This is a genomic window from Herbaspirillum sp. GW103, assembly GCF_000261365.1.
Taxonomy (GTDB): domain Bacteria; phylum Pseudomonadota; class Gammaproteobacteria; order Burkholderiales; family Burkholderiaceae_D; genus Herbaspirillum.
This window is the reverse complement of sequence record NZ_AJVC01000006.1, coordinates 627,739-685,409: the sequence shown is the minus strand read 5'-3', so window position 1 is coordinate 685,409 and position 57,671 is coordinate 627,739. Positions and strand designations below refer to the sequence as shown.

At 64.0% G+C, this 57,671-nt stretch carries 45 protein-coding genes and 2 pseudogenes (1 of these 47 running past the window's edge); 21 read left to right on the top strand and 26 right to left on the bottom strand.

Annotated features, from left to right (window positions below):
* Positions 1-187 precede the first annotated feature (187 nt).
* The gene (locus GWL_RS21660; protein ID WP_192811597.1) at positions 188-1,762 is read right to left on the bottom strand and encodes a hypothetical protein; all 1,575 of its coding nucleotides are present in this window, start codon (positions 1,760-1,762) and stop codon (positions 188-190) included.
* 106 nt (positions 1,763-1,868) lie between these two features.
* Complete coding sequence (locus GWL_RS21655) at positions 1,869-3,536, bottom strand: HD family phosphohydrolase (protein WP_008334467.1); 1,668 nt, start codon at positions 3,534-3,536, stop codon at positions 1,869-1,871.
* 445 nt (positions 3,537-3,981) lie between these two features.
* On the opposite strand from GWL_RS21655, the gene GWL_RS21650 reads away from it, so the two are divergent.
* On the top strand, positions 3,982-4,755 hold the full coding sequence (locus GWL_RS21650; protein WP_008334466.1) for a 3',5'-cyclic-nucleotide phosphodiesterase: 774 nt from the start codon (positions 3,982-3,984) through the stop codon (positions 4,753-4,755).
* Positions 4,756-4,837: 82 nt separating this feature from the next.
* Here the strand turns inward: GWL_RS21650 and GWL_RS21645 are convergent, their stop codons facing one another.
* The 4 genes from GWL_RS21645 to GWL_RS21630 form a co-directional block, all read right to left on the bottom strand.
* Positions 4,838-5,605: a FecR domain-containing protein gene (locus GWL_RS21645; RefSeq protein WP_034351766.1), complete on the bottom strand. Its 768-nt coding sequence runs from the start codon at positions 5,603-5,605 to the stop codon at positions 4,838-4,840.
* A gap of 54 nt (positions 5,606-5,659) precedes the next feature.
* Positions 5,660-9,736: a filamentous hemagglutinin N-terminal domain-containing protein gene (locus GWL_RS21640; protein WP_008334464.1), complete on the bottom strand. Its 4,077-nt coding sequence runs from the start codon at positions 9,734-9,736 to the stop codon at positions 5,660-5,662.
* Between the two features lies 1 nt (position 9,737).
* Positions 9,738-11,402, bottom strand: coding sequence for a ShlB/FhaC/HecB family hemolysin secretion/activation protein (locus GWL_RS21635; RefSeq protein ID WP_034351600.1), 1,665 nt, complete (start codon positions 11,400-11,402; stop codon positions 9,738-9,740).
* A gap of 571 nt (positions 11,403-11,973) precedes the next feature.
* Entirely contained in the window at positions 11,974-14,247 is a 2,274-nt protein-coding gene (locus GWL_RS21630; RefSeq protein ID WP_008334462.1) for a CHASE2 domain-containing protein, read from the bottom strand.
* 188 nt (positions 14,248-14,435) lie between these two features.
* Between GWL_RS21630 and GWL_RS21625 the strand changes: the two genes are divergently transcribed.
* Positions 14,436-15,278, top strand: coding sequence for an aldo/keto reductase (locus tag GWL_RS21625; RefSeq protein WP_008334461.1), 843 nt, complete (start codon positions 14,436-14,438; stop codon positions 15,276-15,278).
* A gap of 19 nt (positions 15,279-15,297) precedes the next feature.
* Here the strand turns inward: GWL_RS21625 and GWL_RS21620 are convergent, their stop codons facing one another.
* The 5 genes and pseudogenes from GWL_RS21620 to GWL_RS21600 all read right to left on the bottom strand — a co-directional run.
* Positions 15,298-15,963, bottom strand: a complete 666-nt coding sequence (locus GWL_RS21620) for an aspartate/glutamate racemase family protein (RefSeq protein WP_008334460.1) — start codon at positions 15,961-15,963, stop codon at positions 15,298-15,300.
* A 22-nt stretch (positions 15,964-15,985) separates the two neighbouring features.
* Positions 15,986-17,434: an MFS transporter gene (locus GWL_RS21615; RefSeq protein WP_008334453.1), complete on the bottom strand. Its 1,449-nt coding sequence runs from the start codon at positions 17,432-17,434 to the stop codon at positions 15,986-15,988.
* A 416-nt stretch (positions 17,435-17,850) separates the two neighbouring features.
* Positions 17,851-18,699 (bottom strand): MurR/RpiR family transcriptional regulator, encoded by an 849-nt coding sequence (locus GWL_RS21610; protein ID WP_008334451.1) that lies wholly within the window; start codon positions 18,697-18,699, stop codon positions 17,851-17,853.
* Positions 18,700-18,841: 142 nt separating this feature from the next.
* On the bottom strand, positions 18,842-20,098 hold the full coding sequence (locus GWL_RS21605) for an Hsp70 family protein (protein WP_008334449.1): 1,257 nt from the start codon (positions 20,096-20,098) through the stop codon (positions 18,842-18,844).
* A 225-nt stretch (positions 20,099-20,323) separates the two neighbouring features.
* Positions 20,324-21,022, bottom strand: a pseudogene (locus GWL_RS21600) (SDR family oxidoreductase); the annotation flags it as partial.
* Between GWL_RS21600 and GWL_RS21595 the strand changes: the two are divergent.
* Entirely contained in the window at positions 20,978-21,595 is a 618-nt protein-coding gene (locus GWL_RS21595) for a substrate binding domain-containing protein (RefSeq protein WP_237713627.1), read from the top strand. The pseudogene GWL_RS21600 and the gene GWL_RS21595 sit on opposite strands and share 45 nt — an antisense overlap.
* A 9-nt stretch (positions 21,596-21,604) precedes the next feature.
* Here the strand turns inward: GWL_RS21595 and GWL_RS21590 are convergent, their stop codons facing one another.
* Together GWL_RS21590 and GWL_RS21585 are read right to left on the bottom strand one after the other, a co-directional pair.
* Positions 21,605-22,375: a CDP-diacylglycerol diphosphatase gene (locus GWL_RS21590; RefSeq protein ID WP_008334439.1), complete on the bottom strand. Its 771-nt coding sequence runs from the start codon at positions 22,373-22,375 to the stop codon at positions 21,605-21,607.
* 116 nt (positions 22,376-22,491) lie between these two features.
* Positions 22,492-22,848: a helix-turn-helix domain-containing protein gene (locus GWL_RS21585; RefSeq protein WP_008334438.1), complete on the bottom strand. Its 357-nt coding sequence runs from the start codon at positions 22,846-22,848 to the stop codon at positions 22,492-22,494.
* Positions 22,849-23,123: 275 nt separating this feature from the next.
* On the opposite strand from GWL_RS21585, the gene GWL_RS21580 reads away from it, so the two are divergent.
* The 8 genes from GWL_RS21580 (at position 23,124) to GWL_RS21545 (ending at position 31,342) form a co-directional block, all read left to right on the top strand.
* Positions 23,124-23,702 carry a hypothetical protein gene (locus tag GWL_RS21580; protein ID WP_008334437.1) on the top strand — a complete coding sequence of 193 codons (579 nt, stop codon included), beginning with the start codon at positions 23,124-23,126 and terminating at the stop codon, positions 23,700-23,702.
* Positions 23,703-23,897: 195 nt separating this feature from the next.
* Entirely contained in the window at positions 23,898-24,305 is a 408-nt protein-coding gene (locus GWL_RS21575; protein WP_008334436.1) for a biopolymer transporter ExbD, read from the top strand.
* Positions 24,305-25,015, top strand: a complete 711-nt coding sequence (locus GWL_RS21570; protein ID WP_008334433.1) for an energy transducer TonB — start codon at positions 24,305-24,307, stop codon at positions 25,013-25,015. Before GWL_RS21575 ends, GWL_RS21570 begins: the two co-directional genes overlap by 1 nt.
* A gap of 76 nt (positions 25,016-25,091) precedes the next feature.
* The gene (locus GWL_RS21565) at positions 25,092-27,527 is read left to right on the top strand and encodes a TonB-dependent receptor (protein WP_008334422.1); all 2,436 of its coding nucleotides are present in this window, start codon (positions 25,092-25,094) and stop codon (positions 27,525-27,527) included.
* 66 nt (positions 27,528-27,593) lie between these two features.
* Positions 27,594-28,238: a MotA/TolQ/ExbB proton channel family protein gene (locus GWL_RS21560; RefSeq protein ID WP_008334421.1), complete on the top strand. Its 645-nt coding sequence runs from the start codon at positions 27,594-27,596 to the stop codon at positions 28,236-28,238.
* Between the two features lie 31 nt (positions 28,239-28,269).
* On the top strand, positions 28,270-29,520 hold the full coding sequence (locus tag GWL_RS21555) for a phospholipase D-like domain-containing protein (protein WP_008334420.1): 1,251 nt from the start codon (positions 28,270-28,272) through the stop codon (positions 29,518-29,520).
* Between the two features lie 115 nt (positions 29,521-29,635).
* Positions 29,636-30,100: an Lrp/AsnC family transcriptional regulator gene (locus GWL_RS21550; protein WP_008334419.1), complete on the top strand. Its 465-nt coding sequence runs from the start codon at positions 29,636-29,638 to the stop codon at positions 30,098-30,100.
* A 165-nt stretch (positions 30,101-30,265) separates the two neighbouring features.
* A complete protein-coding gene (locus tag GWL_RS21545) occupies positions 30,266-31,342 on the top strand; it encodes a saccharopine dehydrogenase family protein (protein ID WP_008334418.1) in 1,077 nt (358 codons plus the stop codon).
* Between the two features lie 97 nt (positions 31,343-31,439).
* Here GWL_RS21545 and GWL_RS21540 read toward each other — a convergent pair whose 3' ends face one another.
* The 3 genes from GWL_RS21540 to gcvA all read right to left on the bottom strand — a co-directional run bounded on the left by GWL_RS21540 (position 31,440) and on the right by gcvA (position 34,101).
* Entirely contained in the window at positions 31,440-32,201 is a 762-nt protein-coding gene (locus GWL_RS21540) for a glucose 1-dehydrogenase (RefSeq protein WP_008334416.1), read from the bottom strand.
* A 60-nt stretch (positions 32,202-32,261) separates the two neighbouring features.
* Positions 32,262-33,098 (bottom strand): DMT family transporter, encoded by an 837-nt coding sequence (locus GWL_RS21535; RefSeq protein ID WP_008334414.1) that lies wholly within the window; start codon positions 33,096-33,098, stop codon positions 32,262-32,264.
* A 100-nt stretch (positions 33,099-33,198) separates the two neighbouring features.
* Positions 33,199-34,101, bottom strand: coding sequence for a transcriptional regulator GcvA (gene gcvA / locus GWL_RS21530; protein ID WP_034351598.1), 903 nt, complete (start codon positions 34,099-34,101; stop codon positions 33,199-33,201).
* Between the two features lie 154 nt (positions 34,102-34,255).
* Between gcvA and GWL_RS21525 the strand changes: the two genes are divergently transcribed.
* The 3 genes from GWL_RS21525 (at position 34,256) to GWL_RS21515 (ending at position 36,441) form a co-directional block, all read left to right on the top strand.
* Complete coding sequence (locus GWL_RS21525; protein ID WP_008334410.1) at positions 34,256-34,918, top strand: transcriptional regulator; 663 nt, start codon at positions 34,256-34,258, stop codon at positions 34,916-34,918.
* A 74-nt stretch (positions 34,919-34,992) separates the two neighbouring features.
* The gene (locus GWL_RS21520; protein ID WP_008334408.1) at positions 34,993-35,970 is read left to right on the top strand and encodes a threo-3-hydroxy-L-aspartate ammonia-lyase; all 978 of its coding nucleotides are present in this window, start codon (positions 34,993-34,995) and stop codon (positions 35,968-35,970) included.
* Between the two features lie 111 nt (positions 35,971-36,081).
* On the top strand, positions 36,082-36,441 hold the full coding sequence (locus tag GWL_RS21515) for a 5-carboxymethyl-2-hydroxymuconate Delta-isomerase (RefSeq protein ID WP_008334406.1): 360 nt from the start codon (positions 36,082-36,084) through the stop codon (positions 36,439-36,441).
* A gap of 149 nt (positions 36,442-36,590) precedes the next feature.
* Here GWL_RS21515 and GWL_RS21510 read toward each other — a convergent pair whose 3' ends face one another.
* Positions 36,591-37,001 carry a VOC family protein gene (locus GWL_RS21510; protein WP_008334403.1) on the bottom strand — a complete coding sequence of 137 codons (411 nt, stop codon included), beginning with the start codon at positions 36,999-37,001 and terminating at the stop codon, positions 36,591-36,593.
* Positions 37,002-37,536: 535 nt separating this feature from the next.
* Here GWL_RS21510 and GWL_RS21505 point away from each other — a divergent pair.
* Entirely contained in the window at positions 37,537-38,640 is a 1,104-nt protein-coding gene (locus tag GWL_RS21505) for a sensor domain-containing diguanylate cyclase (protein WP_237713618.1), read from the top strand.
* A gap of 349 nt (positions 38,641-38,989) precedes the next feature.
* Here GWL_RS21505 and GWL_RS23750 read toward each other — a convergent pair whose 3' ends face one another.
* Positions 38,990-39,274 (bottom strand): contractile injection system protein, VgrG/Pvc8 family, encoded by a 285-nt coding sequence (locus GWL_RS23750; RefSeq protein WP_081486112.1) that lies wholly within the window; start codon positions 39,272-39,274, stop codon positions 38,990-38,992.
* On the bottom strand, positions 39,271-40,305 hold the full coding sequence (locus tag GWL_RS21495; protein WP_008334391.1) for a LacI family DNA-binding transcriptional regulator: 1,035 nt from the start codon (positions 40,303-40,305) through the stop codon (positions 39,271-39,273). Before GWL_RS21495 ends, GWL_RS23750 begins: the two co-directional genes overlap by 4 nt.
* Positions 40,306-40,721: 416 nt before the next feature.
* Between GWL_RS21495 and GWL_RS21490 the strand changes: the two genes are divergently transcribed.
* From GWL_RS21490 to GWL_RS21470, 5 genes are all read left to right on the top strand, one after another.
* Entirely contained in the window at positions 40,722-41,867 is a 1,146-nt protein-coding gene (locus tag GWL_RS21490) for an ABC transporter ATP-binding protein (protein ID WP_008334390.1), read from the top strand.
* 60 nt (positions 41,868-41,927) lie between these two features.
* Complete coding sequence (locus GWL_RS21485) at positions 41,928-43,904, top strand: beta-galactosidase (protein ID WP_034351596.1); 1,977 nt, start codon at positions 41,928-41,930, stop codon at positions 43,902-43,904.
* Positions 43,905-44,119: 215 nt separating this feature from the next.
* Positions 44,120-45,367, top strand: a complete 1,248-nt coding sequence (locus tag GWL_RS21480) for an ABC transporter substrate-binding protein (RefSeq protein WP_008334388.1) — start codon at positions 44,120-44,122, stop codon at positions 45,365-45,367.
* A gap of 99 nt (positions 45,368-45,466) precedes the next feature.
* A complete protein-coding gene (locus tag GWL_RS21475; RefSeq protein ID WP_008334385.1) occupies positions 45,467-46,390 on the top strand; it encodes a carbohydrate ABC transporter permease in 924 nt (307 codons plus the stop codon).
* A gap of 54 nt (positions 46,391-46,444) precedes the next feature.
* A complete protein-coding gene (locus GWL_RS21470; RefSeq protein ID WP_008334383.1) occupies positions 46,445-47,296 on the top strand; it encodes a carbohydrate ABC transporter permease in 852 nt (283 codons plus the stop codon).
* A 15-nt stretch (positions 47,297-47,311) separates the two neighbouring features.
* Here GWL_RS21470 and GWL_RS21465 read toward each other — a convergent pair whose 3' ends face one another.
* From GWL_RS21465 to GWL_RS21455, 3 genes are read right to left on the bottom strand one after another with little or no spacing between them, the layout of a single operon-like run.
* Positions 47,312-48,796: an efflux transporter outer membrane subunit gene (locus tag GWL_RS21465; protein ID WP_008334381.1), complete on the bottom strand. Its 1,485-nt coding sequence runs from the start codon at positions 48,794-48,796 to the stop codon at positions 47,312-47,314.
* The gene (locus GWL_RS21460; RefSeq protein WP_008334379.1) at positions 48,796-51,939 is read right to left on the bottom strand and encodes an efflux RND transporter permease subunit; all 3,144 of its coding nucleotides are present in this window, start codon (positions 51,937-51,939) and stop codon (positions 48,796-48,798) included. The genes GWL_RS21465 and GWL_RS21460 overlap by 1 nt, the downstream gene beginning before the upstream one ends.
* Positions 51,936-53,021, bottom strand: a complete 1,086-nt coding sequence (locus GWL_RS21455; RefSeq protein WP_157174306.1) for an efflux RND transporter periplasmic adaptor subunit — start codon at positions 53,019-53,021, stop codon at positions 51,936-51,938. The genes GWL_RS21460 and GWL_RS21455 overlap by 4 nt, the downstream gene beginning before the upstream one ends.
* A 227-nt stretch (positions 53,022-53,248) precedes the next feature.
* On the opposite strand from GWL_RS21455, the gene GWL_RS21450 reads away from it, so the two are divergent.
* Positions 53,249-53,950, top strand: coding sequence for a TetR/AcrR family transcriptional regulator (locus tag GWL_RS21450; protein ID WP_008334377.1), 702 nt, complete (start codon positions 53,249-53,251; stop codon positions 53,948-53,950).
* A gap of 6 nt (positions 53,951-53,956) precedes the next feature.
* Here GWL_RS21450 and GWL_RS21445 read toward each other — a convergent pair whose 3' ends face one another.
* From GWL_RS21445 to GWL_RS21430, 4 genes and pseudogenes are all read right to left on the bottom strand, one after another.
* The gene (locus tag GWL_RS21445) at positions 53,957-55,030 is read right to left on the bottom strand and encodes an alpha/beta fold hydrolase (RefSeq protein WP_008334376.1); all 1,074 of its coding nucleotides are present in this window, start codon (positions 55,028-55,030) and stop codon (positions 53,957-53,959) included.
* 83 nt (positions 55,031-55,113) lie between these two features.
* On the bottom strand, positions 55,114-56,295 hold the full coding sequence (locus tag GWL_RS21440) for an acetate/propionate family kinase (protein WP_008334374.1): 1,182 nt from the start codon (positions 56,293-56,295) through the stop codon (positions 55,114-55,116).
* A pseudogene (locus GWL_RS21435) lies at positions 56,292-57,245 on the bottom strand (bifunctional enoyl-CoA hydratase/phosphate acetyltransferase); the annotation flags it as partial. The pseudogene GWL_RS21435 and the gene GWL_RS21440, both read right to left, overlap by 4 nt.
* 182 nt (positions 57,246-57,427) lie before the next feature.
* A protein-coding gene (locus GWL_RS21430) for a bifunctional diguanylate cyclase/phosphodiesterase (RefSeq protein ID WP_008334371.1) crosses the window boundary here: on the bottom strand, positions 57,428-57,671 show its 3' end. 1,769 nt of this gene lie beyond the right edge of the window; the window shows 244 of its 2,013 coding nt (coding positions 1,770-2,013); the start codon falls outside the window, past its right edge; it ends in the stop codon at positions 57,428-57,430.

Sequence of the window (57,671 nt, the reverse complement as noted above, 5' to 3'; positions counted from 1 at the left end):
CAGCGGGAAAACAGCGGGAAAGCAGCAGGAAAGCAGCAGCCGCAGACGTCAGGGTCGCGGCAGGAATGGAACAGCAAGCAATGACATGTACGATGTCGTGCCGACAACTCACGTGCGGCATGCCGCACGGCGGGCAGGAAAGGAAGTTCTTATTTTACCGCATTGCAGCATACGCTGCCTGTCCGCCTCATTCGCGGGAATACAACACTCGCAAGGCGACGCGTTTTTCGGCTGGGGGCAACTGATTGACAGCCAGCAGGTAGGCGATGGAGGCATCGCAGGTCGCCACCGGATCGGCCTGGCGCCGCAATGGCGAGGACAGCAGTTTCAATTGTTCCTGGGTCAGCGGGGCCAGCGCCTTGCGCATGACGCGGGTCCGCTCGGCCAGGCTGTAGCGCCCGGCGTTGGCCGGGTCGGCATCGCGCAGCAGGCGCTGGGTCATCTGTTGCTCGCGGTTGGCGAATTCCTGTGGCAGCGCCGCTTGCGGGGCTTCCCGGCCGGCCGCGGCATCGGCGCGCGAACGGGGATAGATCAGTTCGGTACAGGCCGACACGCTGATGCCGCGCAGCGCCACGGCCTCATCCAGCAGCAATTGCTGGAACTCGGCCAGCGATTCATCGGAGGCGATGGGCAGCAGCCGCCGACTCAGCAGTCCGACCTGCTCGCGTCCCACGGCCAGGATCTCGGCATCCGAGGCATGCGCCTGCACCTTGGCCCAGGCCAGGTCGATGGTCCGTGCGAAGGCGGCCGGGTGATAGCGCGCCATGATGTCGAAGAGCGCGCCCTTCTTGAATTCGGCCTCCAGCACATCGCGCGACGTGGCGATGGTGGCGATCTGGGCGGTCTCGCCGCCCGGTGCCAGGCGCGTGAGCACGCCGGCCTGCAACAGCTGGCCCAGCTCGGGATACCAGCTCTGCGCTGCCGGCGTATCGGCAATGCGTTCGATGAAGTCATGCGGCAGGCCCAGCTTGCCGTAGGTCTCGAAGGTCAGCTTGCGGTCGAAGCTCTTGTTGATGCGGTCATCGCCACCGACGGTATAGAGGGTGTGGAAACCGATGTGCGCGCGCGGGTCCATGGCACGGTCACGGCCGGCCAGGAAGGCCAGCGTGCAGGAGGACGAGCACTCCTGCTCCACATAGGTGTTGAGCCGGTGACGACGGATCACCTCGCCCACCAGCTTGCCCTCGCGCACCCAGCCACCGGCCGAATACAGCACTACGGTGCGCACCGAGGGGTGCTGTTGCAGGACCGCATCGAGGCCATCGGCTGCACCATCGTTCATGCCACCTTGCAGCAGGACCGACTTGCCATCCACCCGCACCTGATACACCACGGGCGGCCCCAGTTGCTTGCCCAGCGCGATCTCCAGCTGTTCACGTACCGAGTGCGCCGCCCGCCAGGTGCTGGTGACCATGCTGATGACACCACAGAGGATGAGGAACTTGACCACGACCTCGGCCCAGCGCCGTCCGCCGCGCCCCACATGCTTGCTGGCCGAGCGCCAGCAGCCGCATATGCCCCAGATCCAGGCCAGATAGCTGAAGGCGGCGATGCCCAGCACCCCGGCCATGCCGTAGCGCGCCGGCATGTCGTTGGTCAGCCGCGCCAGCACCGAGATGGCCAGCGCCGGTACCAGCGAGGTCAGCAGGACGGTATGCAGCCAGTAGGAGCGGCCCAGCCCATAATCGCCGCGCCAGTGACGACGCACGAAACCGGTGGACGAACGGGTGGGAACGGGAGATCGGGTTACTGCCTCGGACACGTGGTGCTTTTCCTCGATGCGCTGCGGCCAGGCACACAGCGTCTTCAATGAAAGGTGACTTTATGAAGACCTCAGCATAACCCAGCTTGGCGATGCCGTCGCGCTTTCAGCCGCCGTGGCCGGGAATGCGCGACAGGTCGACCTGGTCGATCTGGCTGGGGTGCATGAATTGTTGGGCATACTTCTCGTAGATGCGTTCCCGCACGAACAGATCGAACAGATCCGGATCGATATGGTTGCGTTGCTTGAACCCGGCCAGGATCTCGACTGCCTCGTTGAGCGTATTGCCACGCTTGTAGGGCCGGTCGGCGGCGGTCACCGCCTCGAAGATGTCGGCCACCGCCATGATGCGGGCCTGCACCGACATCTGCTCGCGCGTGAGGCCCTTGGGATAGCCCTTGCCATCGATGCGCTCGTGGTGGCCGCCGGCAAACTCCGTGACCCGCGCCAGCTGCCTGGGCCACGGCAAGGATTCCAGCATCTTGATGGTGATGACGATGTGGTTGTTGATGATGGCGCGTTCGGCATCATTGAGGGTGCCGGCACGGATGCGCAGGTTGCCTGCTTCCTCGTCATCGAGCAGTTTGCGCAGCTGGCCATCGGGGCCGCGCCAGCTGCGCTCGGCGATGTCCAGCACGCGCTGCTGGTCTTCGGCGCGCATGCCTTCGGTGCCGTAGTTGATCTTGCGCAGGAAAGCCCGCTCCTCGTCCAAGGTCAGCAACTCGGCCTGCAGCCCGGCCTCCAGTTCGGCCACGCGTTGCGGGGTCAGCGCGGCGCCCAGCGCCAGTTTCTCCTGCAAGACGCGGATCTCGGCATCGCGCTTGAGGACTTCGAAACGCGTGTCGATCAGGTGAATGCGATCGAAAATGGTCTCCAGCTTGGTCGCCTTTTCGACGATGTGACTGGGCGTGCCGATCTTGCCGCAATCATGCAGCAGACCGGCCAGCCACAGTTCGCGGCGGTCGGCCTCGCTCATGCGGAAATCGGCCAGCGGTCCTTCGGTCGTATTGTGCGCAGCCTCGGCCAGCATCATGGCCAGTTGCGGTACCTGCTCGCAATGGCGGCCGGTGTGCGGGGATTTTTCACCGATGCCGATGTTGATGAGCTTGATCAGGCTTTCGAACAGGTTTTCCAGACGTGCGATCAACTGCTGGTTGGTCATCGTCATGGCGGCTTGCGCGGCCAGGGCCTCAATGAAGCGCTGGTCGGTTTCCGAGAAGGGAACCGCCTCGCCACTGTCGGCATCGATGGCGTTGATGAGCTGCAACACCCCCACCAGCTCGCCCTCGTGATCCTGCATCGGCACCGTCAGGATGGACTTGGAATGGTAGCCATACTTCTCGTCGAAGAGCCGCATGCCATTGAAATTGAATCCGCTGGCCTGGTAGACATCGGCGATGTTGACCGATTCCCGGGTATTGGCCGCATAGGCCGCCACCGCCGTCAGATTGGGCTTGCCGTCGGGCAAGCTCAGGGCGATGTCGGCAATCGAGATGTCCTGGCCGCTGCTGCCACCCTGGTGCATCTTGAGGGTCTGGTTGACGGAAATGTCGAAGCGAAGCGCCTCGCCATTGTCGGTGGTGCGGTAGAGGGTGCCGCCATCGGCACGAGTGATGTCGCGCGCGGTCAGCAGGATGCGTTCCAGCAACAGGGGAATGTCGCGCTGGCTGCCCAGCTCGCGGCACAGGTCGGTGAGGCGCTCCAGCCGATAGGCGATGTCGCGGTGCTCGCCGGCAGTGGGCGCGAGATCGTGCATGCTGGCCGGGACGTTCATGCTTCCATCTCCCGCGCGCCACAGTGCGAACACTGGACGCGATGGCGGGTGTGAGTTGCTGGATGGACGACTGGCAACATGCGGCTCCCTGAAGCGTTGGCATACGGACATGGCGCGATCATTGCCAGAGGACAATGTCGGCGCACTTTTGGCGGATGCTTTTTCGGCATCATCGCGATTTTAGAACGACTGCGCACGCCGTCTTGCAGCGAGCTTGAGGGGAATTGACCGCCAATTCTGCGCTTGCCCGACGCGCTCGCCAAGGTCGAGCTCAGGGATATCCCGATTGCGCAGCACCGCCGAATCCCTTACCATCACAATATGTTGCATAATTTGCTACATCGTCCGCAAAGCCAGTCCGGGCAAGGGTTTCCGGACTGCAACAAGGTTCCGAATCAGTCCGAGCGGTGGGGCCGGAACCCATAACCTATGAGCGGCAATCACAATGCGTGTAGAAATCCTGGGGTGCAGCGGGGGCATCGGTGGCAATGGCATGCGCACCACCTCTCTGCTCATCGATGACGATATCCTGATCGACGCCGGCACCGGTGTCGGCGACCTGTCGCTGGCGCGGCTGGTGAAGATCGATCACGTCTTCATCACCCATGCGCACCTGGATCACATTGCCTGCCTGCCACTGATGATCGACAGCGTGGGCGACATGCGCAGCACCCCGCTGACCATGCACGCCAGCGCGACGACCATGGAGATCATCCGCAAGCACATCTTCAACTGGCACATATGGCCCGACTTCAGCGTCATCCCCGATGCCCAGCGCCCCTTCCTGCGCTTCGCCACGGTTGAGCCGGGACAAGCGGTGCAGCTGGGCCAGCGCAGCATCACGCCGCTGCCCGCAGCGCACACCGTGCCGGCCGTCGGTTACCAGGTCCGCAATCATGCCAGCGGTGCCTCGCTGGCCTTCAGCGGCGACACCTGTCGCTGTGCACCACTGTGGGAGGCGGTCAATCGCATCGACCAGTTGCGCTATCTGATCATCGAGGCCGCCTTCGCCAACCGCGACCGCGAGCTGGCACTGCTGTCCAAGCACCTGTGCCCCAGCCTGCTGCTGGAGGAACTGCAACACCTGCAGGGCCATCCGGAGGTCCTGATCACCCACGCCAAACCCGGACAACTTGAGGAGATCGCCGCAGAAATCGCGGCCGGGTCCGGCCCGCATCATCCGCGCATGCTGGCCACGGGAACCATACTGGAATTCTGACGGGCTGCCCGGCCAACGACAAAGGCGCCGCACATCCGTGCCGGCGCCTTTTTTCATGTCTGCGCCAGGCGCGGCCGGGCGCTTACTGGGTCACGCAGGCATCCAGCTTGGCCGCACCGATCTTTTGCGTCCCGGTATTGGCATTGCTGCTGATGGTCGGCGGCATCGTCACCGCCACGCCTTGCGTCGGCGGCACGATCACCGGCGGCTGCGAGATCGAGGGGACGAAACCGAACTGGCCCGCGCTGTAGAGTTGCGTGCCACTGGGGTTGGTGACCTGAATGGCACCGCTGACCACATCCACGTGCAGGCCGTTGGCCGGCGGCTGACCGTTGGGGGTCGGCACACCGCCGCAATCGTTCTGGCAGTACAGGGCGCCGAAGTGGGTGCCGCGGATACCGATGGTGGCCGTGGGCGTATCGAAATTGACGGCATCGTGGTTGCGCTTGCCAACCAGCCCGGTGACCGCCCGCAGTCCGCCCTTGACCAGGCTGATGGCGACCGAGTCATTCTTCGGATCTTTATCGTCGTAGAGGTATTTGCTCACGGCCACCTCGGACCCCGGACGCAGCACGATCTCGCCGTTGTCGACGAACTTGACGCGGGCATAGGTCTCGCGCTCGGTGATGAGCGTGTCGCCCTGCAGGATCGCCGACTTGACCGAAAGCACCACGCGCGTACCGTCGGCATGCCGCACACTGAGTACGCCCGACAGATGGGTGACCTGCCCGACCACCGGCTGCGACTGGGCGAAGGCGCAGGTCACCGCCAGCAGAAGCAGCAGTGCCATCACCAGCCCGATCAGTGGACGCCGGAACGAGGCCGGCGGATTTTGCTTGAAGAAATTCATGAAGATCACATCATCCGGTTATTACGGGTCATCCGCCGTGCATCCCGTATCACATCAGGTACACATCGGCAGCGGTTTCTTGGCCTGCTTGCGGTCCTCGCCCTCGTCACCGAAGTGGTCCGTCGTGCCGCCCACGGTCTGGGTGGCATTGCCGGTCTGCTGCACCACACTGCCGTTGACGGGAGCCACCTCCGTGCCGGGCTGGGCGTTGTTCAGACTGGTCTGCAGGTCCTGGCTCTGCTGGTTCTGTTGTTGCTGCACGGCCTGCGCAGCCTGGCTGTTGGTCGAGCTGCTGGTAGTGCCCGTCACCGGAGTGCGGGTGCCGTTGGCGTCAACGATGGTCACGCCCTGGGCATAACCGATGACCTGACCAGACGCCACCGACAGCAGTGCCACGCCCGGGGGCGAGGTCGAAATATTGGCGTTGATGGTCATCGAATCACCCGCCGACAGCGTGATGTTGCCCCCCGTGGAGACCAGAACCCCGTTGATCAGCAGTGTGTCATTGCTGCCTGAGGAGGCGCTGGCGGTCAGGGTAATGGTCCCGGTGGCGCTGACGCCGCCGGAACCGATCGTCAGCGGGCTGTGCGTCACGACGCTGACGGTACCGTTGCTGGTCTTGATCTGGCCACTGCTGTTGATGCCCAGGGTGGTGAGCCTGCTGCTGGTACTGATGGTCGCGCCGCTGGCCTCGGCGGGCAGGCTGCCGAGGAAGTTGGCCTTGGCGCCGATGGCCGAGGTCACCACGCCGCCGGTGTTGTCGATGCTGATATTGCCGCGCGTGGTCGTGACGCCATTGATGCTGACCGCACTGGCATCGCTGGTGTTGAGGGTGTTCTTCAAGGTGATGTCACCGGTGCCGCTGTTGTTGGCGGCAAAGCCTGCAATCTGGTTGCCGGTGTTGTTGAAGGCGATGCCGTTGCTGGCCGAGGCGATCAACTGCGACTTCACGTGCATCGCGGTTCCGGTGTTCTGGCTGAGATTGCCGCTGGCTGCCTCCAGCACCAGATTGTTGGCGGTGATGTTGCCAACGGCCAGAGAACCGTCAGCCTGCGACAGGGCCGCATCGGCCAGGGTCAGATTGCCGCCGCTCTGGCTGAAGGAGTCGGTCACCACCAGGTGCGAACCGACGTTGCCTGTGACGGTACCATTGGAGACCGTCAGGTTGGACAGGCGCACATCCCCTCCCAGGGTCAGGTCGCCTGCCGTCAGCACCGCCGTCATGCCGGACTGGGCGGCGTTGGCCACGGTGACGGTGCCGTTGAGCAGGACTGTCTGCCCCTCTCTGTAGTCCGTGCCGCCGATATTGAGGGTCCCGTTGCCGCTGGTGGTGCCATTGAGCACCAGGGCGGCAACGCTGCCCTCACTGGCGTCGCTGGCGACATTGACGCTGATGGTCCCGTTGTTGCTGGTACTGTTGCGCACCGTGAGCGTACCGCCTTGCTGATTGAGCTGGGCATCGGCCCCGATCTGAAGATTGGCGACGGTATCGTCACCACTGCCATGCCTGACGCTCTGATCGCCCGTGATGACCACCGTATCGATCTGCGTCGGCATGTAGGTAGACACATTACCTACCGTGGCGTTGCTGCTCCAGTTGGAGCGGTCTTCCCAGCCCCCCTCGGAATAGGAGGACTGCTGGTAAGTGAAGGTCTCGGCCCCGCGCAAGGACAGATTGGCCAGGCCATTCTCATCGTAGACCGCCTTGAACATCTTCTCTTGCTGCCCCGCGCCGACGATATCGCCCGTCACGGTGCCGAAGTAGTCGCTCAATTGCTGACCCTGACCGAGGTTGAAAGGATTGATGCTCACCTCACCGGTAGGCGCATAGCCGCCCAGCAGGCGGGTCTTGAGCGTACCGCCCAGCCTGGCTGAGGACCACCCCATCAGGTCGATCTGGTCGTAGCTGTCGGCGCTGGCGATATCGATGAGCATCTTCCCGGTATCACCCTGACTGAAGCGGGGCTCGGTGGATTCGCCAAAGCCTCTGAGGATGAGATGGCCCACAGTCCCATCGCTGCCCGGCGCCAGAACACCGTCATTGGTGAATGACCCGCTGACCGCAACGGTGCCGTTGCCCGCGATGGTGCCATTGGCCTCATTGCTGATGGCGGCGGCACTGATGTTGCCACCGGCCAGCGTCAGCAGACCGTAGTTGGTCAGACTGGCATTGCCCGTCACGTTCAGGGAAGCGGCGTCGCCGTTGAGGGTGAGCGTGGCATTGGCATTGTTGGTCACATCACCGCTGGAAGCGACGTTGCCGCTGATGTTGAACGTACCGTTGTTGGTGATGCCATCACTACCAACGGACAGGCTGTTGTTGCCGCTCGTGGCCACGTTGACGGTACCGTTGTTGTTGAGCGAAGTGATGTTGCCCTGGCCGCCGTTCAGTGTCAGGGTACCGGCACTGTTGACGGTCACCGCGGCCGCGCTCAGGTTGCCGCTGCCCAGGTTGACCGTGCCATTGTTGATGAGCAGATCGCCGCTGGCCGAACCGTCGTTGACGCTCAGGGAGCCGCCATTGAGCAGAATGCGCGCGCCATTGTCGACGGTACTCAGATGACTCGTCTTGCCCTCGTCCAGGACACGGGCTTCCGAGACGACCTGCGTCCCCGGCCCGCTGTAACCGCTGTTGAGGATCAGATCCAGTGCGCCCCCCTGGCTGGTGATGTCAGCCGTGATGCTGATGTTGTTGGCGGCATTGAGCGTGAGCGAACTGTTGGCCGATCCGGTCTTGCTGATATTGGCCGTGACGTTGATGTTGCCGCCCAGTCCTTCGCCATCGCCCGTCACCAGCTGGACGTTGGTTCCGTTGTTGAGCTGGCTGGTGATGGTCTCTGCGGTGATCCTTGATCCGCTGCCGGTGGAGGTGATGGCGTAATCGCTCGAACAGGCAGGAATGCTGATGTTCACATTCTGCGAACCGGTGGATACCACATCCAGGTTGAGCGGATCGATGAGCCAGGTGCCGCCCGCTCCCACCCTGGGAACCTTCACCACTTCCAGCTGCTTCAGACCGGAGGTATCGACAAAGCCGCCCGCACCTGACGTGCCCAGTGCCGACACGTCGCCATCAATGAAGGCCGTATTGGCGGCATACAAGGTGACGTTGCCTCCCTGAGTGCCATCGGCATTGATGCTGGAGCTGGCAGTGGTGGTCAGGTTGCCCGATGCGCGCAGGAAGATGCGGCCACCTTCACGCACCACGCTGGAGGCATTGATGACGCCACTGTTGGTAATGAGACCGGCCGCCACGCCGATCCGCCCGGCCTCGGCGGTGATCGTGCCCAGGTTGGTGACGTTGCCGGCACTGCCGGTGACGTTGACGGTCACGCCCGGTGTGGCCGTATCGGCCAGGGTCACGGTCTGACCTGCGGCCAGGATGACCTCGCCCTGCGGGCTGGTGATGATGCCGCTGTTGGACGCACTGCCGCCGATCAGGTAAACGCTGCCACCGGTGGCGGAGGTGATCTTGCCCTGGTTGTCCACCAGTCCGGCAGTGCCATCCTTGACGAAGTTGAGCCGGCCGGCCAGGAAGTCGCTGTCGCTCACGGCCAGCGAAGTGGCGATGAAGCGCGCTGCATCGACCGTACCGCTGGGGCCGATCACCACGCCATTGGGGTTGTACAGCACCACCGTGCCATTGGCCGAGAGCTTGCCGTAGATCTGCGAGATATCGGCTCCGGTCACCTTGGCCAGCAAGGCGGCCGAGGCACCCGGCTGGAGCACGTTGACGGTCGCATCCGCACCGATGCTGAAGGACGCGAAAGCGGCGATGGCCTGCGGCGAGAGCTGGTTGATGTTGAGCGTGTTGCCGTTCTGGCTGAAGCTGAGATTGCCGTTGACCACGCTCCACCCGGTGGGCAGGGTGCCAGGTGCCGGGGCTGCTGCCAGCGCCGTTGCCTGCCAGGCAGCGCACACGGCGGCCGCCGCCAGTGACAGGCGCAGGCCCGGCGCCAGCACGCGCACCCAGGCGCGTCGCAACAGACGCGACAGCAGCATCGGCAGGGGCTTGCGTACGCGCCAGGTCAAGCTCAGGCGGCGCTTGCCCACGCGCACCGTGATCGATGGCGGCAGCAGTTCGATGGCCGGACGGGCCGGTACTTGCACGGCAGTGGATGGTGATGTCATGTCAGAACCCCAGGATGGCACTCAGGTGGGCGTTGAGATCGCCCCGCTGTTCGGTCACGGAATTGCCGTTGAGCAGCACCCGCGCCACATCCAGGCGCAGGCTGAAGTCACGCCCGAGCGTATAGCGCAGGCCGGCACCGATGCTGGCCAGCGTGACCGTGGAGGGCACGGTGGAAGCGGAGGTGACGTTGTTGTTGGCTCCGCGTCCGGCATCGACAAAGCCCAACAGGCGCAGGTTGCCGCGCATCTCGGTCTTGACCAGCAGATCCGGGGTATAGAGTTCGGTATTGAGGACCGCACCGCTGTCGGCCGCTACGGCGCGCTCGGTGAAACCGCGCACCGCATTGGCACCGGCCAGACCGAACTGCTCCACCGCCGGCAGGGCATGCGGCGACACCTGCAAGGCAGCGGCCAGACGTACCTGCCAGTCATTCTGGAAGACCCTGAACCAGCTCGCGCCACCACGGATGGCGATGAAGTTGTCCATCGACCGGCGCGATCCGGTAAACAGCGAGTAGCGGTCCGTCACCTGCAGAGTATCGTTGCGGCGCGCCTGACCGGTGGCCATGTTGCGCGCAATGCCCAGGTTGTAATCGACGATCTGGCCCACGCCCTGCCGCTGCGCGCTGTAGCTCACCGACAATGGCAAGGTGGAATAAGGCAGGCAGGTATTGAGGGTGGCGCCATTGAGCAGGCCGCCATTGATGCTGCAGGAGGAATCGACTTTCTTGTAATCGGCACCGAAGACCAGCTTGCTGCTCCACTCGCCGCTGCGGGCAAAGTAGTGGTTCCAGCGCAGCGCATAGATTTCACCGCGACCGGTGATGTTGAGCGTGGAATTGACCGCCAGCGTCTGACCTGAACTGACGTTGGATTTGCCGTAGATGAAGTCCAGGCTGTCGCCCAGTCCATACAGGGGCAGACGATAGCCCAGCGAGTACAGATCGACCTTGGCCCCCGAGGGACTGTCGGGCGAGGTGGTATAGGCCACCGTGGCGACGTGGTCGCGGTTGAACAGATTGGAATGCTGCACGGCCACGCCGGTGCGCCACTGACCAGTATCGCGACTGCCGCTGTTGTCGAGGTTGAGCATCACGCGCAGGGGATTCTCATCCTTGACGGAGATGGCCGCATCGATCTGGTTGGTGGCTTCGGAGGCCGTCAGGGTGACATTGACCTGCTTGGCCGGATTGTCATTGGCCAGTTGTACCGATTCGGAAATGCGCCGCAGGTTGGGCGCACTGCCCTCCACCAGCTGCGGGATGCTGGCGCGGATGTTCTGCTCGCTGAAATGGCGGTTGTCGCTCACCACCACCTTGCCCACCACCGTCTCGACCACCTGCAGCCGCACGACGCCGCCGGTGAGTTCCTGCTCGGGCACGCTCACTTGCACGGCCGTGTAACCGGCGCTGCGGTAGGCGTTTTCCAGGGACTCCAGCGCTTGCTGGATATCGCCATAGACACGCCCGCGACCGAGGAACGGAGCCACCGCCTGATCCACCCTGGCCTGCGTGAGCAAGGTATTGCCCTCGACCGCAAAGCGGGTGATGTCGAAACGCTCGTCCTGATGGACCTGGGCACTGTCGCCCGCGCGCGTGGCGCCAGGAGCCATGCCTGCCGGCTGCGCAAGCGCGGCCACGGCACTGCCCAGCAGCGCCATCCCCATCAGAGAATGCTGAAAGCATCGATTCATTGTCTCTGTGACCCGCCCCCGGCGAGCCCTCCCAGTTTTCTTCTCGTGCAACGCGGCACCGGCCACGCTCACACTGCCACCTCTGCATCCAGTCGCACGCTGCCCCGGCGAGCGCCCGTGAAGGACGCGCACGCAAGGCCCGGTCCGCCACACAAGCGGCGAACGGACCACGACAGCCAACGACAAGACGAAAAGGAACCCCTGAAGCAGACCTGCCCGGACATCGATATGCCCTTCTTGGAGGAGGGATGATCGTCTCCGGCAGTGAGGCCACCTTGCCAGGCGACATCACTCTTGACACTTGCAAAGTATACTGACTAGGTCTGACCGCGTCGACAAGAATCGGCGAAAAACCGCTTGCAGTGGGCGTTTGCGCCAGATTGCGCGACGCTTGATTGCCATGCGGAAATGATTTGCACCTTCAACATGCAAAGAAATTCAGGCAATGCCAGTGGCTGAGAAATTTTGCACAGGGGGCTGTACGTTTTTCATCAGCCGCATGATTTCCGCACGGCAATTGCAGCCATGCGCCACGCCATTGCGTTCACTTGGTCTCGAAGGTGGTCACGCCATCCCAATGCGCCGCAGGCGGCGTCTGGCGGAAATGCGCGATGCGCTCCAGGTAGAGCGTGTAGAGGCCGCGTGCCTGCGTCGCCTGCAGGCGTTCAATGGCGTGCTGCGCCTCATCCCAGCGCTGCGCGCGCACCAGCGCCAGCGCCGCATGCCACTGTTGGACTTCGGCGCGCAAGTCGGCATCGAGTTCGCTCTCCAGGGCCAGTGGCTCGAAGATCGGTACCGGCTCGTTCTTGCCCTTCACGCGCACCCGGTCCAGCTCGCGGTAGGCGAACTGCGGCGCAGCCTGGCGGGTGGCCTCCCCCACCAGCACACCCACGCCATAGACCTTGGTGATCGATTCCAGCCGCGAGGACAGGTTGACCGCATCACCCATCACCGTATAGGCCTTGCGGATGCGCGAGCCCATATCGCCCACGCGCATCTGGCCGCTGTTGACGCCAATGCCGATCTTCAGAGGCGGCCAGTTGCGGCGCGTGAATTCCTCGTTGAGCAGCAGCGTGGTCTGCTGCATCTTCAATGCCGTGGCTACTGCCCGGGCGGCGTGATCGGGCACATCCAGCGGCGCACCCCAGAAGGCCATCACGGCGTCACCGATGTACTTGTCGAGCGTGCCGCGATTGCCGCGAATGTCTTCGGACATCGCCGTCAGATAGAGGTTGATGTATTCACGCAGCTCATTGGGTTGCAGGCTCTCCGAGATGGTGGTGAATCCGCGCACGTCGGAGAACATCACGGTCAGCTCGCGGATCTCGCCTTCCATGTTGTAGCTGGCCGGATTGGCCGCCATTTCGGCCACCAGTTCCGGCGCCACGTATTCACCGAACAGATTGACGATGGCCTTGCGGTTGCGGTACTCGAACAGATAGCCCCAGCCCAGGTTGCTGATGAACAGCAGCGCCACCAGCAGCAGCACCGAGGCCAGCGGCAGCACCATGCCGGCGCTGTCGTAGAGCCAGTAGTTGAGCCAGGCCAGTGCACCGGCCGTACCCAGCGACAGGAGCATCGAGGCCAGCGGCCCCAGCATGGGCAGCAGCAGGCCCAGCAGCAGGCCGGCCAGCGCCACCTGCACCCCGTCATAGCCGGCGGCGAAATCGGGCCGGGTCTTGAAGTCGTCATCGATGATGGAGGCGATCAGGTTGGCATGGATCTCCACTCCCGGATAGACCGGGTTCACGGGCGTAGCCCGCAGATCGTTCAGACCGGGCACGGTGGTGCCCACCAGCATGATGCGGCCATCGAGCTGGTCATGCGGGTAGGTGCCACGGATCACGTCGATCGCCGGCACGTAACGATAGGCGCCGCCCTGCGGCCCGCCATGCCCGCGGTAGGTCACCAGAGTCGTGAGCCGCCGTTCCACCGGAATGATCAGCGGTTGCGGACGCGCCTCCACGGCGATGGCGGCCAGGGCGTCGTAATTCTCCTTCTGGCTCCCCAGCAAGCCATCGGCGCTGGTCAGGAAGACCGGTTTGATGCGCTTGCCGCCCACGGCCACCCGTGCGGTGGCCAGGGCCAGCGACTCGTAGAAATTGTCGCCATGCCGCGCCAGCAGCGAGACGGTGCGGATGAGTCCGTCGTCATCGGGGACCGGATTGAAGAAACCGCCGGCACGCGCCGCCGATTGCAGCTGCGGCAGATTGGCACCATAGGCGCGCCAGCGCACCACATCCACATCGCGCCCGCCCAGGTCGGCCACGGTAAAGGCCGGCGGCGGCAACTCGCCCTTGACCACGGCGCCGCTCTCATTGGAGAAGGCATAGCCCATCACCACCGGCTGCCCCTTCAGGGCTGCCGCCAGGCGACCGTCGTAATCCATCTGCGGCTTGAGCATGCGCAGCTGCTGCGCCAGTTGCGGCACATCCTTGAGCGGACCGTGCGCGAGATCTTCCAGGCGACCGTAGCCCGACGTGGTGTCGGGCTCGGCAAAGACGACGTCGAAACCGACCGCCTGGGCCTGATAGGTTTGCGTCATCTGCTGGACCAGCTTGGCCACCAGGTCGCGGCTCCAGGGCCAGCGCCCGAGTTCGTCGATGCTGCGTTCATCGATATCGACGATGACGATGCGCGGGTCCAGCGCGGGCTTGGCCACCCGCATGCGCAAGTCATAGAAGAACAGGTCCATGCGCTCGACCACCGGATTGGGCAACAGCCCTGACACCATTGCCTCGGCCAGACCGATGAGCAACAGTGCCAGCAGCCAGCGCCCCCAATACTTGGCCAAGGCGGTACGCAAACGACGCAACATGGACTTTCCCCCGATTCCCTTTTTGATTGGCTGCGATCATGCCACCAGTTGCCTGTGCCCACAATCGGCAGGGACTTGCGGAAGTTACCCACCGGCATCATTCCCATGCTGACGAGAGCGCGGGGCGCGGTGAACCGATGCGCAAAATGGGTTCTAATGTTTTCCCGTCCATGATGAAGGAGTCCTGCATGAAGCCAATTGCCTCGCTCACCCTGCGCGATGGAACACCAGTCCCGATCCTGGGCCAGGGCACCTGGAACATGGGTGAGTCGTCCGCTGCCGCCAGCGCCGAAGTGCGCGCCCTGCAGGCCGGCATCGACCTGGGCATGACCCTGATCGACACCGCCGAGATGTATGCCGATGGCCAATCCGAGCGCATCGTCGCCCGCGCCATCGCGGGCCGGCGCGAGCAGGTCTACCTGGTCAGCAAGGTGTTGCCGCACAACGCCAGCGAGCGCGGCACCATTGCCGCCTGCGAGGCCAGCCTCAAGCGCCTGGGCACCGACCATCTGGACCTCTACCTGCTGCATTGGCGCGGATCGCATCGGCTGGCGGCCACCATCGCGGGCATGCAGACGCTGATGGCGCAGGGAAAAATTCGCGGATGGGGCGTGAGCAATTTCGATACCGACGACATGGACGAGCTGATCGCTCAACCCGGCGGCGATCAGGTCCTGTGCAATCAGGTGCTGTACAACCTCTCGCGCCGGGGCATCGAATACGACCTGCTGCCGCAGGCCGCAGACAGTGGCGTGGCCGTCATGGCCTATTCGCCCATCGAGCAGGGACGCATCCTCAAGCAGCCAGCCTTGAAGGCGGTGGCGCAGCGCCACGGCGTGACACCGGCACAGGTGGCGCTGGCCTGGGTATTGCGGCGCACGGGCGTGATCGCCATCCCCAAGGCTGCCGAGCTGGCGCACGTGCAGGCCAACCGGGCCTGCCTGGAACTGCAACTGAATGAAAATGACATCAGCGAGCTGGACGCGGCCTTCCCGCCGCCGCGACGCAAGCAGCCGCTGGCGATGTTGTGAAGAAATGGACCAAGGGCCGTCACGCCGCCGCGTCCAGGGCCCGCAGGGCCTTGAGCAAATAGCGTACGGCTGCCGGAATCGGCGCAATCACCGGCACGGAAAAACGCTGCGCCAGGGCCGTCGCCGCCTGCCCCAAGGGTCCACCGCCGATCACCACCGCCTCGGCCCCATCGCGCTCCACGCAAGCGCGCACGGCCTGCGCCAGCGCTTGCTCCAATGCCTGCGGATCAGCCGCCAGCGTACGCGGATCTCCGGCAGTCAGGCTGATACCGGTATAGAGCGCGGCAACGCCGGCCTGCTGCGCCTTTTCCCCAATCACCTCGGCCAGCTCCGGGGTGACGGTGGCCACACCGAAACGCCGGCCACCCTCGGCCGCCTCCAGCATCGACGCTTCACACAGTCCGGCGACCGGACGCCCGTCGAGCCCGCGCAGACGCTCAATGCCAGGATCGCCGAAGGCGCTGATGATGGCACCTGCGCTGTGCCGTCCGCCTTCGCACCAGTTGCGCTGAACTTCCTCACCCGCCGCTGCCAGCTCCACGGCATTGACGATCATCTCCGGCCCCCGGCGCGCACTCACGCCCGTGAGCGAATACCCCGATGGCAGCCAGGCGCGGGCAATGGCCACCATCATCTCGGTGGTGGCCTGGGAAGAATTGGGATTGATCAACAGGATATGCGGCATGCCAGACTCATGAAAAAGACCATCAACTACGCGCCACCGCTGCCTGCACCACCGCTTGCGAAGCGGTTTCTTCCAGCGGTGCATCGGGTGACTTGCCATAAGTCTCCGGCATGGTACGGATGGCCACGGTGAAGATGCCGTACATGACGGCGATCATGCCGAAGACGCCGGCCAGGCCGAAGGCATCGAACAGGCGTCCGGCCGCCAGCGGCATGAATGCCCCGGCCGCCGTGCCGGTGGCAAGGATGAAGGCGGTGCCGAAGGCGCGTACGCGGGTCGGATACAGTTCGGGCGCGAAGATCCAGATGGTGGTGTTGAGCAACAGCACGAAGAACTGGAATACCGCACCGGCCGCCAGAATCAGTACGATGCTCTTGGCCAGGAAACCAATGGCCAGCGCCGCCAGACAAGCGCAGATGGCGCCCACCGTCAGCACGCGCTTGCGTGGCAGGTGGAAACCGAACACCGAGGCGGCAATCGCCCCCAGCAGGCTGCCGCTCTGCATGACCATGGTGAACAGAAGACTCTTGGAAATGGTATAGCCCAGGCTCACCAGGATGGTCGGCATGAGGGTCAGCACCGAAATCTGCGCGCCATAGGTCATCCAGATGGCGATACACAGCGGCAGGGTGCGGCGAGCCAGCGGACCCTGGAAGATTTCCATGGAGCGCACCTTGACCGAGGCCGCATGCTCGTGGCGACCATCGTCGCTGATCCAGTCACGGCCCTGTGGCGCCGGACCGGAGAGCTTGCCGCTGGCCAGTCGTGCCAGCACCGCATTGGCTTGCGCGACCTGGTTGCGCGAGAGCAGGAAACGCGGCGTCTCCGGGATGTAGCGGCGATAAAAGGCGCCCAGCAGCGCTGGCAGCATCAGGCAGAAGAACAGCCAGCGCCAGCTGTTCTCACCGGGAAAGAGCGTGAACACCAAGAGGCCAAAGGCCGGCGCCAGGAAATTGCCCATGCCGCCCGCCCCCACGTTGACCAGCCCCACGGCCGTTCCACGGAACTTGCTGGAACAGAATTCGGCCAGCATCGTGACCGCAATGGCGATCTCGCCCCCGAGACCGAAGCCGACAATGGCGCGCCCCACGGCCATTACCGTCAGGTCCGGCGCCAGCGCGCAGATGCCCGCGCCCAGCGTGAAGAGCAGCAGATCCAGGCTCAGCATGACGCGCCGGCCATAGCGGTCAGCCACCAGACCGGAGACGATGCGGCCGATGGCGGCGCTGGCAAAGGTGACCGTATTGAGCAGGCCGATGTCGGTCGCGCTCAGCCCCCACTGCTGCTTGAGCAGCGGGCCGACCAGGCCGATGGCATTCTGTTCGAAGGCGTCGAACAGACAGCCGATCAGGATCAGGAAAATGATGGTGTGATGCGAACGGGTCACCCCGATCTTGTCCAGCGCGCCGTCCAGTTCGGCCACGCGCGATGAGTGCGGCAGGTCGGGCGACGAAAGTGTGGGTCCAGCCATGGTCTGCTCCTCTTGCGTTGGAAGGTCCAATGAGTGCTGCTCGGTGTGCGCATCGGATGATGCGAGGCTGTGGAACCACGCCGCCCTGCTTCGGTGGCCGCGAAAGTACTGTAGTCCAGCATGCCCGTGAATGAAAGTACAATTTCAATTTATATGATTTATTGAAATTATTATTTCAGACATGCGGTGCATCAGCAATCTTCGTGCCAGACTGCTGCACTGGATGAAATCCGGATTTCAGAAGAAAGTGGTCGCCCGGGAGGCGCCGGCGTGCGCCGCAAGAGGGCGCTCAGCCGGCTCAGCGCACCGCGACGGGGCGGCACGCATGAAAATTGGGAGTCAGAATAAAGACAGGGATGAAATCGGGATTTCAATATCTTCCCGATGGCGAACATGCGCCATTTCAGTCAGGCAACTCAATCGAAGTCGCCCAGTTCCTCGTGTTCCTGCTCCACCGCCGCCAGCCGCTTGCGCCCGGCGGCACCGCTGGCCTCGATCACCAGGGTGGCCAGCAGATCGCACAGGGCCATCACGCCAACGTGGTTGTCCAGAGAACCGGGGCCACGGCAATGCGCCTGCAACGACCAGGTCGCAGGGGCATAGTCGGCCGACGCCTGGTCGCTGATGTAGAGCAGATCAGCACCAGTGCGCGTGGCCGCCTCCAGGAGGCGCTGCATCTGCCCGGTCTGGCGACGGGTGCCGAAGACGATCACGCAATCGCGCTCGGACAAACCGGCGGTGTATTCCCCCAGCGTCTCGCCCGGCCCCGGCAGGCAGGTCACGCGCGGCAAGACCTGGATGATCTGCCAGCGCAGATAGAGCGCAAAGGCCTGGCTGCTGCGGCTGCCGAAGATGAACACTTGCGGCGCGGCGACGATGGCACGGGCGATCTCGGCCAGAGTCGCATCCGAGAGACGCTCGAAGGTTGCTGCCAGGTTCTGTTGGGATTGCTGGAAGTGCGCCGCCACCGAACGCACCTGGCGCGCGGCAGCGGGGCTGCTGGCGTGGAACAGCGGGGAGCCGGTCTCCTGTTCCTCACGCACGTGGCGCCGCGCCTCCTCGTAGCTGTCGTAACCGACGCGGCGGATGAAACGGCTCACGGTCGAGGGCGAGACACCGGCCAGTTGCGCCAGTTCGTTGCCGGCATAGCTGGCCAGCTCGCCCGGAAACTCCAGCAGGAAGTCTGCCAGCTGGCGCTCGGTACTGGAGAGCTCGTCGAGTTTGCTGCGCACGCGGCGCACGAAGGATTCGGCAGAAGGTTTCATGTCGGTACGGGGATCAATCCGCGATGCGGTTCAATGCAGGCCCAGGCGATGCCGTCTGTGACGATTTGCTTCATATCGCCCCAAACCCACGCGATCCGGACCGGGTCGCCGCATTGTATAGCAGCAGGACCGCGCTGCGGCCTCAGCCGAACTTGCGCGCGGCGTCGATGGCCAGGCCGCTGCCGATGCTGCCGAACAGATCGCCTTCCACATGACGCGCCTGCGGGGCGAGCGCACCGATGCGTTCGCGCAGCAGGCGCACCCCGCTGGAACCACCGGTGAAGAAGACACTGTCGATGTCGTCGGCGCGCAAACCGGCCTGCTGCAGCAGTGCCAGAACGGTCTGCTCGACCGATTGCACCAGGTGATCGACGGCTCCGTTGAAGTCGCTGCGCAAGATCGGCAACTGCTCGGGCTGGCGCAGGCGATCCAGCTCCAGCAGGGTCTGGTCGGCGGTGGAAAGGGCAATCTTGCCCGCTTCCACCTGCAGCGCCAGCCAGTGGCCGCAGCGCTGCTCGACCACGTCCAGCAGGCGCGCAAAACGCTCGCGGTCGACCACTTCACGCGCCACGTCCTGCAGTTGCTGCCAGGCCTTGCGGGTGTAGAGCTGGTTGATGGTGTGCCAGGTGGCCAGGTTGAAATAGTAGCTCGACGGGATCTCGGCATTGCCCAGCAGGCGCCCGCCCAGGCCCAGCAGCGGCATCACGCAGGCCAGGCTGAAGTACTTGTCGAAGTCGGTACCCCCGATGTGCACGCCGCCATTGGCCAGGATATCGTCGCGCCGCTCGCTGCGCGCGGCGCGCCGGGGCGACAGACGCACCAGCGAGAAGTCGGAGGTGCCACCGCCGATGTCGACGATGAGCACCAGCTCTTCCCGGTCGATGCGCGATTCGTAATCAAAGGCGGCCGCGATGGGTTCGAACTGGAAGGCGATATCCTTGAAACCGACATCGCGCGCAATCTGCTCCAGCGTATCCTGGGCCAGCTGGTCGGCGGCAGCATCCTCATCGACGAAGTGCACCGGGCGCCCCAGCACCACCTGGGAAAAGGCGGTCCCGGCGGTACGCTCGGCGCGCTGCTTGAGCTCACCGATGAACTGCGAGAGCAGCCCCCGATAGGGCAGCGCGCGCCCGCCCACTTCGGTCTGGCCATCGATGGCGCCGGAGCCCAGCAGGCTCTTCAGTGAGCGCATCAGGCGGCCTTCGTAACCGGCCAGGTATTCGCCCAGCCCGGCACGACCATAGCTGAAACTGTTCTCGTCGGCATTGAAGAACACGACCGAAGGCAGCGTGGGCTTGCCGTCTTCCAGCGGCAGCAGCAGAGAATCCCCTGCATCCGGACGCAGCCAGCCCACCGTGGAATTGGAGGTGCCGAAATCCACACCGCACGCGTTCGCCATCGATCACTCCTTCTTTTTTGGGCCGGCAATCATATAGAAAAGCACCGTGCTTGTCTGCACGCGCGCATTGCAGCGTTTGAAGCAAACAACATGCCGCCGCGAAATCATTGCCGATACGGCAATGGCAGGATAACAAGCCCACGAAAAACGGCACCGGAAGGCATCACTGCCCACCGGCGCCGTCGCAAGGCGCGAAGAAGATCGCTTGTGGAAAACTTAGAATTCTTAGAATTCCTGGGCCACCGGCCGCAGCACCACTTCGCTGATATCCACATTGGCCGGTTGTTCAATGGCATAGGCGATCGCACGTGCCACCGAATCGGCCGGGATCTGGTTGGCCTCATACCAGGCCAGCAGGGCTTCCGAGGTCTCCTTGTCGCTGCTGTGGGTCTTCAATTCGGAATCCACCGCCCCCGGGGAGATGATGGTGGTGCGCACACCGTCCGGTGCTTCAGCGCGCAGGCCTTCGGTCAGGGCGCGTACCGCGAACTTGGTGGCGCTGTAGACCGTGCCCATGCCGGCGAAGACCTTGATGCCGGCCACCGACGATACGTTGATGAAATGGCCGGCGCCCTGCGCGGCAAAGCGCGGCAGCGCAGCGGCCACACCATAGAGCAGGCCCTTGACGTTGACGTCGATCATGCGGTCCCACTCCTCGACCTTGAGCCTGGCCATCGGCGCCAGCGGCATGATGCCGGCATTGTTGATCAGCACGTCGATGCGACCGAAGTGCTGCTCTCCCTTGGCGACCAGCGCCTCGACGTCGTCACGACGGGAGACGTCGGTGGTGACGGCGATGGCCTGGCCGAACGCGCCCGCCTCAGCTTGCGTGAATTGGATGGCCTGTTCGACACGGACAACGGCAGCCCGACGGACGAGATGAGCGGACTGGTGCGCCTGGCTGCGCCCTCGGCCTTGGGACGCAACCGCCTGCTACCGCTCGTCGAACGACTGGCACGGGCGCATCCGGGCTTGCGCTTCGACCTGCGCCTGACCGACCAGCGCGCCGATGTGGTGGGGGAGAAGATCGACATCGGCATCCGCATCGGTACGGTGCCGGACAATCGCTTCGTGGTACGCCGCCTGGGCAAGGTGCGTTTCCACGTGGTGGCCACGCCGCGCTTCCTGCGGCGCCACGGCATACCGACCGATGCCGACGCCTTGCGCAACCTGCCCTGCACGGCCATGCTGGATCGCGGCACGGGCCGGCCCTGGCCCTGGCTGTTCCAGCAGGAGAACCAGTGGATGGCCGATCATGCACGCTTCCTCTGCGATGACTCGGAGGGGGAATATCTGCTGGTGAGAAGTGGCGTGGCCATCGGCCAGATCGCCGGCTTTCTGTGCGAGGACGACATCGCCGCCGGTCGCCTGGTGCCGGTCATGGCCGACCACGAGCCCGACCCCTGGGACATGTATCTCTACCGTCCACAACGCGGACCGGTGCCACCGCGTCTGCGGCTGGTGTTCGATGCCCTGGTGCGCGAATTCGCCCACTGAGACCGGGGCTTACCAGCGGCAGTCGTGATCCATCAGTACTTCGGCGCTGCCCGGCTCCTGCTGGTCGAAGTTGACCGCCATGTTGACCAGGAAGAAGCCATTGCTGCCATCGGCAAAACGCGCACCGGTCAGCAGCAAGGACTGCGCGGCCATGTTGGCCGCCGCATAGGCGCTGCGTTCAGCGGCCAGCCTGAAGGGATCGTGCCGGACCAGGGCATCGGCGGGCAGCCGCATCACCCAATAGCGATGGCCCTCGAAGAACCATGGCTGCCAGTGCTGCAAGGGATCATCGCGATGGTCGGCCAGGCTGGCGGCCACGTCGCGGCGCATGCAGTCGATGTGCAGATGCAGGTGCAACTGCGAACGTGCCGCGGCCGAATTGACTTCCACCCCCAGCTGCTCGTCGCTCAAGGAGCGTCCCAGCGCCTGCGCCACACGAGCGCGCTGCTCCCACGCATAGGCCCAGTAACGGGGCGCATCCGGTGCCAGCAGTTCCGGGCTTTCGATGCCGGTGAGGCGACGGGTCGGCATGAGCAGGTACTGCGCGGGGCCGACCAGATCCTTGAGCACCACGAAGCCCCGCGCCAGGTCAACCAGCACGCAAGGCTGCGGCTGGCCACTGGCCTGCATGCCGGGCACGCATTGCTGGCTGGTGATTTCCCACAGCTTGTTCGGGTCGGCGGCCAGGGCCGGTGTGAGCGGCGTGGCCCCGCCCGCCAGCAGCAGGCAGAGCGAAAAGAGGGAAGAGAAGCAGGAAGGAAAACGGGAAAACGGTCGCATCGACATCATCCGGGCAAGACGCTGCGCGACCTCAGGACAGTGGACAGTGGACGCTGCAGCCAGAGCGCGAGCTTAGCGGCCCGGTGTTTCCGGAGGATGACAGCGGTGCCGGACGATCACTTGTCGCGGGTGGCCTGCACCAGGCACTTGGAGAGCTTGTCGAAATGCAGCCAGGCGGCCTGGCTCAGTTCGACCTGCTTGCGGCGCGGGTCTTCGGTATCGGCCAGCACGATCCAGCCCTTCTCGCGCATCGATTTCAGGCGCGTATGCAGCATCGCCGGCGAGCCCAATTCACTTTGCGCCATCAGGTCGCGTACCGACAGCCGTTGCTGCTCCTGCCCGGCACGGGCGATGAAAGCCAGGATCCGGTCTTCGAGCGGATCCAGCGTGGCCAGTGACGGCAATCCCCGGAGTGCTTCGGCCAGTTGCAGAAATCGCAGGTAGATGTCCGCCGGCCGCTTGTTTTTACCCATGTGACGATGGTGTTGGTTGTTGTATTGCAAGTGCGGTACGACTGGCGGGGTCCCATTTGCCTGCCACATCGTTCCAGAATTGATAGCGAATCATACGCCGGCCCTGCCTGAAAGTGCAATCTTTAAGGTCTTGACCGGCGCCAACTCGTCCACTACGACCGTTTGCGCGACCATTTGCGCGGCTGGCACGCCACACTGTCGAAAATTGTGGAGGTGCAGCCGGCCAGCTTAATGGGTAACATACGCGCCGTTGCGCATGTCTCCCCCCTCCCGTCATGCAAGCCTCCTCCGACCTCCGCCCTGCCCTGCGCACCCACCTGGCCGCCATTGCCGGTACGGCGCTGTGCTATTTCCTGTTCTATTCGATCAATGAATGGCTGTTCCGGCGCACCCAGTTCACCGAGGGCATTGCCTGGATCTACCTGCCTGCCGGGGTACGCCTGATCTGCACGCTGCTCTTTGCCGAGGCCGGCTGCGTGGGCCTGCTGGTGGGCTCGCTGGCCACGGCGGCGACCTACCAGCTGTTCCCGCACGACCTGGTCACGGCGGCAGGCTACTGCCTGATCTCCGCCGCTGCCCCCTACCTGGCCTACCGGCTCACCCTCTCCGGCCTGGACCTGGGCCGCAATCTGGTCAACCTCAATACCACCCGGCTGATGGCCTGCATCCTGCTGTATGCACTCTCCAATCCGCTGTTCCAGCTGATCTGGTTCGTCCTGCGCGGGGTCTATCCGGATTTCTGGAGCGGCCTGGTGGTCATGTCCATCGGCGACCTCTCCGGCTCGCTGATCGTGGTCTACCTGTGCAAGCTGCTGCTGTCGCTGCTGCCGCGCAGGCCGTTGCCACGCCGCTGATCACGACTTCCACCGCTGTCGCCGGCAGGCGTCGGCGACATCTTCATGCAGGCGGTGGACGGTCAACATTCCTTCACACCGCTTAACGCAAACCCGCATGGTGTAATACGCACGACACATTTCCTCGCTACGCTGCGCATCGCTATAAAAACTATAGCGCTACAAATCGTATAACGAAGCTTCGAGGAGTGTGGCATGCGCAGTTGGGACGAACCCAAAAAACGGAAGGCCCGTGTCGAGATCATTCCGATGATCGACGTGATGATGTTCCTGCTGGTCTTCTTCGTGCTGATCAGCCTGAACGTGATTCCGGCACTGGGACTGAAGACCCGGCTGCCCAGCTCGTCTACCGCCCAGGACCTGAAACCGCAGACCAAGGCCGTCATCACCATCGCCAAGGATGATGTGATCCAGGTCGATGGCGAGAACACCACCCTGGACGCGCTCACCGCCCGCCTGGACAAGCTGCGCGGCGAAGGCGAAAAACTCAACCTCATCATCAACAGCGACCGGGGCGTGGAAGTGCAGCGCCTGGTCGACGTGATGGATACGCTCAAGAAGGGCGGTTTCGATTCCATCTCGATTGCCACCCGCAGGCCATGATGATGAACGTTCCCGTCCTCTTCCGCTTGCGTGAGCCATTGGCCACGCTGCCGTCGCTGCTGGTGCTGGCCGTGCTCATCCTGGCCGGGGTGCAGAAGGCCAGCGAACTCAAGCGCAAGGAAGATCCGCAGCCGGTGCAGATCTCGCTGACCGAATTGCCACCACCGCCCACACCGCCGCAACCCAAGCCGCAAGTGGAGCCGCCGCCCAAACCCGTGGAACCACCCAGGAAACAGGAAGCGCCCAAGCCCGTGTCCAAGCCGGCCCCGGTCAGGCAAGCGCCGGCACCGGTGGAGCCGGCGCCGCCGTCGTCGGAAGCGCCCATCCTGCCGGCCGCCAGCGCCCCGGCTACACCCCCGGTGCAGGCGGCGCCGGTGACACCACCGGCGCCGCCGCCGGTCGATACCGCCAGGATCGAACAGACCTACGTCGGCCTGCTGCGTGCGCATCTCAACAGCATCAAGCGTTATCCGACCGGCCGCGAGGCCAGCACCCTGCGGCCGCAAGGCAAGGTGCGCGTGTGGTTCGTCCTGAAGCGCGATGGCAGCGTGGTCGACAGCGGCATCGAGAGTTCCTCGAACTCCATGCTGCTCGATGACGCGGCCCGCAAGACCATCCACCGCGCCACCTTTGCCCCCTTCCCGCAAGACAGCTACCAGGGCGAGAGCACGCACCGATTCACTGCCGATCTGGAATTCATTCCCGTCTGAGCTGCCCTGCAGAAAGGGGCGGTAGCCGGGCGCAACGATTTCAACATGTAGTCCAACAAACCCAGGGGAACACGACATGCAATGCAAACTTACCCGGCTGTCCTTGCTGATATCCGGGATCTTCATGGCGGGCGCACCGGCCTTCGCCCAGACCACGACCGATGTAGGGACCGTGACCGTACAGGGAGGCGGCAGCGCCAGTGCCGGCACCGCTGCTGCGACCGGCCTGATCCAGGCCGAGGATTCGCCCAAGGCGCGCAGCTCGGTCAACCGTGATTACATCGAGAAGCAATCGCCCACCGGTACGCCCTACCAGATGATCAACCTGCTGCCGGGCGTGAACACCTATGACAACGACGGCACGGGCCTGTTCGGCGGCAACATCCGCGTGCGCGGCTTCAACAGCGACCAGTTGGGCTTCACCATCAACGGCGCGCCGGTCAACGACTCCGGCAACTTCGCAGTCTATCCGCAGGAGTACACGGAGCCTGACAACCTGTGCAACGTCTTCGTGACCCAGGGGTCGACCGATACCGAAGCCCCCCACGTGGGCGCCACCGGCGGCAACATTGGCATGACCTTCTGCGCGCCGGAAGACCAGCAGCGCATCCGCGTGACCAATGCCTTCGGCTCCAACAGCCTCTGGAAGCGCTATGTGCGCTTCGATTCGGGCAAGCTGTTCGATGACAAGTTCAAGTTCTTCATCTCGTACTCCAAGACCACGGCCGACAAGTTCAAGGGACCGGGCGGTGCCATCAAGGATCACGTCGACATTGGCACCAACTTCAACCTGGGCCAGGGCAGCTTCATCAATGCCAACCTGCTCTACAACCGCCAGCTCAACAACAACTACCGCTCGCTGACCAAGGCCCAGATCGCCCAGTTCGGCAGCAATGCCGATTACGGCAGCACCGTGCCGCAGCACCAGCCGGCCGTGGCCGGTACCGCGCAGAACGACACGACCTATGCGCCCAACGTGGCCGCCAACATCGCCGGCAATGGCTACTACGCCTACAACCTCAATCCCTTCGAGAACTGGCTGGGCACCGTCAATGCGCACTTCCAGCTGAGCCCGACCGCCAGCCTCGATATCGATCCCTACTTCTGGTACGGCTTCGGCACCGGTGGCAACCAGCTGCAGACCGTGCGTGAAGGCGGCGTGGCCGGCGCCAGTCAGCTCGGTGGTGGCGTCGCCGACGTCAACGGCGATGGCGACCGTCTCGATACCGTCTATGCCTACGAAGGCAGCCGCACCCGTACCTACCGTCCGGGCGTGACCTTCAAGTTCAACCAGCAGCTGGACAACCATCGCATCCTGGCCGGCTATTGGGTCGAACGCGCGCGCCACCAGCAGACCGGCCCCTTCAGCCGCGTGGACAACAACGGCAACATCGCCGATCTGTGGCAGGACAGCTCCGACCTGTGGCTGCGCAATGCCGATGGCTCCCTGCTCCAGTACCGCGACACCATGACCGTCAGCACGGCCCAGTCGATCTTCCTGCAGGACAGCATCAGCATGATGAACGACAAGCTCAACGTGCAAGTCGGTGGCCGCTATTCCTCCATTGACCGGGACTTCACCAACTACCCCAGCACCGGCTCCACCAGCGGGACCAACAGCTATTCCAGCGCCGCCTTCTACAAGGTCAAGAAGAACTACGCCGACTTCCTGCCCAGCCTGGGCGTACGCTTCCAGCTCGATGAGAAGCAGTCGGTGTTCTTCAACGCCGCCAAGAACTTCAAGGCACCAGGCAACTTCTCCTACTTCGGCCTGCTCTCGGGCGGCACCATCGTCAACGGTCAACTGGTCGGCGCCACCCAGCGCGAGGTGCCGGTGGACAAGGAAACCTCCTGGAACTACGACCTCGGCTATCGCTACAACACCGAGAAGTGGATGGCCTCGGGCTCGCTGTTCTACATCGATTATCACAACCGCATCGCCAGCGCCTACAACCCGGACACCGCCAACAAGACCGACTACAACGTGGGCGACGCCAGCTCGCACGGCCTGGAACTGGAAAGCGGCTATGCCTTCACGCGCAACCTGTCGATGTACGGCTCGCTGTCCTACATCAAGAGCAAGATGAAGCAGGACCTGCGCAACAGCGCGACCCAGTACCTGCCGACCTCGGGCAAGCAATTCCCGGATACGCCGAACTGGCTCTCGGGCCTGTCGCTGCAATACCAGCAGGATGGCTGGTATGTGTTCGGTCAGGCCAAGTACACCGGCCGCCGCTACACCACGCTGGTCAACGACGACACCCTGGGGGGCTACACCCTGTTCAACGCCGGTGCCGGCATGACCTTCGCATCCACCACCTGGTTGAAGAAGCCGACCGTGCGGCTGAACCTCTACAACCTCTTCGACAAGCAGTACCTCAACCTCAATGGCGGCAGCGGCAGCCAGTTCACCACCAATGCCGTGGCGGTCAACGGCATTGCCGGCACCGCCCCTTCGCTCTACATCGGTGCCCCGCGCACCTTCACCATCACCCTGACTGCGGATTTCTGATCGCGGTCTGAACCGGGCGGCCCGCACCAGCAGCACGGGCCGCCCATCAACGCAAGAGAGGCAAGCATGAACATGCAACTACTCCACGAACTGGCTTTCTATCTGATGTATGCCTGCGCGGCACTGGCCATCTTCGTCATCGTCGAACGCGGTCTGTTCTTCGCTTACACCATGCGCCAGGCCACAGGACTGGAACGCGCCATGACCCATGCGGTGCAGCACCTGCAAGAGCTGCCGCCCGAACTGACCACCCGTCCCAGCCTGCCGCTGGCGCTGGTCTCGGACATCCTGGCCGAAAAGCACCATCTGCACACCGAGAAAGACCTGGAAGATTTCAGCGAGTCGGTCTATATCGCCAAGCGCGGCGAAGTGCAGCAGCGCCTGTGGATCCTCGATACCATCGTGACTGCTGCGCCCCTGCTGGGCCTCCTGGGCACCATCCTGGGCATCATCGATACCTTCAAGGCGCTGGCCGTGTCGGGCGTCTCCGATCCGGGCCAGGTGTCGCAGGGCATCGGTACGGCGCTCTATGCAACGGCCCTGGGCATCGGCATCGCCGTGGTCGGCATGTTCTTCTTCAATCTGTTCCAGGAACGCATCGAGCGCATCAACGACCATCTCAAGGTGCTGATGCTGCGCGCCTGCGTCGGCCGTCTGGACCCGCAACCCCAGCACAGCCCGCAACCGCAGGGCAAGCTGCATATCGCCTGAGCGCAACGCTGACATCACCTTCTCCGACACCATGAAACTCGCGCCACGCCGTCTACTGCTTCGCTTCGCAGCCGCCTTCGGGCTGGCCCTCTCGCTCGTCTGCCCGGTCCACGCCGAATTCGCCATCCCCGGCTTCGAACTGGTGCACACGGTCCCCCGCGAGACCACGCTGGCCACGCCGGACCTGCGCGATGCAGCGCTGGTGTGGAAGGAAATGTTCGATAGCGCACAGCGCGAGATCGTCTTTGGCCAGTTCTACGTGGCGGGGCAGGATGGGGAAGCGCTCGACGACATCATGGCGCACCTGGAGGCGGCCGGGCGGCGCGGCGTGAAGATCCGCTTCCTGATGGAAAAGAAGGGCGAGTTCGCCTCGGTCCCGGCCACCATCGAGAAGCTCAAGCGCATCCCGAACCTGGAGTTCCGCCAGATCGATTATTCCCGCATGACCGGCAACGGCATCATCCACGCCAAGTATTTCGTGGTTGATGGTCGCACTGCTTACGTGGGTAGCCAGAACTTCGACTGGCGTTCGTTCTCGCACATCCACGAGACCGGACTGAAGATCACCGACCCGACCGTGGCAGCGCAGGTACAGGCGATCTTCGAGATCGACTGGGCGGCACAGGCCGCCATCGCCGCCGGGCAGGCCCCGGTGATGACCAACCACAGCGTGGTCGCGGCCGATGTGGCACGCGGCAACTATCTGGTGGCCAGTCCGAACGCCTACAATCCGCCCGGCGTGGGGGATTCGCAAAGTGAACTGGTGCGTCTGATCGGTCAGGCACAACAGGAGATACGCGTGCAGTTGCTGGACTACGCCCCGCTGTCCTACGGACCCAATCACACCCGGCCCTATTACGCCGTGATCGATGATGCCCTGCGCGCCGCGGCCACCCGAGGCGTAAAGATCAAGCTGATGGTCTCCAACTGGAACACCGAGGCACCGGCCATCCGCTATCTGCAGAGCCTGGCGCTGCTGCCCAACGTGGAAATCCGCATCGTCACGCTGCCACAGGCCAAGAGCGGTTTCATTCCCTTCGCACGGGTGATCCATACCAAGGCCATGAGCATCGATGGCAAGATCGCCTGGGTCGGCACCAGCAACTGGGCCGGTGGCTACCTGGACAACTCGCGCAATCTCGAAGTGGTGCTGCACGATGCCGCCATGGCACGGCGCGTGGCGGCCCTGCACGAGCAGACCTGGAGTTCGTCCTATGCTCAAGCCATCGATGTGCTGAAGGTCTATCCCAGGCCGGCCAAGGGCAAACCCGCCTCGCAATGATTCGATCCGGAACCGGCATTTGAGGCTGATGCCTGTGGCCCCCCTGCCTGCTGGTCTACACTGACGAAATGTAGCGTTGTTTCGTCATTGTGTAGCATCGACCAGGAGAACCGGGATGACCAGGCTGGACCAACTCGACGACATCGACCGTCAACTCCTTTCCATCCTCCAGCTCAATGCCCGTGAACCGGTGGCCGAGATTGCACGGCGCCTGGGAGTCGCGCGCACTACCGTAGTAGCCCGTATCGAGCGGCTGGAGCAGACCGGCATCATCGGCGGCTATACCCTCAAGCTCGGACGCGAGGTCGTCGATGCCAGCCTGCAAGCGTACGTGGGCGTGACTGTGCAGCCGCGTGCCGGGCGCGACGTGATTCGCCGCTTCGGCCGCATCCCGGAAGTCCACCAGCTCTGCGCGGTCAGCGGCGAATATGATTACGTGGCCTGGCTACGCGTCAATACGCCCGAACAGCTGGACAAGATCCTGGACCAGATCGGCGAGATGGAAGGCGTGCTCAAGACCACTACCTCGGTGGTGCTGGCCCGCAAGATTGATCGGGGGGACGCGGCCAGGACGCGCTGAAAAGCACGTCGATTTCGCCGGATTGCATTGGCGTCGCTACATAATGACGAAACTGCACTGCAAAGTGACGAAATCTGCGCTACTTTCTGACGATCTGGCAATGGTTTCCGTCACGGCGGCTACCTAGAATGAATCATCGTATCCATCTTCATTCGGGAGCCCCTCATGCGTACCGTCCTCCTCGGCTGCGGCCACATCGGCCAGACCATCGCCCGCCTGCTGGCTGAGTGCGGCGAAGGCCGCGACTACCAGGTCACCATCGCTGACCGCGATGCGGCGGCCTTGCAGGCCATCGCGGGCGTGCATGCCGAAAAGGCCGTGCTCGACTCGTCCGACCCGCTGGCCTTGGCGGCACTGCTGCAGCGCGCCGACGTGGTCATCAATGCCCTTCCGTATCACATGGCCATCGGCGTAGCCAAGGTGGCGCGACAGACCGGTACCCACTACTTTGATCTGACTGAAGACGTAGAGGCCACGCGTGCCATCGCCGCCCTGGCCGCCGATGCGCCCTGCGCCTTCATGCCGCAGTGTGGTCTGGCCCCGGGCTTCATCGGGATTGCCGCGCACCATCTGGCCGCCGGCTTTGAAGAAGTGCACGAGATCAAGATGCGCGTCGGTGCGCTGCCGCAGTATCCGACCAATGAATTGAAATACAACCTGACCTGGAGCGTGGACGGTCTCATCAACGAGTACTGCCATCCCTGCGAAGCCTTGCGCGACGGCGAGCGGGTCATGGTCGATCCCCTGGCCGACCTCGAACACTTTTCGCTGGAAGGGGTGGAGTACGAAGCCTTCAATACCTCGGGCGGCCTGAGCAGCCTGTGTGAGACGCTAGCCGGCAAGGTGCGCAATCTCGACTACAAGTCGGTGCGCTACCCCGGCCACCAGCAGCGCATGAAATTCCTGCTGGGCGATCTCGGGCTGCGGCATGATCCGGGCTTGCTCAAGGACATCCTGCGCAAGAGCGTGCCGGCGACCTTGCAGGATGTGGTGCTGGTGTTCATTACCGTCAGCGGCTTGCGGGAAGGCAAGCTGATGCAGGAAGTCTTCACCCGCAAGATCTTCGCGCAGGAGCGCGAGGGCCGGCGCGAGAGCGCCATCCAGTCCAGCACGGCTGCCGGTGTCTGCGCGGCGCTGGACCTGTTCCGTACAGGTCGACTGCCAGCGCGCGGCTTCATCCGCCAGGAACAGATCAGCTTGCCGGAGCTGCTCGGCAACCGGTTCGGCGCGGTGTATGCCTGAACGGACGCTGCACGCCAGCCTGTGGACAGGATGAATTGCCGCACAGGGCCCAGGGCCGTGGCCCTGCGCTTGTTGATGCTGAAGCCTGACGCCGGCCTCACTTGCCTCCGGTCACGTCCAGAAAAGTCCCCGTACTGAAGGAAGCTTCCTCGCTGGCCAGCCAGAGGATGGCGCGCGCCACTTCCTCGGGCTGTCCGCCCCGCCCCATGGGGATGGATTCCCTGACCCGGTTGACCCGGTCCGGTTCGCCACCGCTGGCGTGCATGTCGGTGTAGATGTGGCCGGGCCGCACGCAGTTGACGCGGATGCCTTCGCGGGCGACTTCCTTGGCCAGTCCCGTGGTGAAGGTTTCCAGTGCGCCCTTCGAGGCGGCGTAGTCGACATACTCGTTGGGACTGCCCAGGCGGGCCGAGGCCGACGACACGTTGATCACCACCCCGCCCCTGCCCTGGTGCCGATAGGCCATGCGCCTGACCGCCTGCTGCGCGCACAGCATGGGACCGATGGCATTGACCGCGAAGATGCGCTGCATGCGCGCGAAACCCAGGTCTTCCATGCGTGACTGGCGCTCCAGCATGGCCGCATTGTTGACCAGCACATCGATGCGGCCGAAGCGCGCATCGATGGCAGCAAAGAGCTGCGCCACCTGGTCCGGGTCGGCACTGTCGGCCCGCAGCGCCAGCGCCCGCGCGCCGCGCTGCGCGATATCGGCCGCCACCGAATCGGCCGCTGGCGCATCGCGCAGATAGCTGAAGGCCACATCGTAGCCGCGTTCGGCGGCCAGCCGCGCGGTGGCGGCTCCCATGCCGCGGCTGCCGCCGGTGATGAGGATGACTGGCTTCGATGACGCATGAGTCATGACGAATCTCCTTGGAGTGAGCAAAACGGCAGGGGAGCAGCGGCGGGAACAGCCACCGGATCAACCGATCAGTACCGTCCCGGCTGCAATGGCGGCACAGGCCAGTACCCGTGGCCAGCTCAGCGTCTCGCCCAGGAACAGCCGGCCGATGATGGCGGCAAACAAGACGCTGGTTTCGCGCAGCGCCGAGACCGCGCCCATGGGCGCCAGCGCCATGGCCTGGATGACGATGCCATAGGCCAGCAGCGACACCAGACCGCCCGCGAAAGCGGTGGCAAAGGTCGCCGCCGATGCAGGTGGCTGCCACAATGCACGGGGGCCGCGCCAGGCCATGAAGACGGCGGGCATCAGCAAGCCCCATCCCGCGCACATCCATGCGGTATAGGCCATGGGGTTGCCCGCGAGCCGCACACCCAGGCCATCCACCACGCTGTAGGCCGCGATGAAGCAGCCGGTCCCCAGGGCATAGCGCAGGCCGGGCAGTGCCACCCTGCGGCCCCGGAATGCCAGGGCGATGATGCCGCCCGATACCAGCCCGATGCCCAGCAGCGCCAGCGGTCCCGGCGTCTCGCCGGCGAGCAGAGCCGCGCCCAGCGTGACCAGCAGGGGTGAGCTTCCACGCGCAATCGGATAGGTTTGGCCCAGCTCACCGCTGCGGTAACTGCGCACCAGGAACAGGTTGTAGCCCACGTGCAGCAGGGCCGAGAGCACTCCATACGGCCAGCTGGCCGGCAACGGTACCGGCAGCCACGGCGTGGCGGCCAGGCTGGCCAGGGCGACGGCCAGGCACATCACGGTCATCGACCAGAGGCGGTCGGCGCCATTGCGCAGCAGCGCATTCCAGCTGGCATGCAGGAAGGCGGCAAGGAGGATGAGCAGGACGACAGGCAAAGGCATGCGCCATGGTAAGCAGGAGCGCCGCCGGACAGAAGCGAAGTCTCCTCATCCCGTCATGAGCAAATCCTCATGCCTGGCGCCGAGGCGGTGACCCCGCAGCTCAGTAGCGCGCACCGGCGACCTGTGACTGCGCCAGCAGCCAGGCACGGAAACTGGCCACGTGCGGCTGCGTCTCCACGCCCTTGGGGCAGACAAAGTAATAGGCCAGCGGGGAAGGCAAGGCCAGCTCGAACAGCCGCACCAGGCTGCCATTGGCCAGTTCCTGCTCGACATGGCCGCTGCGGGCCAGGGCCACGCCCTGGCCCAGCAGCGCCGCCTCGAGCGTCATGTTGGTATCGGCCAGGCGCACGCTTTCCCGCAAAGCCGAGACACTCACCCCGGCTTGCTGGAACCACAGGTCCCATTTCGGCACCATGTCGGCCCCGGCGCGCGTGAGCAAGGGATAGCGGCGCAGGTCGGCCGGCTTGCGCGGCATGCCCAGGCGCGCCAGCAGGGCCGGGCTGGCCACCGGGAACACCTGCTCGCGGAACAGGAATTCGGAAAACAGGCTGGGATAGTGGCCGGGACCGAAGCGGATCGCCACATCCGGCTCGGACGGCGTGAAGTGGATGGCCGTATCGGTGGTCTCCAACGTCACCAGCAGCTCGGGATGGGCCTGTGCCAGCGCGGGCAGCCGGGGCAGCAACCATTTGAGCGCAAAGGAATAGGTGGTACTGACCTTCAGCGGCTGCCGCCCTTCCTGTGCGCGCAGCTCGGCCAGGGTGGCTTCAAGGCGGGCGAAGAACTCGCGCACCACCGGCGCCAGCGCAGCCCCCGCCGGGGTCAGCGTGTTGGACTTGCCGCGCTGGAACAGCGGCATGCCCCACAGCGCTTCGAGGTGGCGCAGCTGGTGGCTGACCGCACTCTGCGTGACATGCAGCTCTTCCGAGGCGGAGGTGAAACTGGGATGGCGGGTGGCGACTTCAAAGGCCCGCAGGGTGGCCGTGGGGGGAAGGTCTCTCATGGGTGCGCTCAGGGATGGACGGCTGGAAACAACAGTCATGAACAAGAGCTCATGATAGCAACAGGCACCGTCTTGCAGTCCGGAAAGCCCCTCGCAAGCGGACGAGAATGCAGCGCAACATCGCGGCTATACATACCGTCTAATTTTAGATAATATGTATCGCATGACCTCCCGCACCCGAAAAAAGAAGCCTGACCGTCCCGACCATGCTCTGCTGCTTTCGCAATTGCAGCAGGTGGCCAAGGGCCTGGGCGAGACCTTCGCCCCCTTCTGCGAAGTGGTGCTGCACGACCTGCGTGACGCGGATCACTCCATCGTCGCCCTGCACAACAACCTGTCCGGCCGCGAGGTAGGAGATGCCACCACCGAACTGGGACTGGCACGCATCGCCGACGAGAGCTATCCGCAGGTCCTGACCAATTACGCCAACACCCTGCCCGACGGACGCCAGGCCAAGAGCACCTCGATCGGCATCAAGGATGCCGACGGCAAATACGTGGCCGCCTTGTGCATGAACATCGACCTGACCCTGTTCGGCGCACTGCAAGGCATGCTGCGCCAGTTCGGCGGCATCGACAACGCGGTCCGCGTGGCCGAGACGCTGGAGCCGGCAGGCGCCGATGCCCTGCGCAGTCGCATCGATGCCTTTGCCGCCCGAATGTCGACCACCCCGCGTAGTCTCAAGGCCGAGGACCGCCGCCAGCTCATGCGTGAGTTGCGGCAGTCCGGCTGCATGGATGTGCGGCGCTCGGCCGAAATCGTGGCCGCGCACCTGGGGGTGTCGCGCGCGACGGTCTACAACGACGAGAAGGCGTGAGGGCTGCGCTCCGCGCCTTCATCGCTTGCCATGCTCAAGGTCCTCATCTTTCCATCCCACTTGAAGGAAACCTCATGATTCCCCTCTCCAGTTCCACCGAATTGCCCAGCTTTGCCGACGTCCTGCTGGCTGCCGAACGCATCAAGCCCTGGGCCCACAAGACGCCCGTACTGCGCTCGCGCACGGCCGATGCGGAGGTTGGCGCGCAACTGTTCTTCAAGTGCGAGAACTTCCAGCGCATGGGCGCCTTCAAGTTCCGTGGCGCCATGAATGCGCTTTCACAATTCGACAGCGAGCAGCGCAAGCATGGCGTGATCACCTTCTCTTCCGGCAACCATGCCCAGGGGACAGCGCTGGCGGCGCAGCTGCTGGGTATTCCGGCAGTGATCGTCATGCCCCAGGACGCGCCTGCGGCGAAGGTGGCTGCAACGCGCGGTTACGGCGCCGAGGTAGTGACGTATGACCGCTATACCGAGGACCGCGAAGCCATCGGTGCGCGCCTGGCGGCCGAACGCAAGATGACGCTGATCCCGCCCTACGACCATCCGCACGTGATGGCCGGTCAGGGAACGGCCACGCTGGAACTGCTGCAGGAAACCGGCCCGCTGGATGCGCTCTTCGTCTGCCTGGGCGGCGGCGGCCTGCTCTCGGGCGCGGCACTGGCGGCGCGGGCGCTGTCGCCCGACTGCAAGATTTATGGCGTCGAGCCGGAAGCGGGCAACGATGGCCAGCAATCGCTGCGCGCAGGCCAGATCGTGCACATCGATACCCCCAAGACCATTGCCGATGGCGCCCAGACGCAGCACCTGGGCAAGTACACCTTCGAGGTCATCCGCGAGCTGGTGGACGACATCCATACGGTCAGCGACGCCGAGCTGGTGTCGGGCCTGCGCTTCTTTGCCGAACGCATGAAGATGGTGGTGGAACCGACCGGCTGCCTGGGCTTTGCCGCGGCCCGCAAGCTGAAGGACCAGCTGCAGGGCAAGCGCGTGGGCGTGATCATCAGCGGGGGCAACATCGACCTGGGCAAGTTGTCGGGGTATTTGTCCTGATGATTGGCCGCATCAGTGACCCCAATCTCGCGCGGGGTCATTTTGACTTACAGTGTTGAGCCTCATCATTGACTTTGCTCCCACCATTCAATCACAAGGACTGGAAACACCATGCCCCATCTCGTTCTGGAATACACCGGCAATCTCGCGCTCGATGTGCAGCCCACCCTGCTCAAGCTCAACCAGGCACTGGTGGCCAGCGGCCACTTTGAAGAGAACGCCATCAAGGCGCGTGCCGTGCGCCTGGACAACTACCTGGTCGGTACCGCTGCCGAGGCCAAGCGTGCCTTCGTCGCACTGCGCCTGGCCATCCTGACCGGCCGCACGCTGGAAGAAAAGAAGACGGTGTCGGACCTGCTGGGTGCGGCGATCCAGAAGGACCAGAGCTGGCCCAAGGATCTCCAGGTGCAGATCACCGTGGAAGTGGTCGACATGCAGCGCGAGACCTATTTCAAGGTCGCCCTGCAATAAGCCGATGGCGTGACCCTGCTGCCCTGGCAGCGGACACCCCAAAACGAAAAGCCGCGCGGTGCAACCGGGCGGCTTTTTTTCGGGTGAAGGACACAGCGCGATGCTGTTCTTGTGATGCCGCGCTGCCTTCTCCCCGGTGCATCACGCGTTCAGGACGCCAGCGCCGTTTCGCGCAGGACCTCGCGGAACTGCACTACGTTGCCTTCCGGATCGAAGCCATCGCAGGCACGGAAATCCGGTCCGTTCCATTCAGCCGCGGCGGGCTTCATGCCACCGCCGAGCTGCTCGGCAGACAGGCGCGTGTGGGCAAGTGAACGCACGGGAAGGAAGAGCTTCACCGGCACGTTCTCGCGCAGCACCGGTGGTGAACAAATCTCCACCTTGGCTGCCGTGGCTTGTGGAATCGCATGAATCACCAGCAGGAAATCCTCGGCCTCGATCACTACCTTCTCGGCCTGGGCCTGCTTGGGAACCACCGCCAGCACCTGCGCATAAAACGCGGCGAGGCGGGCTACATCTTTGGCGAACAGGACTGCGCCTGCTTTGGGCTGGGTCGACATCTCTGCTTTCAAAAACGTTGATCGGATCAAACAAGGAACGGCAGAGTTTATTTACGACCACCGCGCTTGGCAAGCATTAATCGTCTCCCTGTGGCGACGCTGTTGTGTCGCTGTCCGGCGACGCCTTTCTGTCGTCCTTTGCACGAAATATTGCAGAGCAATATAAGAATCCGCTGACACGCGAAAGTGGTGCTGTCCGATGTTCATATGCGTGCGAAGAAACTATCCTCACTTACCGTCGGCAAGAGACTAATAAAACGTCAATTGTCAGCATGATCAGCCAAGCTGTCTGTATGTGATCGGAATAGCATCGTTTGCACTACGAACGCGTATAAATTGTAAGAGGATGTTCTCAAGCGGTTTACTTCCGAACTTGATCTGCTACCTTGATGTCGCAGGGCAACATGGTGTGCGGTGAAGAAAAAAGAAAAATATTTCCACTTGCACACTGACCTGCCGCGCCGTCCCCCACTGCATAGCGCTGCGCAGACGGTGACCGAACATAACGCACCCCAACCCTCACGAGTATCGCGCCATGAACATTCGAGACTTGCACGCTCAGTACACTCCCGAACGCTCCATTTTCAAGCGGTCCCAGGCTACGCATCACGCGAACCCGCAAGACCCTGCCCAGCGCATCGAGCTGGCGCATACCGACAGCGATGCCGATGCCTGGCTGGAACCGGCCCTGTCCGACTTCATCTCGCTGGCCTCCAGCGTCTGCGGCACCCCCATGGGCATGTTCAGCCAGCTGCACGCCGATATCGGTCTGCAGCATCCTTACCTCTCGGTCAACAATGGCCGCGGTGATGCTCGCAACCAATGGTGGCGCTTCCCCGGTCAGACCGGTGTACTGCGTCATGCCGTCGACTTCTCGCTGTGTGAACTGGCCGCGCGTACGCCGGGCCAGGTTACCGAGGTCAGTGACCTGGCCGGCGATCTGCGCTTTGCCACCAGTGCATTGGCCCGCGGCAATCCGGCGGTGCGATTTTATGCGGGCGTGCCGCTGGTATCGGGCAATGGCGATCTCCTGGGTACGCTGTGCGTGATGGACCGCGCACCGCGCACGCTGACTCCGGCGCAACGCGAAGCTTTCCAGAAGCTGGCACGCCAGCTCGAAGCGCAGATCGACAGCCATCGCGCCATGCAGAAGCTGGAGCAGCAGACGCTGACCGACGCCCTGACCGGCATCGGCAATCGCCGCAGTTTTGATTCACGCCTGCGCGAGGAGTGGACGCGCCATCTGCGCAACGCCCGCCCCTTGACCATGCTGATGGTGGACGTGGATTACTTCAAGCAATACAACGATACCTATGGTCACCCCGCCGGTGATGCGCTGTTGGTGCAGCTTGCTCGTGTGTTGCGCTCGCCGCTGCGTGCCAGCGATTTCCTGGCGCGCTACGGTGGCGATGAGTTCTCGCTGATCCTGCCGGATACCGACGAGACCGGCGCATTGCAGGTATCCGAACGCATCAGGCAGGCGGTGGCACGCGTGAGGTGGCCGCATACGGATATCGAAATCAGCCTCGGCGCAGCCACGGTGACGCCGTCGGAGATGTGCGACTTCAGCGCCTTGCTGCATGCGGCTGACCAGGCGATGTATCAGCGCAAGCATGGGCGTAATCCGCGCAATGCGTGATCGATGGCCGTGCGGGGAGGGGTAGGCCCAGGGCGCTTCCCTTGCTGCATGAAGACAAGCGCCGCTGCACATGCAGCGGCGTTTTTGTTTGATGTGCCTTCAGGCAGCGCCGCTATTGGACAGCAACCAGATCAGCACGGCGATGCGCCCCCATCTCATCGACATCGACCTCCTTGTCTCCATCCCCGACGACGAGCGCACTCATCATCCCCAGCTTGAGCAGCTGGTCCGGGTCATACGACGGCACGATGGCGGTGTCGCTCCGGACGCATTCAAACGCATTGCAGTAAATCGGTACGTCCAGCGCAGTCTGATCACCCAGATGGGCGCGCCGGCAACCACTCCTGCATCAGCGCGGCCATCCATGGCGCATCAAGGACCAGGCCATTGCGCGCGTAGAGTGCAAGGCGGCCGCCAGAACGCTATTGTCCTGGCGATGCTCAGTGAGGATCTGCTCGCTGATGTCCAGGACCGAACGGTCACAAAAGACGCGCCAGGTCTGGCGCTGCTCCAGCAGATGCAGTGCGTCGCAGAGCTCGAGCTCGTCCAGGACTGCGCCTGCTTCCGAGTGGACTTGCCGCACGGCGCTGGTCAGGCCGCATACCAATGCCGGGCTCCCTTCGGCATCCCTCACGAAAAAGCCGACGGGAAGTCCTTGCGCGGCGCCGCCGTGGAGGCGCGCTGCACCAGTTGCGGGGTCGCGGTCACGCGCATGACGGGCGAGGGACTGCGCCCTTCGATCAGGGCCAGCAGCAGGTCGATGGACATGCGGGCCGCCTCTTCGGTCGGCACCGCCACGGTGGTCAGCGCAGGACGCGAGACCCGCGCCCACTGGATGTCGGTGATGCCGGTCACGGAGATATCGCGTGGCACGTTCAGACCAAGGTCGGCAATGGCATTCATCGCGCCCAGCGCGGGCAGGTCATTGCTGGCGAAGATGGCGGTCAGTTGCGGCTCCTCGCGCAGCAGCGTCATGGTGGCCTGGTAGCCGGATTCGACCGTGTCGCCGATATAGCGGGTGCGCTGCAGGGTGTGCTTGATGCCTGCGGCGGCACAGGCTTCCACGAAGCCGCGATAGCGCTCGGCATGGATGCCGCTCTTCTTGCTGCCCACCAGCGCACCGATGTGGCGATGGCCCAGCCCCACCAGGTGCTGCGCAGCGATGGCGCCGGCCGCAAAGAAATCCACCGCGATGCAGGGCAGCTCGGGCGGTGCATCGGGTTTTTCCCACATGCAAAGTACGACCGGTGCGCCGCGCTGTTCGGTCTTCTTCAACTCATCCATGGGCAGGTTGGCATTCATGATGAGTACGCCATCGGAGAGCGTGCCGGCGATCTGATCCAGATAAGCGCGACCGGTATCAGGATCGTCGTTGGTATTGCAGACGATCAGGAAACGACCGCGCTCGCGCGCCGCGCGTTCGGCGGCCAGGGCGAATTCCGGATAGAAGGGATTGGCGATGCTGGAGACCACCAGCGCCAGTGTCGGCGCGCGACCTTCGGCCAGCGCACGGGCCGTCAGATGCGGCCGATAGCCGAGCTGGGCAACCGCCTCCAGCACGCGCTGGCGCGTCTGCTCGCCGACCTTGCCGCGCTGGCGCAAGACGTTGGACACAGTGGCCGAGGTAACACCGGCCAGACGGGCAACTTCGGATAAGGTGGTCATGGGTGCATGGAGTTGGAAGCCCTCGCATTCAAACCGCTTATGACGGCCTTGTCAACGCGCATGCGTCAGCCACGATGCACGCCATGAATGCGCAGCCCGCAGGAAATGCGGAAACGATTTACGCACAGTTCGCCGGCCCCTCGCACATGCGCGTGAGCGTTTCCTGACAAATCGCTGGCAGCTGGTGGTTACAGGATTGTTGTTGCGGAGGGCATGCAAGATGGGTATGATCAACCAAAATATTTGCCAACCCAACACGGCAACACGCTCAAAACAACGACGTGGAGACAACCCCCGATTGCACACAGGAAACTCAAGCGATCTTTTTTTTGGCTCGCTTGATTAAGCGCTTAACCTGACGCCGCACCTGCCTCGTGGCGCCCTGCCCAGCAATCCATTTCTGTTAGGAAAACGTGATGGCCAGCATCAGCTTGCGTGCAGCACAAAAAGCCTACGGCGATGCACCGCCGGTGATCCGCAATGTCGACCTCGACATTGGCGAACATGAATTCTGTGTCTTCCTGGGCCCGTCCGGCTGCGGCAAATCCACGCTCCTGCGCAGCATCGCGGGGCTGGAAGATCTGACCAGCGGTGACCTCTTCATCGGTGGCAAGCGCGTCAATGATGTGCCCTCGGCGCAGCGTTCGGTGGCGATGGTGTTCCAGAGCTATGCACTGTTCCCGCACATGACGGTGTATGAAAACATGAGCTTCGGTCTGACCCTGGCCAAGCTGCCCAAGGCCGAGATCGAACAGAAGGTGCGCGAAGCTGCGCGCATCCTGCAGCTGGAAGAACTGTTGCAGCGCAAGCCCAAGGAACTCTCCGGCGGCCAGCGTCAGCGCGTGGCGATTGGCCGCGCCATCGTGCGGCGCCCCGGGGTGTTCCTCTTCGACGAACCGCTCTCCAATCTCGATGCCACCCTGCGCAGCCAGACCCGCATCGAGATCGCCCGCCTGCATCGCCAGTTCGAGCAGGCCAGCGTGGTCTACGTCACGCACGACCAGGTCGAGGCGATGACCCTGGCCGATCGCATCGTGCTGCTGCATGCCGGCGCCGATACCCAGCGCTTTGGCAGCATCGCCCAGGTGGGCGCGCCCATGGAGCTGTATCACCATCCGCGCAATCGCTTCGTGGCTGGCTTCATCGGTTCTCCACGCATGAACTTCCTGCCGGCACAGGTGGTGAGCGCCCAGGACAATGGCATCCAGATCCGCTTGCAGCACAGCGAAGAAACCCTGCTGGTCGCCGCCAAAGGTCCGGTGCAAGCGGGCCAGCAGGTGACCGTGGGCGTGCGTCCCGAACACATGGAGATCGGCACCCAGGGCCAGTACGGCATCACCCGCGAAGTGATGCTGGTGGAGCGCCTGGGCGAGCAGACCTACGTGCACCTGGACGAACCGGCCGGTCAGCCGCTGGTGGCCAAGGCGCCGGGCGATGCCCGCATTGCGCGCGGCGAACGCCTGCGCGTAACGGTGACACCGAGCTGTGCCTACCTCTTCGATGAGGACGGGGTCGCGCTGGCGCGCACAGAAGTTCATCCGGGCCTGGCCGCCGCTGCCTGAACAGGCCGCGTACGCGCCCTTCTTCCCTCCACGCTTCACTACCGCTAAGGAACCACGACCATGTCGTTACGATTGGGAGTCTGTTACTACCCTGAACATTGGCCCGAGGCCATGTGGGAAAGCGATGCCCGGCGCATGAAGGCGCTGGGCATCAAGCAGGTGCGCATCGGCGAATTCGCCTGGAGCCGCATCGAACCTTCGCCCGGAGACCTGCGCTGGGACTGGCTCGACCGCGCCATCGAGGTGTTGGCCAAACATGACCTGGAAGTGGTGATGTGCACCCCGACCGCAACGCCTCCGAAGTGGCTCATCGACCGTCATGACGACGTGCTGGCAGTCGATGCCAACGGTCGCGAGCGCGCCTTCGGTTCGCGCCGTCATTATGATTTTTCCTCGGACTCGTATTACGAGGAATCACAGCGCATCGTGCGCCTGCTGGGCGAACGTTACGGCCAGCATCCGGCGGTCACCGCCTGGCAGCTGGACAATGAATACGGCTGCCACCAGACCGTGGTCAGCTATTCGCCCTCGGCCCAGCGCCGCTTCCGACAGTGGCTGCGCCAGCGCTATGGCAGCATCGATGCCCTCAATACCGCCTGGGGCACGGTGTTCTGGAGCATGGAATACCGCAGCTTCGAGGAGATCGATGCGCCCGTGGGCACCGTCACCGAGGCCCATCCCTCGCATCGCCTGGACTATCGCCGCTTTGCGTCGGATGAAGTGGTGCGCTACAACCGCATGCAGGTCGAGATCCTGCGTCCGCTCTCGCCGGGCCGTCTGATGGTGCACAACTTCATGCAGATGTTCCTGGAGTTCGATCACTATCCGGTGGCCGCCGACCTCGATGTCGCCACCTGGGACAGCTATCCGCTGGGCGCGCTGGAAGTGATGTGGTACGACCCGGAAACCAAGGCGCGCTGGCTGCGCACCGGCCATCCCGATTTCGCCAGCTTCAACCACGACCTCTATCGCGGCATGTCGGCCCAGCCGTTCTGGGTGATGGAACAACAGCCCGGCCCGGTGAACTGGGCGCACTGGAACCCGGCCCCACTGCCCGGCATGGTGCGCCTGTGGAGCTGGGAAGCCTTTGCCCACGGTGCGGGCTGCGTGTCCTACTTCCGCTGGCGTCAGTGCCCGTTCGCGCAGGAACAACTGCACGCCGGCCTGAACCGTCCCGACAATCGCCTGGACGTGGGCGGCAGCGAAGCCGAACGCGTGGCCCGGGAAATCCTCGCGGTGGAAAACGCCAACGGCGCGCTGGCCCAGCCGCGCGGCAAGGTGGCGCTGCTGTTCGATTACGATGCCAAGTGGCTCTTCGAGATCCACTTCCAGGGCATCGATTTCGAATATGCGCATTTCGCCTTCGACTATTACTCGACCCTGCGTTCGCTCGGCCTGGATGTGGACATCGTCCCGCTCAACGCCGATCTGCAAGGCTACGCCATGATCGTGGTGCCGCCGTTGCCCATCGTGCCGGACGATCTGCCGGGCCGCATCGCAGAGAGCGGTGCGCAGGTGGTATTCGGTCCGCGCAGCGGCTCCAAGACCCGGTCTCTGCAGATTCCTTCGACCCTGCCGCCGGGCCCGCTGCAACAGTTGCTGCCGATGCGCGTATGGCGCGTGGAATCGATGCGCCCCAACGTCAGCGAAACAGTACAGTTCGGTACGACACAAGGCCAGGCCCGCTACTGGCGCGACCTGATCGAAGCCGATGGCGAGGGCCTGCAGACCATTGCCAGCTTCGGTGACGGCCATCCAGCCATCGTGCAGAAGGAGCGCGCGCACTACCTGGCCGGCATCTTCGATACCGAGCTGACCACGCGCTACTTCGAGCACGTGGCGCGCGCCGCCGGACTGGCTCCGCAACGCCTGCCGGAAGGCCTGCGCCTGCAGCAGCGGGGCGGCCTGCAGTTCGCCTTCAACTACAGTGACGCACCGATCACGCTGCCGCACGCCGACGGCGCGCAGTTCCTGGTCGGACAGGCAGCGCTGGAGCCGCAGGGCGTGGCCATTTACCGTCCGCACACGCAAGCATGAGCAATACGCCGGCCTCACTCTGGAAGACAGCACGGCGGCTGCGGCCGCCTGCACAAGCAGGCCGCAGACCTGCGCAAGATCGCTGTACCGTGAACGTACAAGAAGCTGCGAGATCCATGACACAGCCGTTTTGCTTTTTAAACCGTTTTGACCTTATAAACCGTTTAGCTGTTTGAACTGCCTGAACCGCTTGAACCAAACATTCGGAGACAACAATGAAGAAGATGATTCGCATGACCGTGATCGCCGGCTGCCTGGCTGCATCCGCCGCCTGGGGCGCCGCTGCCATGGCCGGTACCCTGGCCGTCAACATCGCCTACAAGGGCGCAGTACAGCGCAACGTCTGGCAATCCACGGTCGATGAATTCAAGAAGGCCAACCCGGATGTGGACGTCAAGGTGTCCTTCATCGAGGAAGAAGCCTACAAGGTCCAACTGCCGGGCTGGCTCTCGACCCAGGCTCCGGACATCATCAACTGGCACAACGGCGAGCGCATGGCCTTCTACGCCAGCCGAGGCTTGCTGGAAGACCTGAGTGACGACTGGAAGAAGAACGGCTGGGATACGACCTACGCCTCCACCAAGGAAGCCTCTTCCTGGCACGGCAAACAGTATTCGGCACCGACCGTGTATTACTCCTGGGGCATGTTCTATCGCAAGGACCTGTTCAAGAAGGTCGGCATCAGCGCCGAACCCAAGACCTGGGATGAATTCCTGGATGCCTGCAAGAAGTTGAAGGCCGCCGGCATCGCCCCCATCGCCGTGGGTGGCCGTGACGCCTGGACCCTGGCGGGCTGGTTCGATTATCTGGACCTGCGCATCAACGGCAACGCCTTCCACCAGCAGTTGATGGCGGGCGATGTCGCCTACACCGATGCGCGCGTCAAGAAGGTCTACACCGCCTGGAAGAGCCTGATCGACGACAAGTATTTCATCGACAACGCCCTGTCCTATGACCTCGATGGCGCACAACCCTTCCTGTTCCAGGGCAAGGCCGCCATGATGTTGATGGGTACCTTCATTGCCAAGGGCTTCCCGGCCAAACTGGCGCCGGAGATGGGTTACTTCCAGTTCCCCATCATCGATGCCAACGTGCCGACGGCTGAAGAAGGCCCGACCGAATCCATTCACATCCCGGCCAAGGCCCGCAACAAGGCCGATGCGCACCGCTTCATCGCCTTCGTCGGTACCCCGGCCATCAGCGCCAAGCTGGCCGAGGGCCTGGGTTCGCTGCCGGCCAACAGCAAGTCGCCGGCGCCCACCGATCCGATCTCGCGCATCGGTTTCGAGATCCTCTCCAACGCCAAGGGCGGTATCTCGCAGTTCTATGATCGCGACATGACCAAGGAAATGGCCGATGAAGGCATGAAGGGCATGCAGAAGTTCGTCAGCGACCCGACCAAGATCGATGACGTGCTCAATGAGCTGGAACAAAGCCGCAAGCGTATCTACAAGAAGTCCTGATCGTCCTTGATGCCTGGCTGGTCCAGGTAGTCCATCCGGGTCATTCCCCTGCCGCGTGCGGCAGCGGAATGGCCCGCAGAAAAAGAAGGAGACCCCGCCATGCTAGCGCCCACATCCGCCGCGCAGCCGTCTGCGACCCAAGCCTCTGCCACGCCGGTGACCGGCCCGCAGCGCAGTGCCGCCCGCCGCAACCGTGCCGCCTTCTGGTTCCTGGCGCCGGCCTGCGTCATGACGCTGGTCTATGTGCTGTACCCGATTCTCTATACGATCTATCTCAGCTTCTTCAGCTGGGATGGCATGACTGCGCCCAAGTACGTGGGTATGGCCAACTACATCGAACTGTTCCATGCGCCGACCTTCTACACGGCCCTGAAAAACAACGTGCTGTGGCTGCTCATGTTCCTGCTGGCCCCGCCCATGGGCCTGGCCATCGCGCTCTACCTGAACCAGAAGGTGCGCGGCATGCGCGTGGTGAAGTCATTGTTTTTCGCGCCCTTCGTGCTCTCGGGCGTGGTGGTGGGGCTGATCTACAGCTGGTTCTACGACCCCAGCTTCGGCCTGCTGTCGCTGATCCTCGGCCATGGTGTGCCGGTGCTGGGTGATGCGCGCTATGCCACCTTCGGCATCATCTTCGCCGCCCTGTGGCCGCAGACCGCCTACTGCATGATCCTCTTCCTGACCGGTCTGACCGCCTTGAACCATGACCAGGTAGAGGCCGCCCGCATGGAAGGCGCCAAGGGCTGGACCATGCTGCGCTACGTGATCCTGCCGCAATTGCGCCCGACCACCTTCATGGCCTTCGTGGTCAGCATCATCGGGGCCCTGCGCAGCTTCGATCTGATCTCGGTGATGACCAGCGGCGGCCCTTACGAGAGTTCCACCGTGCTGGCGTATTACGCCTATGACCAGGCCATCAAGTATTACCGCCAGGGGTATTCGGCGGCGGTGGCGGTGACGCTCTTTGCCATCATGCTGGTCTACATCGTCTTCCAGCTGCGCCGCATGCTGCGCGCTGAACGCTGAACGCTGAACGCAAACGCCCATCGTCAACCGCTTAACGAGAAAAGAGAGATCGCCATGTTTCCCATGCCGATAGAAAAATGGAAGCCGATCAACCGCGCGCTCTACCGCGCCTCGCTGCCGATGGCGCTGCTGATCTGGTTGTTGCCGATGCTGACCGCGCTGGTAACCTCGATACGCTCCAACGACGAACTGATGGCCGGCAACTACTGGGGCTGGCCGCAGGACTTCGCCATGCAGGACAATTATCGCGAGGCGCTGACCGCCTCGCCCATGCTGCATTATTTCTGGAACAGCTGCCTCATCACCGTCCCGTCGGTGATCGGTGCCATCTCGCTGGCGGCCATGGCCGGCTTTGCGCTGTCGACCTATCAGTTTCGCGGCAACACCGTACTCTTCGCCACCTTCGTGGCCTGCAACTTCGTGCCGCAACAGATCCTGATGATTCCGGTACGGGACCTCACCCTGTCCCTGGGGCTGTTCAATACCATCACCGGGATGATGCTGTTCCACATCGCCATGCAGACCGGATTCTGTACCTTGTTCCTGCGCAATTTCATCAAGCAGTTGCCCTTCGAGATGATCGAAGCCGCGCGCATCGAAGGGGCCAGCGAGTGGACCGTGTTCTATCGCATCGTGCTGCCGCTGATCCGGCCGGCCCTGGCCGCGCTGGCGGTGCTGGTCTTCACCTTCGTCTGGAATGATTACTTCTGGGCGCTGGTGCTGACCCAGGGCGATGATGTGGCGCCCATCACCGTCGGCGTGGCGGCGCTGCGCGGCCAGTGGACGACCTCCTGGAACCTGGTCTCGGCCGGCTCCATCCTGGCGGCGCTGCCTTCGGTGATCCTGTTCTTCGTGATGCAGAAGCAGTTCGTGGCCGGACTGACCTTCGGCGCCAGCAAGGGCTGAGCAAGCTCTGCCGACTCAGGGCTGCGTCGGTGGCGGTGCCGCCACGGGCGCTTCCTCCAGCCCCACGCCCATGGCCTGGAACAGGGTGGCCGTATCGTTCATGCGGCTGGCCGTGGCGCGGATCTCGCCCAGCCTGGCATTGAGATACTGGCGCTCGCCGGAGCGCGCGGCACTGGCCGGATAGGCCCCGAGTTGCGCGCGCCGCTGCGCATTGCGCCAGCCTTGCTCGGAAGCGATGCGCGCCGCCGACGACGCCTGCAGAGCATCGGCATCCTCGGTCAGTGCCACCAGGCTATCGGCTACGTTCTGGAAAGCATTCAACACGGTCTGGCGATAATGAGCCTCGGCCGCGAAATAGGCTTGCTTGCTGGCGTCCCGCTTGGCGCGCAAGGCCCCGCCATGAAACAGCGGCTGTGTCAGCGACGCCCCCAGGCCCCACACCGCACCGGCACCACCGGTGGCCTTGGCCCACGAGAAGCCGGACTGGCCGAAGGAAGCGCTGATGGACAGGCTGGGAAACATCTCGGCCGTGGCCACCGCCTGCTGGGCCGCCGCCACTTTCAAGGCCGCATCGGCCGCGAGGATGTCGGGGCGTTGCCTGAGCAGTTCGGAGGGAACCGTCATCGGAACCTGCTGCGGCAACTTCAGGCTGGCCATCTCCAGATCGGATGGTGCAGCATCCGGGGTGCGGCCCATCAAGACCGCCAGCGCATGACGCGCACCCTGCCATTGCGCCTTCAGACCGGGCAGGCTGGCGCGCAGCGATTGCGCACTGGCGCGCGCGGACAAGAGCTCGTCAGCGGACACCGCCCCCAGCGCCAGACGGCGCTGCAATTCCGCCACATCGGCATCGGCCAGCGCCACCAGGCGCTCGGTGTCGCTCACCTGAGCGCGCAATGAAGCGGCATTGATGGCCGTGATGACCACGTTGGCTGCCACTGCCCGCCGTGCCGCATCGAACTGATAGGACTGGGCATCGACCTGCGCGGCCAGGGCCGAATTGGCGAAGCGTTCCACCCCGAACAGGTCGAAGGTATAGCTGGCCCGGATCTGGCCGGCGAAGACGTTGTACAGATTGGTGGTCGGGCCGATGTTGGGCAGGCCCAAAGCGCGCTGACGCTGGGCCTGTCCGACCGCATCGATGGTGGGCCAGAGCGACTCATCGATCTGCGCGCGCAATTGCAGGCGTGCACTGGCCAGATTGCGATCGGCCTCGGCCAGCGAATGATTGTTGCGCAAGGCCTCCTCGACCCAGGCCGACAGTTTCGGCGAGCCATAGGCACGCCACCAGTGCGGCACCGTGCGCTGACCCAGCACGAAGGTCTGGCGCGCCTCCGAAGGTCCCAGCGTGGCCGGCGTGGCCTGGGCGGCATAGTGGGCCGGCTGCGGCATGGCCGGCGCTTCGCCGGTCGGTCCCAGGGCGCAACCGGACAGCAGCAGCGCGGCGGCCAGCGCCACGGGGCGCAGCTGCGGGGCGAAGATCAAACGAACGGCGCTCATCAGTGACTCCCTTGCGCGGCATGGTCGCGGTGATGGGTTTCATCCGGCTTGACCCGGTAGCACAGCGCGTACAGCGCCGGCAGGTAGAACAGGGTCAGGATGGTGGCGATGGTGATGCCGCCCATGAGTGCGGTGGCCATCGGTCCGAAGAAGTTGCTGCGCAACAGCGGAATCAATGCCAGCACGGCCGCGGCAGCAGTGAGCGTAATCGGACGGAAGCGGCGCACGGTGGCGCCGACGATGGCATCGAAGCGGCCACGACCGGCGGCGATGTCCTGCTCGATCTGGTCCACCAGGATCACCGAGTTGCGCATGATGATGCCCAGCATGGCAATGGTGCCCAGCATGGCCACGAAGCCGAAGGGCTGACCAAACAGCAGCAGCGCGCCGACCACGCCGATCAGGCCCAGCGGTGCAGTCATCACCACCATCAGGGTGCGGCCGAAGCTCTGCAACTGCACCATCAGCAACAGCAGCACGGCGATGACCATCAAGGGCATCTGCGCCGAGATGGAGGACTGGGCCTTGGCGTTCTCTTCCACCGGACCGCCCACATCGATGCGATAACCCACCGGCAGCTCGCCGCGCAGGGCATCGAGCTTGCGGTTGACGTCATTGGTGACATCGATGCCCTGCACGCCGGGGCGCACGTCGGCCAGCACGGTGATGGTGGGCTGGCGGTCGCGCTCCCAGATCACGCCGTATTCCAGCGTATTGCGGAACTGGCCCAGTGTGGCCAGCGGCACCGGACCATTGGCGGTGGGCATGGACAAGCTGGCCAGGCGCGAGGGATCGACGCGCTCGCTGCGCGGGGTGCGCAGGTCGACGCTGATGAGTTTGTCGCGCTCGCGATATTGCGTCACGGTCACGCCCGACAACTGCATGGCCAGGAAGTTGGCAATCTGCTGGCTGCTCAAGCCCAGCTCGGCGGCACGTTTCTGGTCGATCTCGAAGGACACCGAACGCTGGGCCGGCTCATCCCAGTCGAACTGGATGTTGGTGGCACGACTTTCCTTGCGCAACTCGGCGGCCACCTGTTCGGCAATGGCGCGTACCTTGGGGATCTGTTCGCCGCTGATGCGGAACTGCACCGGGAAACCGACCGGCGGGCCATTCTCCAGCCTCGTCATGCGCGTGCGCGCACCGCTGAACTGCTGGCGCAGCGGCTCCTCCAGTGCCCGCGCCAGGGCTTCGCGGTCTTCCACCGACTTGGCCGTCACGACGAACTGCGCGAAGTTGGGGCTGGCCAGTTGCTGGTCCAGCGGCAGGTAGAAACGCGGCGCGCCGACGCCCACGAAACTGACCACATGATCGATCTGTGGACGGCCCTTGAGCAGGGCTTCCATGCGGATCGCCTCGCGCTGCGTGGCGTCAAAGGAGGCACGCTCCGGCAGGTGCAGGTCGATCAGCAGTTCGGGGCGGTCGGAGCTGGGGAAGAACTGCTGCGGCACCAGTGCGAAGGCGGCCAGCGAGCCGATGAACAGCACCGTGGTGGCGATCACCACACGCCCACGGAAGGCCACGCACCAGGCCACCGAACGGCGCAGCCAGGTGTAGATGCGGGTCTGGTAGATGGGATGGTCGTGGTCCTCCTCATCATGGCCGGCATGCGGGTTGGCGGCGATCTGTTCATCCGTGAGCGCACCCGGTTTTTCCTTGAGCAGGTGATAGCCCAGCAGCGGAATGAGCACCACCGCCGCCAGCCACGACAGCAGCAATGCAATGGCCGAGACCTCGAAGATGGAACGGGTGTATTCGCCGGTTCCCGACTTGGCCAGTGCAATCGGCAGGAAGCCCGCGACGGTCACCAGCGTGCCGGTCAGCATCGGGAAGGCCGTGCTGGTGTAGGCGAAGGCGGCGGCGCGGCGGCGGTTCCAGCCCTGCTCCAGTTTTACCGCCATCATTTCCACGGCGATGATGGCATCATCAACCAGCAGACCCAGTGCCAGCACCAAAGTGCCCAGCGAGACCTTGTGCAGGCCGATGTCGAAGAGGTACATGAACAGCGAGGTCACCGCCAGCACGATGGGAATCGAAATCACCACCACCATGCCGGTGCGAATGCCAAGCGAGACCAGGCTCACCACCAGCACGATGGCGACCGCCTCGGCCACCGCTTCCAAAAAGTCATCTACCGATTTTTCCACTGCATGCGGCATGCTGGAAACCGCCGTCAGCGTGAGCCCGGCGGGCAGGCGCTTGCGCAATTGTTCAGTGCGCTCGTCCAGCGCGCGGCCCAGGCGGATCACGTCGCCGCCAGGCTGCATGGTCACGCCGATGCCCAGCACGGGCTGGCCGTTGGCGCGCATCTCCTGTTCCTGCGGTTCGTCGTAACCGCGCGTGATGGTGGCGATGTCACCCAGCCGGAAATTGCGGTTGTTGACATGGATGATCTTGTCTTCCAGCGCGCGCAGGTTGTCGAACTGGCCGGTAGGACGCACGTAGACGCGGTCATTGTCGGTGGTGATGAGACCACCCGGCACCACCGCATTCTGTGCACCGATGGCATCGGCCAGCTGCTGCGGGCTGATGCCAAGGCGCGTCATGCGGGTGTTGCCGATGTCGATGTAGATGTGTTCCTGACGATCCCCGAAGTAATCGATCTTGGCCACGCCCGGCACGTGCAGCAGTTCACCGCGCAACTGGTCAGCATAGTCGCGCAACTGCGCCGGCGTGAAACCGTCACCGGCCAGTGCGTAGATGTTGGTGTAGACATCACCGAACTCGTCATTGAAGTATGGTCCCTTGACCCCCTGCGGCAAGGTGGCGGCCATGTCGCCGACCTTCTTGCGCACCTGGTACCAGGTCTGCGGCACCTGCGAGGCCGGGGCCGTGTCCTTGATGGTGAAGAAGAGCTGCGACTGCCCCGCGCGCGAATAACTGCGCAGAAAATCGACGTCCGGTGTCTCCTGCAGCTTGCGGGCGATGCGGTCGGTGATCTGCTCTTGCACCTGGCGCGCGGTGGCGCCGGGCCAGTCGGTCTGGATCACCATCACCTTGAAGGTGAAGGGCGGGTCTTCGGATTGCGACAGCCGCGAATAGGAACCCATGCCCAGCAAGGTCACCAGCGCCAGGATGAAGGTCACCAGCGCCTGGTGCTGCAAGGTCCAGGCGGACAGATTGAATCGGCCGGGTGCGCTCATAGGGCGAAGTCCTCGGCGTGCAGCGGCGCCACCGGCTTGACCTTTTCTCCCACGGTCAGGGTATGTACGCCCTGCACCACCACCTTGTCACTGGCAGCCACGCCTTGCGAGAGCGAAATGCTGCGCTCTCCATACGCGGCCACCGTCACCGGACGCAGTACCAGCTTGCCGTCGGCACCGACGACCCACACTGCCGGTTTGTCACCCTGATGGAACAAGGCCGTGGCCGGCAGCAGCAGAACCTGCGTCTGCGTCGTGTTGGACGGCGTGATCGTCACTTCGCCGGTCATGCCCAGGCGCACGCTGGCGTCAGGCTGTTCCAGCGTGACCTTGACGCGATAGGTACGACTCTGCGGATCAGCGGCCGGACTGACTTCACGCACACGCCCCTTCCAGGTCTTGCCGGGCAGGGCGGCCAGCGTGACATCGGCAGCGACCCCGGGTTGCAGGCCGGCCAGCTGGCGGTCGGCCACGTCGGTGACCACATCCACCGCCCCCGACCAGGCCAGCGAATAGACCGGCTGACCGGGGCTCAGTACATCGCCGGTATTGGCCTGCTCGGTACTGATGACGCCGTCATGCTGAGCCACCAGCGTGGTGTAGTCGCGCTGGTTGCCGGCCACCGCGGCACGGGCCTGCGCGGCCTTCCATTGCGAGAGCGCGGCGGCATGGGCATCCTGGCTTTGCTCCAGCTGCTGGGCGCTGATGAGCTGTTCTGCGGCCTGCGCCGTATCGCGCTGCAGCTGCTTCTCGGCTGCGTCGAGATGCTGGCGGGCAGCCGCCAGTTCAGCGCGCGCCGACGCGGCGTTCTGGTCGGCATCGGCGGGGTCGAGACGGGCCAGGATCTGGCCCTTGCGCACCACATCGCCCAGATGTACGCGACGTTCCACCAGTTGTCCGGCCACCCGGAAGGAGAGCGAGGTCACATAGCGCGACTGCACTTCGGCCGGCAGGTGCAGGGGCTGGGTGCCGGCGCGCTCCTGCGCCTGCAACACCACCACTTCGCGCGGCACCTCGGCCACGGGGGCCGGCTTGCTGCATCCGGCCAGCCAGAGCGTAAAGGGAACGGCCAGCAGGGCCATGCGCGCCAGCCGGACGCGGCGTACGGAAAAAGCCAGGGAAGCAGGACCGGGACACGAACGTGAGACAGGCTTCACAGCATTCCTTTCGGGAAAGGGAGTGTCGGGAGGGTCGGACCGCGGCGCGCTCCGCCTCGTGGGCGTCTTTACAAAAGTTCAGCGATTCTAATGCAGATATGAATTCAAATGCAATACTGTATCCGAATACAACAGTGTTAGAATCCAGCCCCATGACACGCCAACGACTCAGCCGCGAGCAAAGCCGTGAGCAGACCCGGGAACGTCTGCTGGAGGCGGCGCACGCGATGTTCATGCAGAAGGGATATGCGCAGGCCAGCGTGGAAGATATCAGCACCGCAGCGGGCTATTCGCGCGGTGCCTTCTATTCCAACTTCGATGACAAGGAGCAGCTCTTCTTTGAGCTGTTGCGCCGCGAAGGGGAGAGCATCGACCGGGGTTTCGAGCGCATCCTCGGCGGCGGTCTGACCGATCCGCATGCCCTGCGCGACGCTCTGGCCGTGCAGTACTCGGCACTGTACCGCGATGACAAGTGCAGCCTGCTGTGGATGGAGGCGCGCATCATCGCGCTGCGCGACGAGAAATTCCGTGCCCAATTGGACAGCTTCCTGGAGCAGCGCTACGTTCAGATCACCCGCTTTGTCGAAGCCTATTGCCACCTGACCGGTACCGCCCCGGCCGCACCGCCGCGCGAGATCGCCATCGGCCTGATGGCCTTGTGCGAGGGTGTCAGTTTTTCCTACCGCTGCGTGCCGCACATCGTTGACGGCAAGACGGCCGAGTCGGTGCTGGCGTGGTTTCTGAAGGCGTCCATTGCAGTGGCCGCTCCCGCAGATCAACCGCCCGCTGCGGAAATCAAAAAGGCGGCGCGCAAACCCGCCGCCGCCCGCAAGAAAACCCTGCCTGCTGCCTGAGAGTGGCTATCCACCGGTTTTCAGCGGGGCAGCCAGCCACTGTGCAATCTGCGGCCAGGCCTCGGCCAGTGTACGCCCCCCCATGAACAGACCGATGTGCCCGCCCGGCACCACCCGCTGCGTGATGTGCGCAGAGGGTGTACCGACCAGTTGCGCCGCATTGAGCACCTGCTCGGGCGTGGTGATGTCATCCCGCTCGCCCGCCAGCAGGTAGAGCGGACAGGTGATGTCGCGCAGGTCCAGCATCTTGCCCAGCGCAACGAACTGTCCGCGCGCCAGCAGGTTGTCCTTGAAGATCTGGCGAATGGCCTGGAGATACCAGCGTCCCGGCAGATCGATCGGGGTTTCGTACCAGGCGGCGAAGGTCTCGCGCTTGGCCAGGTACACGGGATCATCAATGTGCTGGAACAGGTCCACGTGTTCGGTGAAGTAGTGCTCGTCGGGGTGCATGTTCTTCCAGCCCTGCAGCATGAAGCTGCCGCGCATGAGCCCACCGCCGGTACGTACCAGGTCCTCGTAGAAGCGGATCGGCGTGCGCTCCACCATCTGCTTCAACGGCCCCTCGCCGGCACCGGCATCAATGGGTGAGCCGGCCAGCACCAGACGTTGCACCTTGTGCGGGAACCGCGCGGCGATCATGGCCGAGATCCAGCCGCCCTGGCACAGTCCGACCAGATTGGCGCGCCCGCCCAGTTCATCGATGAGCACACAGAGGTCAGCCAGATAGTTGTCGATCTCCAGGTCCTTCATGTCCTCGCTGGCACTATGCCAGTCGGTCAGAAAGACATGCGGCACCCCATGGTCGAGCAGGGTTTCGACCAGGCTCTGGCCCGGATAATAATCGGCAATCACCGAGGTATGGCCGGCATACGGCGCCACCACCAGCGTGGGGACGGCGTGGGCGCCACTGGCCTTGCCATATTCGCGCAGGGTCAGGGTACGCAGCTTCAGGCGCACCTGATGAGCGGTGGCCATCTGCGGATGGTGGATGGCGTGCAGCTTGGCTTCTTCTTCCAGAAAGCGCAGCTGCTTGTCCACCACATCCTGACCCTGGCGAAACACTGCGCTGGCCAGCATCATCGGCCAGAACAGCGGAACGCAGCCAGGGCCGCAGTCCTCTGCAGTCTCGGCAACGAGCGGCGCATGGCCGGTGTGTGAGGTCGTCATGATGTACTCCCGTGTATGAGTCTTGCCGCGTCGTCGGCAATGACCTGTTCTTCATCGGTCGGAATGACCAGCACGCGCACGCGGCTGGCCGGGTGGCTGATACATTCCTGGTGCTTTTCATTGGCGCTCTCGTCGAGCTGCACGCCCAGCCAGTCCAGACGCGCACAGATGGCCGCGCGCATGCGCGCGTCGTGTTCGCCGATACCGGCGGTAAAGACCAGGGCATCCATGCCGCGCAGGGTAGCAGCCAGGCGGGCGGCCTCGCCGGCGCAGCGCAGGGCGAACAGTTCCAGCGCCTCGCGCGCAGGCGCCGCCTGACTCTGCTGGAGGGTGCGTACATCGGCGCTCACACCGGATACCCCAAGCAGGCCGGAGCGGTGATACAGCAAGTCTTCCAGCGCCGCCGGTGTCATCCCCTGCTGCAGCAGATACAGCAGCACGCCAGCATCGAGCGCACCGCAACGCGTTCCCATCGGCACGCCGTCCAGGGTCGAGAAGCCGGTACTGGCATCAACGCTGCGGCCGTTCTGGATACCGCACAGACTGGCGCCGTTGCCGAGGTGCGCGACCACCACATTGCCGTGGGCCTCGGGCAGCTGGCGGCGCCGCAGTTCGGCCGCAATGTAGCTGTAGGAGAGGCCGTGGAAGCCATAACGCAGCACGCCTTGCTCGTGCAGCTCGCGCGGCAGTGCAAAGCGGCGCGCCAGCGCATCCTGGTCGGCATGGAAGGCCGTATCGAAGGACGCGCTCTGCGGCAGTCCCGGCCGCAGTCGCGCGACGGCGCGGATCAGGCGCAGGTTCTGCGGTTGGTGCAGCGGTGCCAGGGGCGCCAGGGCTTGCAGCTCCGCTTCGATGCGTTCATCGAGCAGCACCGATTGCGCCAGGTGCAGGCCGCCATGCACCACCCGATGACCGACCGCGCACAATGCTCCCTGATCGTGACCGACTTCGAGCTGGTGCAGCACCTGCTCCAGTACCTTGTCCATGGATGCCACGGGATCGGCATCGATGGCTACGGTCGATGTGGCGCCTTCGATCTCCAGACGCAGCCGCAAGGGCGAGAGATGCAGATCCAGCTGTCCGTGGCCGATCTTGCCGGCGCGCGGACCATCGAGGCGGAACACGCCCAGCTTGATCGTGGACGAGCCGGCATTGAAGGTCAGCAACCAGCGATTCATGAGCGTTCCTTGCCGACCGCGCACAGCTTGCTGCGTGAGGCGAACAGACGGGCCAGCGCCGAGGAGGCCAGGCGCACTCGCAAGCTGTCAGCACGGCTGGTCAGGATCACCGGCACGCGCGCGCCCAGCACCAGTCCGGCAGCCTCGGCCTGGGACAAATAGATCAACTGCTTGGCCAGCATGTTGCCCGCTTCGAGATCGGGCACCAGCAGGATATCGGCGCTACCCGCCACCGGCGAGGCGATCTGCTTGATGCTGGCCGATTGCAGACTGATGGCGTTGTCAAAGGCCAGCGGGCCATCGACCACCGCGCCGGTGATCTGGTGGCGCGTGGCCATCACGGTCAGGGCGGCCGCATCCAGGGTGGAAGGCATGGCCGGATTGACCGTCTCCACGGCTGCCAGCACCGCTACGTGCGGACGCGGCACACCCATCACGTGCAGCAGGTCGATGGCGTTCTGGCAGATGTCGCGCTTGTGGGCCAGCGTGGGGGTGATGTTGATGGCGGCATCGGTGATGATGAGAGGCTTGGCGTAGGTGGGAATGGCCATGGCGTAGACATGGCTGATGCGACGTTCGGTGCGCAGACCAGCGCCCGGCGCCACCACCGCTGCGAGTAGTTCGTCGCTGTGCAGGCTGCCCTTCATGAGCGCGGCCACGCGCCCTTGCACGGCCAGCTCGACGGCGCGGGCTGCGGCCGCATGACTGTGTTCGGTGCACTCGATCTGCAAGCCCGTCAGCGACAGCCCGGCCTGCTCGGCGATACGTCGTATTCTGACTTCGGGCCCGACCAGCAACGGTTCCAGCAGACCTTCCTGGTGCGCCTCCAGCGCGCCCTGCAAGGCCTCGGCAGAACAGGGGTGGACCACGGCCACCCGCATCGGCTGCGCGCCCAGGGCATCGCGGATGAGTTGACCGTAGCGCTCGGCAGGCGTGGCCTGCGTCGGTGGAAACATGGCGTCCTCCTGAAGGGGTGGCATGAGGCAGGACGCGCTCATGCGGGCTTGCTGTGTCGCAGCATATCCCCAGGCGGAGGTGAGTTCAATTGCGGCACTGCCCGCAAAGGGGTCAGAGAGCACAAAGCTTGATCTGCTTCAACTTTGTCAGGCCGCATGCAGCCATGCTGGCGCGTTCAGACCTGGGCCAGTGCCAGCACGTGTCGGCGCGCCATCTCGGCCGGCATCGGTTCGGCAAAGTAATGTCCCTGCATCGCGTGACAGTGCATGGATTGCAGGACCTGCATGTCTTGCTCGCTCTCCACGCCTTCGGCAACCACCTGGAAACCGAACGATGCCGCCAGTTGCAGCACCGCAGAAACCAGGGCCTGGTTCTCGGTCTGGTCGGCCAGGCCGGTGACGAAGCTGCGGTCGATCTTC

Excerpts from the sequence above, each read along its gene's own strand:
- GWL_RS21655 (WP_008334467.1), bottom strand. The coding sequence starts at position 3,536 with ATGAACGTCCCGGCCAGCATGCACGATCTCGCGCCCACTGCCGGCGAG.
- GWL_RS21650 (WP_008334466.1), top strand. The coding sequence starts at position 3,982 with ATGCGTGTAGAAATCCTGGGGTGCAGCGGGGGCATCGGTGGCAATGGC.
- GWL_RS21645 (WP_034351766.1), bottom strand. The coding sequence starts at position 5,605 with ATGAATTTCTTCAAGCAAAATCCGCCGGCCTCGTTCCGGCGTCCACTG.
- GWL_RS21640 (WP_008334464.1), bottom strand. The coding sequence starts at position 9,736 with ATGACATCACCATCCACTGCCGTGCAAGTACCGGCCCGTCCGGCCATC.
- GWL_RS21635 (WP_034351600.1), bottom strand. The coding sequence starts at position 11,402 with ATGGGGATGGCGCTGCTGGGCAGTGCCGTGGCCGCGCTTGCGCAGCCG.
- GWL_RS21630 (WP_008334462.1), bottom strand. The coding sequence starts at position 14,247 with ATGTTGCGTCGTTTGCGTACCGCCTTGGCCAAGTATTGGGGGCGCTGG.
- GWL_RS21625 (WP_008334461.1), top strand. The coding sequence starts at position 14,436 with ATGAAGCCAATTGCCTCGCTCACCCTGCGCGATGGAACACCAGTCCCG.
- GWL_RS21620 (WP_008334460.1), bottom strand. The coding sequence starts at position 15,963 with ATGCCGCATATCCTGTTGATCAATCCCAATTCTTCCCAGGCCACCACC.
- GWL_RS21615 (WP_008334453.1), bottom strand. The coding sequence starts at position 17,434 with ATGGCTGGACCCACACTTTCGTCGCCCGACCTGCCGCACTCATCGCGC.
- GWL_RS21610 (WP_008334451.1), bottom strand. The coding sequence starts at position 18,699 with ATGAAACCTTCTGCCGAATCCTTCGTGCGCCGCGTGCGCAGCAAACTC.
- GWL_RS21605 (WP_008334449.1), bottom strand. The coding sequence starts at position 20,098 with ATGGCGAACGCGTGCGGTGTGGATTTCGGCACCTCCAATTCCACGGTG.
- GWL_RS21595 (WP_237713627.1), top strand. The coding sequence starts at position 20,978 with ATGAGCGGACTGGTGCGCCTGGCTGCGCCCTCGGCCTTGGGACGCAAC.
- GWL_RS21590 (WP_008334439.1), bottom strand. The coding sequence starts at position 22,375 with ATGCGACCGTTTTCCCGTTTTCCTTCCTGCTTCTCTTCCCTCTTTTCG.
- GWL_RS21585 (WP_008334438.1), bottom strand. The coding sequence starts at position 22,848 with ATGGGTAAAAACAAGCGGCCGGCGGACATCTACCTGCGATTTCTGCAA.
- GWL_RS21580 (WP_008334437.1), top strand. The coding sequence starts at position 23,124 with ATGCAAGCCTCCTCCGACCTCCGCCCTGCCCTGCGCACCCACCTGGCC.
- GWL_RS21575 (WP_008334436.1), top strand. The coding sequence starts at position 23,898 with ATGCGCAGTTGGGACGAACCCAAAAAACGGAAGGCCCGTGTCGAGATC.
- GWL_RS21570 (WP_008334433.1), top strand. The coding sequence starts at position 24,305 with ATGATGAACGTTCCCGTCCTCTTCCGCTTGCGTGAGCCATTGGCCACG.
- GWL_RS21565 (WP_008334422.1), top strand. The coding sequence starts at position 25,092 with ATGCAATGCAAACTTACCCGGCTGTCCTTGCTGATATCCGGGATCTTC.
- GWL_RS21560 (WP_008334421.1), top strand. The coding sequence starts at position 27,594 with ATGAACATGCAACTACTCCACGAACTGGCTTTCTATCTGATGTATGCC.
- GWL_RS21555 (WP_008334420.1), top strand. The coding sequence starts at position 28,270 with ATGAAACTCGCGCCACGCCGTCTACTGCTTCGCTTCGCAGCCGCCTTC.
- GWL_RS21550 (WP_008334419.1), top strand. The coding sequence starts at position 29,636 with ATGACCAGGCTGGACCAACTCGACGACATCGACCGTCAACTCCTTTCC.
- GWL_RS21545 (WP_008334418.1), top strand. The coding sequence starts at position 30,266 with ATGCGTACCGTCCTCCTCGGCTGCGGCCACATCGGCCAGACCATCGCC.
- GWL_RS21540 (WP_008334416.1), bottom strand. The coding sequence starts at position 32,201 with ATGACTCATGCGTCATCGAAGCCAGTCATCCTCATCACCGGCGGCAGC.
- GWL_RS21535 (WP_008334414.1), bottom strand. The coding sequence starts at position 33,098 with ATGCCTTTGCCTGTCGTCCTGCTCATCCTCCTTGCCGCCTTCCTGCAT.
- gcvA (WP_034351598.1), bottom strand. The coding sequence starts at position 34,101 with ATGAGAGACCTTCCCCCCACGGCCACCCTGCGGGCCTTTGAAGTCGCC.
- GWL_RS21525 (WP_008334410.1), top strand. The coding sequence starts at position 34,256 with ATGTATCGCATGACCTCCCGCACCCGAAAAAAGAAGCCTGACCGTCCC.
- GWL_RS21520 (WP_008334408.1), top strand. The coding sequence starts at position 34,993 with ATGATTCCCCTCTCCAGTTCCACCGAATTGCCCAGCTTTGCCGACGTC.
- GWL_RS21515 (WP_008334406.1), top strand. The coding sequence starts at position 36,082 with ATGCCCCATCTCGTTCTGGAATACACCGGCAATCTCGCGCTCGATGTG.
- GWL_RS21510 (WP_008334403.1), bottom strand. The coding sequence starts at position 37,001 with ATGTCGACCCAGCCCAAAGCAGGCGCAGTCCTGTTCGCCAAAGATGTA.
- GWL_RS21505 (WP_237713618.1), top strand. The coding sequence starts at position 37,537 with ATGAACATTCGAGACTTGCACGCTCAGTACACTCCCGAACGCTCCATT.
- GWL_RS21495 (WP_008334391.1), bottom strand. The coding sequence starts at position 40,305 with ATGACCACCTTATCCGAAGTTGCCCGTCTGGCCGGTGTTACCTCGGCC.
- GWL_RS21490 (WP_008334390.1), top strand. The coding sequence starts at position 40,722 with ATGGCCAGCATCAGCTTGCGTGCAGCACAAAAAGCCTACGGCGATGCA.
- GWL_RS21485 (WP_034351596.1), top strand. The coding sequence starts at position 41,928 with ATGTCGTTACGATTGGGAGTCTGTTACTACCCTGAACATTGGCCCGAG.
- GWL_RS21480 (WP_008334388.1), top strand. The coding sequence starts at position 44,120 with ATGAAGAAGATGATTCGCATGACCGTGATCGCCGGCTGCCTGGCTGCA.
- GWL_RS21475 (WP_008334385.1), top strand. The coding sequence starts at position 45,467 with ATGCTAGCGCCCACATCCGCCGCGCAGCCGTCTGCGACCCAAGCCTCT.
- GWL_RS21470 (WP_008334383.1), top strand. The coding sequence starts at position 46,445 with ATGTTTCCCATGCCGATAGAAAAATGGAAGCCGATCAACCGCGCGCTC.
- GWL_RS21465 (WP_008334381.1), bottom strand. The coding sequence starts at position 48,796 with ATGAGCGCCGTTCGTTTGATCTTCGCCCCGCAGCTGCGCCCCGTGGCG.
- GWL_RS21460 (WP_008334379.1), bottom strand. The coding sequence starts at position 51,939 with ATGAGCGCACCCGGCCGATTCAATCTGTCCGCCTGGACCTTGCAGCAC.
- GWL_RS21455 (WP_157174306.1), bottom strand. The coding sequence starts at position 53,021 with ATGGCCCTGCTGGCCGTTCCCTTTACGCTCTGGCTGGCCGGATGCAGC.
- GWL_RS21450 (WP_008334377.1), top strand. The coding sequence starts at position 53,249 with ATGACACGCCAACGACTCAGCCGCGAGCAAAGCCGTGAGCAGACCCGG.
- GWL_RS21445 (WP_008334376.1), bottom strand. The coding sequence starts at position 55,030 with ATGATGCTGGCCAGCGCAGTGTTTCGCCAGGGTCAGGATGTGGTGGAC.
- GWL_RS21440 (WP_008334374.1), bottom strand. The coding sequence starts at position 56,295 with ATGAATCGCTGGTTGCTGACCTTCAATGCCGGCTCGTCCACGATCAAG.